The organism is Erwinia sp. V71, assembly GCF_965644245.1.
Taxonomy (GTDB): Bacteria; Pseudomonadota; Gammaproteobacteria; order Enterobacterales; family Enterobacteriaceae; genus Erwinia.
Genome location: NZ_CBFFRK010000025.1, coordinates 1 through 45,373 on the forward strand (window position 1 = coordinate 1; position 45,373 = coordinate 45,373).

Below are 45,373 nucleotides of genomic sequence, written 5' to 3' on the forward strand. Positions count from 1 at the left end.
CAAGAGCGGGCATCGTGAAAAGTCTATGTCAAAGAAAGGGTTATGTTCTCATAATTGACGATTAAATCGCACCTTCCTTAACGTTCGATCAGTTAATAAATAAAAATAAAGTGGAAAGAGGCTTCTATGATAACCATAACATGGCTATGGCTGAAATATGGCGTATTTTTGTATCAAATCTGATATATCACCATATCAGGATTTATCGACAATAAATGTAACACACAATATAATGAGAGAATTTCCCTCACCGCTCCCTGAACAACAGCGGCAGCCACAAGACCAGCAGCGCCACCAGCCCCATCACCCAGTAAATATCCAGATAACTGATCATCCGCGCCTGCTGATACAACGTATCCGCCAGCGATGACAGTGTACTAAGCGGCGTGGTGGCGGGTATCACATGTTCGCCCAGTCGCTCATAGTGCAGATGGGTACGCTGATGCAGCAAATTCACCACCCAGGCAATGCCAATACTGCCACCAAGATTACGCAGCAACGTTGACAGCGCAGAGGCTTCATTACTCTTCTCCGGCGGCAGGCCAAGGTAGGACAGCGATGCTACCGGGATCAGAATCAGCGGTAAGCCAATGACCTGCAACACGCGCGCCCACATCAGGCTGGCGAAATCGATCTGCAGCGACAAGGTCGTGAAATGCCACATCGACCAGGCAATCACCAGCAGCCCCAGCACCACCAGAAAACGCTGTACCGGCAGCTTGCTGGCAATCGCGCCGGTGACCATCATCGCCAGCATAATGCACACCCCCCCCGCCCCCAGCGTCAGGCCAGCCGTCCAGGCATCGTAGCCCATCAGTTCCTGCGCCATTTGCGGCAACAGCTGGGTGGTGCTGACTATCAGCAGACCAATCAGGAACATCAGCGCCGCACCAAGGGCAAAGTTACGATGGAGAAACAGCCGCACATCAAGGATGGGTCGCGGATGATACCACTCCCACAGCGGCAGGAAACTGAGGCACACCAGCGCCAGCACGGCGGTGGCGATAATAAAGGTGGACGAGAACCCGTCGTAAATATCGAAACGATCCAGACACAACTGCAGCGCGCCAAAGCCGATAATAATCAGCAACAGGCCAACGCCATCAATACGAACGCCTTCGCGCAGCCGCTGTTTACGCTCCTGCACCAGTAACGGCGGCTCGTCGATCAGCCAGTAGCACAGCAGCAGTGACAACAGGCCAATCGGCAGATTGATCAAAAACACCCAGTGCCAGGACAGCGCACTGGTCAGCCAGCCGCCAACCAGCGGGCCAATCGCCGGAGCCAGCAGCACCGCCACGCCGTACAGGGCAAACGCCTGCGGCCGCTTCTTCTCACTAAACGAATCCACCAGAATCGACTGCTCCACCGGTGCTAAGCCGCCGCCGCCGATGCCCTGCAGCACACGCGCCAGAATCAGCCACTCCAGTGTCGGCGCAATACTGCACAGCAGTGAAGCGAAGGTAAACAGCGCCACACTGATCATATAGTAGCGCTTGCGACCGAGCATATTCGCCAGCCAGCCGCTGACCGGCAGGATCAGCGCATTGGCGACGATATAGCTGGTGATCACCCATAACGCCTCGTTGTAACTCACGCCCATGGTGGCCGCGATATGGTACAGCGAGACGCTGGCAACGGTGGTGTCCAGCACCTCCATAAAAGTGGCGATGGACGACACCACCGCCACCAGCCACGGGTTATGGCGTCCGGCAGCCGAACGCGGCAGCTCAGGGTTGTATGCTGACATACGGTATCACGGACATGCCAGGTGCCAGCGGCAGCCTGCTAACAGCATCATCAGTAAAGACGATCTTCACCGGCACACGCTGGACAATTTTCACATAGTTGCCGGTGGCGTTTTCGGCAGGCAGCAGGCTGAATACCGCGCCAGTCCCGCGCTGAATACTGTCCACTTTCGCCTGATAGCGCTGCTGCGGCCAGGCGTCGATACTCACTTCCACGCGCTGCCCCGGACGCATATGCGCCAGCTGTGTCTCTTTAAAGTTGGCAGTGACCCAGACATGGTCATCAATGACATACATCAGCGTGGTGCCGCTGCTGATGGTATTGCCTGCCTCGGCGGTGCGTTTGGTGACGAAACCGTCTGACGGCGCGGTGACGCGCGTATAACTCAGCAGCAGACGCGCACTGGCGATTTCGCTGTCATCCTGCTGCAGCGTGGCCTGATACTCCTGCAGCGTGGCCTGTGCTTTCTGCAGTTGCGCCTGATTGTAGCTCAGCGTCTTACGCTGTGCCTGCAACGTGGCGGCACTGGTTTTGGCACTGGCGGCTTTAGCATCGAGATCGCTGTGGCTGACGGCACTGCCGGAGTTACGGTAGCGCTGATACTCTTTCTGATCGCGCTGACTCTCCACTTCGGCCAGTTGCAGATTAGCTTCGGCCTGGCCGATATTGGCCTCCAGCGCCGTCAGTTCGGCGCGTGTTTGGGCGAGTCGGGCTTCAGTGATCGCCCGCGCCGCCAGCGCTTTATCCAGCGCGATTTGCCGGTCACGCGGGTCCAGTTCCAGCAGCAGATCGCCGCGCTTCACCCGCTGGTTATCCTGCACCACGATACGGCTGATGCGGCCATCTACCTGCGCGGAAACCTGTGCCAGATGGCCGTCGATAAATGCATCATCGGTGCTTTCCACGCTGCGGCCAACGAACCACCACCAGCCGAGCACCAGCAGTGCGGCAACCAGCATAATCACGGCAAACAGGGTAAAAACGCGCTTCTTCTGTTGCTGCTGCGCGGGTGTCAGTTCACTCACTGCGACACCTCGCCACTTTCCTGCGCCTGCCACAGTCGCTGATAAATCCCCTGCTGCGCCAGCAACTGCTGGTGCGTACCGCGTTCGGCGATCGCGCCATTATCCAGCACCAGAATCTGTTCAGCATATTCCACGGTACGCAAGCGGTGGGCGATCATCAGCACCGTTTTGCCCGCAGCGAGACGTGACAGCGCCAGCTGGAGTTCCGACTGGGTCAGCGGGTCGAGCAGCGCGGTGGCCTCATCAAGCAGGATCACTGCCGGATCTTTCAGCATCATGCGCGCGATCGACAACCGCTGACGCTCACCACCGGACAACCGCTGCGCGCCCTCGCCCAACTGACTGTGATAACCCTCTGGCAGCAGGCGAACAAAGCTGTCACAACAGGCAGCCTGACAGGCGGCAATCACCTCGTCATCGCTGGCGTCAGAGCGGCCAATGCGCACATTGTCCAGCACCGAACCGTCAAACAGCTGCACATCCTGGAACACATAGCCGATACGCTCGTACACCTGCGCACTACCCAGCGAGGTCACTGGCACACCACCGAGCGAAATCTCGCCCTGCTGCGCATCCCAGAAACGCCCCAGCAAATGCAGAATGGTACTTTTACCGCTGCCGGATGCGCCAACCAGAGCGGTGACCGTGCCCTGCGGTACGCTAAAGCTGATATCGTGCAGCACCCGCTGCTGCTCATAGGCAAAGCTGACATGGTCAAAGCGGATATCATTGCTGGCGGGCAGCGGCTGATCGCTGTACTCGGCCTGTGCGGGTTCTGCCATCAGCCTGTCCAGCCGCTGCGCAGACTGGCGCATCACGCTCATCAGGGTGAAATACGCCGCCGCATCCAGCAGTGGATCAATCACCTTAAACGCCACCAGCACAAACAGCAGCCAGGTGACAGGATCGAGCGCGTTATCCAGTGCCAGCGCACTGGCGCAGACAAACATCACCACCAGCCCCAGCTCCGTGCACAGGCGGAACAGCTGCACCCCGCCGCCGCCCCAGGCTTCGATTCCCATACTCGCCTGTTTAATAGCGGTAAAATTATCGTCGATCTGTTTCATCATCGCCTGATGGCGGTTAAACAGACGCAGGGTTTTAATCCCGCCAATAAATTCCAGTAACAGACCAGAAGCCAGCGCAAAACGGTCACTCTGTCTGCGCACGGCACGCAGCAGGAAGGTCGACATCCCCCACAGCAGCAGCACGCCAAGCGGCACCAGGCTGATCAACGCCAGCGTTAGCGAGACATTGACGCACAGCAGCGCCAGCACAAAAATCAGCGCGGTACTCAGTCCCACCACCACTTCCGGTAACAGGTGAGAGAACACATCCTCCACCCGTTTCATATGATCGGTCAGCAAAGAGGTGGTTTCCCCGGCGCGATGGCGCTGGAAATAACCCAGCGGGATGTTGCGCAGATGGTCAGCCACTTTCTCGCGATAGACCATCATAATGTCGTAGCTGCCAAGGAAGCAGCCAAGCTGGCCGAAGTGGGAGCAGACCAGCTGACCGATAAAACAGACCGCCATCGCCAGCGCGAGTGGCAGCCAGGCTGACCACGCTTCCGGTTGCTGCAACAGCTGTTGCAGCGCCAGCCAGGCGATAAAAAAGGGCGCGATGGCAAACACCTGCGCCACAATGCGCAGTGCAATGCCGACACTGATGCGCCGGACTCCGTTGCTCCCTGCCGCAGCCACCTGCTTAAGCACCGACATGGCTAACCTCTTGTGAACGAATATGCCAGTGTTGCAGCTGATACTGGCTGTGCCAGAGCTGCTGATACAGCGTGTTTTCCGTCATTAACTGCTGATGGCTGCCGCGCGCCACCAGCTGACCGTTTTCCATCAGCAACAGTTCATCCGCCTGCTGCACGGCAAACAGACGATGAGCGATCGTCAGTACCGTGGTGTGCGGACGGGCAGCGCGTAAGGCGCGGTAAAACGCCGCTTCGGTTAAGGCATCAGCGAAAGCAGTGGCTTCATCAAGGATCAGGATCGGCGCTTCCGCCAGTAACGCACGGGCAATGGCGATACGCTGGCGTTCGCCACCGGAAAGACGCACGCCGCGCTCGTTCACCAGCGTATGAATACCCTGCGGCAGCGCGTTAACGAAGCCGCTCGCCTGGGCAATCTCCAGCGCCTCTTCCATCTGACGGTGCGTCGCCGCCGGATTCCCCACACGCAGGTTATCCGCCAGCGAGCCTTTAAACAGGAATACCTCCTGGCCCACCAGGGCAAACAGCGCCGCGCGCGTCTGATCGTTCAGTTCGCTCAGCGGTGTATCGCCGACACGAATGTCACCACTGTCAGCCGGTAACAGCCCGGCCAGCAGCCAGGCGAGCGACGATTTCCCGGCGCCGGACGGGCCAACCAGCGCATAGAAACCGCCGGGTTGTAATGTCAGCGAGACATCACGCACCACCTGACGATGCGCATAGCTGAAGCAAAGCTGCGTGGCCGCCAGTTGTGTACTGGCGGGTGTCACACTGCTTTTCTCTTCCTGCTCTGCCAGCAGGAACGGCTGAATACGCGCCATCCCCGCCAGCACTTCGCGCATCAGGCTGCTGAAAAAGGTCACGCGCAGCAGCGGTTTCAGCAGGCCACTGCCGAGCATTAATACCAGCACCAGTTCACTGATGGTCAGCGTGCCATGACTGATACGCCAGATACCGACCGGCAGCAGAATAAAGATATTGGCATTGAGCAACACGACAAATACCGACCACGACGGTACGGCGCGCCGGGTAAAGCCCTCAACCAGCTGATGGTAGCGTTGCAGACTGTCATGCAGCAGACGGAACGACTGCGCCGTCTGGCGATACGCTTTCATCACCGGCACACCGCGGACAAATTCAACAATCGCGCTGTTCAGCTGCTCCGTCGCCTCGTTGTAGGTGCGCACGCGCTCCTGCATGCCGCGCGAAAACATCTTCTGCGCCAGCAACGCCAGTGGCACGGTGATCAGTGTCGCCAGCGCCATTTTCCAGTCGAGCCAGAACAGAAACAGCGCCGCGGTGAGCGGACTGACCAGCGCGGAAATCAGATCAACCGTATGGTGAGCAATAAAGCTCTCCAGCCGTTCGACATCATTAATCATGATTTTGCGCAGGCTGCCGGAACTGTACGTCGACAGCTGCATCAGCGGCAGCCGTGTCAGTACCCGGGCAATACGCAGACGCAGCTGATACAACACCCGAAACGCCGCCAGATGGCTGAAATAGCCAGCACAGTTGAGCAGCAGATATTTCAGTACCAGCGCCAGCGCTAACCAGCCCGCCAGCGCCAGCAGCGGCTGCTCATCCAGCGTTCCATTCTGGACAAAATTCGCCGCCAGCCATAACAGATAATAAGGAATAAGCTCCATCAGCACTGACAATGCAGCCAGCGCCAGTGCCCTGTTCAGTGTTTTTTTCTCACTGCTCACCAGCGCCATCAGGCTGGCGAAGGGCGATGGAGTCGATTGTGGAGATGACATTGCTACCCGACCTTAGGTTAATGATTATCCTGTAACCAGTATTGCGCCTGCTGTTCCGCTTCCGCCTGCGTTGCCACTACCTTATACGGATAAGGGATGGCTTTACTGGTCAGATAGCGCAGCGCATTACGCCAGATCGAACGGCGTTTCGCCTCGTCCGGCTCCACACGTACCGCGCCACGGCACCAGCGTTGCTGTGCTTCACGCGTGGTTTTCCCCCACGCTTTGTACTGACGGAAAAACTGTGCGGAATCTTTTGGCATTTCCACGCCACTGAAGATCAGCACAAACGGCTGCTGGCGATCGAGCACCGCCTGCAACGCGGCAATATGCGCTGCGGCTTCGTGATCGGCCACCTGCTCCGGCATCACATAGTGCACCAGCGGCCAGGCGCGGGTATCAATGATCTCTTCTGACATGCACGTTTATCCTTGTGTTATCTGCTGCAGTACGGCAAACAGTGCCGGCTGGGTAATAATATTGAGATGATTGCTGTGATTAATGGTGTGATGCTCTGGCGGCTGTGTGAACCAGCCCTCAAGCGCATCAGTGGCGCTGCCCCAGTCAGCGGCGCGTTCGCTGGCACTGATAATCTGCGCCGGCAGATCGAGCAGACGACAAGGCGCGGCCACCATCGCCTGTACATTAGCGCGGATCACCGCGATCAACCGTGTCAGTTCCTGATCATCCAGTGCCAGTCCGGCGGGCAATACCCGTCGCCAGCAGGCCAGTTTTTCGGCTTCAGCCAGTCCGTTAAAGCTGGCTATTTCACGTTGCAACGCGCTGTCCGCCATCGACTGCCAGAGCGCATACTCGCTGCTGGCGCAACGCGTCATCGCCTGCTGTGGCGCAGGATCGATCAGCGTCAGTGACGCCACCGGCTCACCCTGCTGCTGCAGCTGGCGCGCCACTTCGATGGCCAGATACGCGCCCATTGACCAGCCAGCCAGATGCAGCGGTCCGCGAACTGACTGCTGACGCAATGCCTCCACCACCCGCATCACCTGGGCATCGAGTGAGGCTATCGGCGCTTCACCCGGCAGCAGGCCGCTGGCCTGAATACCAATGCAGTGCAGCGAAGATGACAGTGCTCCGGCCAGCCGCTGATATGCGCTGGCGAAACCATCACTGGCATGGAAGCAGAGCAGTTTTTCGCTACGTGCATCGCTCAGTTCCACCAATGGCAACGCGAGTGCTGGCTGCGCACTGGCATCCAGCGCAGCGGCCATTGCCTGTAGTTGCGGATGGGTGAAGATCAGCCGGATTGGTACCCGCGTCTGCCACTCACTGTTAATCCGCGTCACCAGGCGGGTGGCGAGCAGGCTGTCACCGCCTGCGGTAAAGAAGTCCTGCTCACGGCCAACCTGCTCCACCTGCAACAGCTCGCACCAGATCGCCGCCAGTCGCTGCTCCGTCGGAGTTTGCGCTGCGCTGAAGCTCTGCGTCTGCTGGCTGCTGACCTGCAACGGTTGCGGCAGCTGCTTACGGTCAACTTTACCGTTGGCGCTGAGCGGCAGTCTGGCAATGCTGATCAGATGATCGGGCAACATATAGGCAGGCAGACGTTCCGCTATCGTCTGCTGTAACTGCTGATGCGTGACCGCCGTATGCGGACGACGGGCAAGGAACAGCTGCTGGCCGGTAAACGCCATCGGCGTACCGGCATGCGGCCAGATATCAATCAGCTCAAATCCGGCATCGGTTAATGCACTGCGCCACTGACTTTCGCTCAGTAATGGCGAGTCGCCCTGACTGCTGCCCCCTTCCGCGGCATGTTCCAGTACAGCGGCTGCCGTTACCCACTGCAGTTGTTTATCCACTGTCGCTTCCAGCAACAGCAGGCTGCAGCCAGGCTTCAGCATCAGCCAGATATCGTTCAGGGTAGCTGACAGGTGATGAGCATTGTGCAGCACGTTTGCGGCCAGAATGGCGTCAAACGATTCCGCTGCATAATGTTGCTGCGCAGCGCGCTGATTAATGTCGTAGCGTCCGGTGCGCAGTGACGGATAGTGACCAAAACGCTCTGTGGCATAGTTCGAAAACCATGGGCTGACATCCGTATGGTGATATTCACCCATCGCCGCCAGCGCGGAAAATGCCGGTAAGGTGCTGGCTGTCAGACCGCCGATACCGGCACCAATCTCAAGCAACTGCGGCGCATCACGCCCGCCCAGCAATGGCGGCAGCATGGCGGCCGCAATGCTGCCAAGGTAATCAGCAATAATATTGCCCTGATACAACGCCTCCGATGCCTGGCTATCGCCATCAGGGAACAGCAGCGAACTGGCTAACTGTGGCTCACGCAGCACGTTTTCAATGGCATGGCTGCTGGCAAAGAGCCAGTCAGCAAAACGGCTGCCATTATCCAGCCAGCTGAGGAACTGGCGTAAACGATGTTTGCCATCGTCCAGACGCTGTGCCAGCGCCATCTCGGTGGGAGCACAGTCAGCAAGACGCCAGAGACCCTGATCCTGTTCCAGCCAGCCTTCTTCTTCGAGTGCCTCATGCCAGCGTTCGAGCAGACGGCTAAATCGCGGTGCAATTCTAAGCTCCGTCAGACGCGTTGCAATCAGCCATCCCTGCGGCTGACAAAACGCCAGTTGCTGGAGAATCTGTAACATCAGCAGCGGCGCCAGCGATTCACTCTCCGCCTGGAAGGCGCATAGCGAGGCGATACGGCTGGCCTCTGGCAGTTGCTCCGCAGCCTGTGCGCCTGCCCGCTGTAATGAGGTGTTATCCACCGGTTGCGGCTGCAATACCAGCCAGGCCGCCAGCTGCTGCGCACCCGAAACCGTGGTCACCACATCCGCCGCCACCGCCTGCACGCTATTCTGCGCCAGCAATGCGGCTTCAATTTCACCCAGTTCGATACGGTGCCCGCCCACTTTCACCTGCGCATCACGACGTCCGAGGAATTCGATACATCCCTGCGAGTCATAACGCGCCAGATCGCCGGTGCGGTACAGCCGCTCACCACTGCGTGGATGGTGAATAAAGGCTGCTTCGGTACGCATCACATCGCGCCAGTAACCTGCCGCCAGACCGCTGCCAGCAATAAACAGATCGCCCGCCACTCCCGCCGGGCGATCACGTCCCTGCGCATCCAGTACGTAATAACGCTGGTTCGTCAGTGGGAAGCCATAAGGCACCGCATGCCAGTCAGCCTGCTGCGGATCAACGTCAAACCAGTTCGACCAGATTGCTGCCTCGGTCGCGCCACCCATGGCGATAATGCGTGCCGCAGGCGCAACCTGCGGGATAGCGGTAACGAGGTCACGGCCAATCCAGTCGCCGGAAAGCATAATCGCGCGCAGTTGCGGCAGTGTCGCCCCCTGACTGCGGCCATATTCCAGTAACATCGCCAGCAGTGACGGCACCGAGTTCCAGCAGGTGACCTGGTGTTGCTGCAACAGCTGCCACCAGTGCGCCGCATCGCGCATCCCTTCCTGCTGCGGCAATACCAGTGCCGCGCCCGCAGCAAGAGTGGCGAACAGATCGAAGATTGCCAGATCGAAGCTTAACGAAGAAATACCGAACACCCGGTCAGTCGTATTCAGCTGCAGCCGTGCGCGAATATCGGACAGGGTATTGGCGGTGGCAGCATGCTGCATCGCCACCCCTTTCGGTTTGCCGGTGGAGCCGGAGGTGTAGATGATATACGCCACCTGCGTCAGCGGTGGCAGCTGAACCTCAGCGCACGCCTCTGGCAGCTGTTGCAGACTGATGCCACTGATCGCCGGGCACTGTGCCAGACACGCATCGTCAGCAATCAGCGCCACGGCATCAGACTGACCGATCACCTCATGCAGACGCGCCAGTGGCCAGTCGCTGGCGACCGGCACCAGAATCGCTCCGGCGGCCATCACGCCCAGCGCCGCGATAATCTGCCCGGCACTTTTCGGCAGCGACACTATAACCGGTTTTCCGCTACAGTTCAGCTGATTCAGCCGTGTTGCAACGCGCAATGCCTGTTGCGCCAGTTGCTGATAACTCAGCGGTTCACCGTCGGCAATCAGCGCGATGGCATCAGGCTGCTGCTGTGCCTGGTCAAAGAAACCGGCATGCAATGGCGACAGCGGCAGCATCAGTTCGGTACGGTTAACGGCGGCGCGAATCGCGCGCTGCTCAGCGGCCAGCGGCAGTTCCAGCGGCTGTTGCCATAGCTGGCTGTCATCGGTCAGTCGATCGAGCAGTTCACCATACTGGGCAAACAGCTGGTCAATCATGCCCGCCGGGAACAGCTCCTCAATCACAATCCAGTTATATTCCAGGCTGCCTTTCCGCACCATCACCTGGTGGTCCAGCCACACCTGCGGCGTGGCGGTGTAGAGGAACTCCGGTTCGCCGAGCAGATCCGCCCCTTCCACCAGCGTATCGAGATCCATCCCCAGCAGACTGGTAAACACAATCGGCATGGTACTGCTGTCCGCCATCCCCTGCCGTTTCGCCAGTTCACGCAGCACATCGACGCCACCAAACTGGCTGTGCGCCAGCCGCTCCCATAGCATCTGCTGGATCGCCGCCGCCCGTTCACGGAATGGCACGCGTTGCTGGCAGTCAACACTCAGCAGCAGCACCGAGGTAAAATCGCCCACCAGTTGCGCCACGTCGGGGTGGTAAGGCCGACGGTTGAAATGGGTCAGATTAAGGGTAAATTGCGGATTTTCGCACCACAATGTCAGCAGTTCACTGAATGCCGCCAGCAGCATTGCGGAGGGCGTAATGCCCGCCTGCGACGCCTGTTGTGACAGCTGCTGCCAGCGCGCGGGGTCGATACGCCGTTGCAGGCGACGGAAACTCGGCTGCAACACCTCGGCAGGCTGGCGACACAGCGGCAGCTGCGGCGCAGGCCACAGTTGATCTAAACGATCCAGCCACCAGTCACGATCATCGGCCCAGGCGCTGGACGATCGCGCCTGCGCTTCTGCCAGCTGATAATCGCGGAAGCTGTAGCGAATATCCGGCAGTACCAGCTGCGGCTGATGGTAAAAACGCTCCAGCTCCGCCAGCACGATATGAAAACTCTGCACATCGAAGGTCAGCAGATCAAGATCGAGATGCACGCGGCAATAACGCTCGTCTTCCTGGCTGGTGCGCAGTTCAAACAGCGGCCACTGGCTGGCATCAAGGACCTGCTGGCACATGCGCTGACGGGTAGCATTAAGCTGTTTTTCACGCTGTTCACTGCTCATTCCACGCAGATCATCACGTGTTACCGCATAATGTGGCACACGGTGCAGGATGCGCTGCTGGCCGTTATCATCAACACAGGCGCGCATCATACCGTGGCGGGCAATCACCCGGTTCCACGCGGCTTCAAAGCGATCAATATCGAAACCGGCAATCCGCCATTCGAAATAGACGTGACAGGAGACGCCACCGAGCGCCAGCGACTGGCTGCGGCCAATCCAGTAGGCATGCTGAATATCGGTGAGGGCAAATGGCGGCGTGGCACGCTCCACGTCCAGCGCCTGCCAGCGTTGCCACTGCTGATCTTCGCCGCACAGCAGCCAGCCGCCGGGTTTCAGCAGCTCCAGCCACAAATCCGGCTGCTCAGGCGGCGCACTCAGCAGCACCAGGTCATAACCGGGCTGGCTGAAACGTCTGCGCGTCAGCGTGTTGTGAATATCCAGATGCTGCCAGTCGATCTCCGGCGCACTTTTGCGACGGGCAATCTGCGCCAGCCGCGACGTCACCGCCTGCGTATAGCGTGCAGCGTGCTGGCGCAGTTGCCGTCGTACCTGACAATTTCCCTGTTCTGTATCAGCAACATCCAGCACATGGTAGTGCGGGGTTTCTTCACGCGTGGCGATTTCCGCCAGCAGCGCATCAACGTGCGTTTTATCTGAATTCACCGTGGCTCCTGTTGTGCAACAACAACGTCCCTTACCCGATGTTGTCGGCGAGTAAACACCGACTGGTAAATATGTCGAAATCAGCTATTTATATAACGATATTGCAAATGATAATTATTTTTATTACGGTGGCAAGCGAAAGTTTGACGAAAAAAACAGCATAAAAAGTGGTGGTTTTCCCCACCGGGAATTGTGCGAACAAGGCAAGGTTGCTTTATTTTTTTTACTGGACTGAGTGAGCGATGCTTAATTTCACAGACATATAACTGTTTGAGGTTTAAGTAAAAATGGCATCGCATCATCCTGGATTGAATGATTTTACCACCCTGGTTGACGGGCTTGAGTTTTATGCCCGCCAGCAGAGTGAGTTACCTGCGTTGCGTTTTCATGCCCACGATGGCAGTGAACAGGTTGTTACATTTGGGATGCTCGCGTCACGTGCGCGGGCTTTAGCCGCCCGTTTGCAGCAGGAGTATGCTGCGGGCAGCACTGCGCTGATTTTGTATCCGTCCGGCGTGGATTATGTGGTTACCCTGCTGGCGTGTTTCTACGCGGGCATTATTGGCGTGCCTGTTAACCTTTCCGGTCCGGCGCGCGTGAAACGTGTGCTGGGGAAACTGGACGCGATTGCGGAAGACTGTCAGCCGACAGTGATCCTCACCGGCGCGGAGATCGTCGCGGCTTCCGGCGACGATCTGACCACTTTCGCCGCCCGCCACCAGCTGGCAGTGCTGGACACCCAGACTGACGATGAAGCAGGCTGGCAACAGCAATGGCGCGCGCCGCAGATTAACGCTGAGACCATCGCGTTTCTGCAGTACACCTCCGGCTCGACCGGTCAGCCGAAAGGGGTGATTAATCGCCACAACAATCTGCTGGCGAACCTCGAATTTCTGCACTGTCTGACCCTGCCCGCGCCTGATAGCGTGGTGGTCAGCTGGCTGCCGCTGTATCACGATCTTGGCCTGATTATGGGCATTCTGTCGCCGCTGCTGGCGGGCAATACCGCGGTGTATCTGCCCCCTGCTGCCTTTGTCAAAGATCCGCTGCGCTGGCTGGAAATCGCCAGCGAGCAGCGTGGCACGGTATTACCCTGCCCCAACTTCGCCCTGCAGCGCTGCACCGATGCCGCCCGCCAGCAGCCTGAACGCGTGGCCAAATTTGACCTGTCGTCGATTGTCAGCCTGGTGCCGTCAGCCGAACCGGTTTCCGCAGAGCAGCTGGAAGCATTCTGGCACTGTTTCAAAACCTGTGGCCTGCGCCGCGATGCGCTGAAACCCTCTTACGGTCTGGCGGAAGCCACCCTGATTGCTGCCGGGAACAGCGCGCCGGAACCGGTGTATCTGGATATCGATAAACAGGCATTGCTGCGTAACAAAGTGGTGATCGCCGAACATGCCAGCAACCATACCCGCCGCTACGTCGGCTGCGGCAACGAATTTGGCGGCCAGGATTTACGTATCGTTAATCCCGACAGTCATCAGCCGGTCAGCGAAGGCGAAACCGGCGAAATCTGGATCAGCGGCCCGGCGGTGGCGCAGGGTTACTGGCGGCGCGAACAGCAGAGTGATGAAACCTTTGGCGCCACGCTGTTTGGCGAAGATTCCGGCAGCCACTATCTGCGTACCGGCGATCTCGGTTTTATCCATCAGGGTCAGCTGTTTATCACTGGCCGCCTGAAAGATATTCTGATTGTGCGCGGCGAGTGTCACTACCCGAACGATATTGAAGCCACCGCCGTTGCCGCCCACCCGATGGCGATGGCCGATGGCGCCGCCGCCTTTGCCTGTGAAGAGCAGAATGAGGAGCGGCTGATCCTGGTGCTGGAAGCCCAGCGCGCCACGGATGACGAACTGCAACAGCTGGTGAACGCGGTGCGTGAAGCGATTGCCGAACAGCATCAGCTGGCCGTCTGGCGCGTGGTGCCGATTCGCAAAGGTACGCTGCTGCGCACCACCAGCGGCAAAGTGCGCCGCCGTGCGCTGCGTGATGCCTGGCTGCAGCAGGAACTGCATCAAATCTGGGATGAAAAGACGCCACGCGACATCACACCGGCACAGGATAATGCGCTGATCGGCTGGATCTGCCAGCAGGCGGCGGATCTGCTGGGGAATGTGACGGCGCGCAATATCAATCCGCAGCAATCGCTGTTCAGTTACGGCCTCGATTCGGTCGGCGCGGCAACGCTGCTGGCGAAAATCGGCCAGCACTGCCGCATCGATTTACCGGAAAGCGCGCTGTTTGACAGCCCCAGCTCCAGCGCACTGGCGGCGCGTATCACGGCACTGCAACACCCCGTTACGTCGACTCCGGCAGACGCGCCACGCCAGCACAGCGATGATGCGGTGGCGATTATCGGTATGGCGTTCCGCCTGCCCGCTGCCGATGGCGAAGAAGCGCAAAGCGATGCGCAGTTCTGGCAGATGCTGCTGGACGGTGGCTCGGCGATCCGCCCGATGCCTGCCGAGCGTTTCCGCAATCACGACGATATCCCCGGCTTTGGTGCATTCCTCAATCGTCCGGCAGATTTCGATGCCGCGTTCTTTGGCATGTCGCCGCGTGAAGCGATCAACACCGATCCGCAGCAGCGCATGTTACTGGAAGTGAGCTGGCATACGCTGGAAGATGCCGGGCTGCGCCCTTCGCGGCTGAAAGGCGCGGATGTCGGCGTGTATGTTGGCATTGGCACCGGCGACTACTCCCATCTGCCGTTTATCACCGGCGACAGCAGTCATCTCGATGCCTACTACGGCACCGGCAACTCGTTTGCCGCCGCCTGTGGCCGCCTCTCCTACTTCTACGGCTGGGAAGGTCCGTCGGTGGCGGTGGACACCGCCTGCTCCTCCGCGCACAGTGCGCTGCATATGGCCTGCCAGGCACTGCGTCTCGGCGAATGCGATATGGCGCTGGCGGCAGGCGTCAAGCTGCAGCTGCTGCCGGAAGTGGACGAAGTGCTGCATAAAGCCGGGATGCTGGCGCTGGATGGTCAGTGTAAAACCTTTGATGCCAGCGCCGATGGCTATGTGCGCGGCGAAGGCTGTGTCGCCTTCCTGCTGAAACCGCTGGCGCAGGCGCAGGCCGATGGCGACCCGATTCGCGCCATTATCCGTGGCAGCCTGGTACGTCAGGATGGCGCCAGCAGCAGCCTGTCTGCGCCAAATGGCGATGCACAGCGTCGCCTGTTACAGCGCGTGCTGCAACGCGCCGGACTGCGCCCGGACGATATTGATTATCTGGAACTGCACGGCACCGGCACCCGTCTCGGCGATCCGATTGAGTACCAGTCGGTGGCTGACGTGTTCAGTGGCCGCCAGGCTGCCGACCCACTGTGGATGGGTTCGGTCAAAACCAATATTGGTCACCTCGAAGCCTCCGCGGGCGCATCCGGGGTGGTAAAAGCCGTACTGGCGCTGGAACAGGGCGTGATCCCGCCGCATATTGGTCTTAACCAGCTCAACCCGCTGATCAATCTTGATGTTATTCCGGCGCGTCTGCCGTTGCAGCCGCAGCCGTGGCCGCAGCGCAACCAGCCACGCCGTGCGGGCGTCACGTCGTATGGTTTCGCTGGTACGCTGGCGCATGTGGTGCTGGAACAGGCACCGCAGCAGCACACCGATCTGGCGGCGGATAACGGTCAGCCACAGCTGCTGTTGCTGTCTGCGCAACATGCCGACTCGCTGCAGCAACTGCGTGAAGAATGGATCGCGCAGCTGGACGCCCCGCTGCCGCTGGCGTCACTGGTTGCCAGCCAGGCCCGCCTGCGCGAACACCATGCGCTACGTCTGGCCGTGGTCGCCAGCGATCCGCAGCAGATGCAGGCCGCATTACGCGACGCCGCCGCCGGAGAAGCGGTCAACGCGCAGCCACGTGTTGGCTTTATGTTTACCGGCCAGGGTGCGCAGTACAGCGGGATGACGCGTGAACTGTATCAGCAGGAACCCGCCTTCCGCGCGGCACTGGATGACGCAGAAGCCGCCATCGCGCCATGGCTCGGCGAATCTCTGCTGGCGCTGATGTTTGACGGCAACAGCGAACGTCTCAACCAAACCGCCATTACCCAGCCCGCGCTGTTCGCTGTTGGCTATGCGCTGGCACGCCTGTGGCAGCGCTACGGCGTGCAGCCCGTGGTAATGCTCGGTCACTCGATTGGTGAATTTGCCGCCCTGGTGATTGCCGGTTCGCTGACACTGAACGACGCCGCCCGTCTGATTGTGCGCCGCGGCGCGTTAATGCAGGCACTGCCTGCCGGTGGTGGCATGCTGGCGGTGCGCCTCAGCGCGGATGCGCTGGAACAGCGGCTGGCGACGCTCTCCGCTGACGATGCGGCGCAGGTGGCGATTGCCGCAATGAATGGCGCAGAAGACAGCGTACTGGCTGGCGCACAGACGGTACTGGACACCCTGCGCCAGCAGCTGGAGCAGGAAAATATCAGCGCCCGTCCGCTGACCGTGTCCCATGCGTTCCACTCGCCGCTGCTCGATCCGATGCTGGATGAGTGGCAGCAGAGTTGTGCCTCTGTCACCACCCAGGCACCCGCGATTAACCTGATTTCAACCCTCAGCGGCGAAGCGCTCAGCCACGCCCCAGATGGCGACTACTGGCGACAGCATGCCCGTCAGGCGGTGCGTTTCCACCAGGCGCTGGCCGTTGCCACGCAGCAGTGTGATGTGCTGCTGGAGATCGGCCCGCACGCCATTCTTACCGCCCTGGCGCAGCGTCAGTTGCTCAGCCAGCGTCCGGCGCATCCGGTCACGGTTGTCGCCAGCCAGCGTCGCAACAGCGACCAGCTCACCTGCTGGCGTGAAGCGCTGCGCGATCTGTATCTCGCCGGTGCCAGCTTCAGCTGGGAAGCTGCTGACTGCGCCACCTTCAGCGCCCCGCTGCTGTCGCCACGCCAGTTGCCGCGTTATCCGTTCCATCGCCAGACCTACTGGCTGGATTACGATGGCGACGCGCCGCGTGAACCACTGCCGCTGCAGCCGATGCCGGTCCACAGCAGTGCCGAAGTGGTGCCGCTGTATACCCTGCAATGGGAAGCGATCGACACGCCAGCCACCACCCCCCATGAGCGCCGCTACTGGCTGCTGGGCGACGAAACCAGCTGTGACCAGCTGGCGGACAGCTTTGCCGCCATCAATGTCGATGCGCAGTTCTGCGCTAATGCCGAACAGCTGGTACGCGACTGGCAGCAGGATGATGTGGCGGTGTTTATGCCACCGGCTGACGATGCCAGCTGGTCGCTGATTGCTCTGCTGCAACAGATCCAGCAGTTGAAAGGATCGCTGCGTCTGATGCTGATTACCCGCAATGCCCAGGCACCACAACCTGCCGTCTGTGACGCTGACCAGGCGGCTCTGTGGGGCGCAGCGCGTGCGCTGGCAATTGAGTATTCCGCCTGTAAGTGGCTGATGCTGGATATGGAAGCGGAAACCGGTATCTGGCAGGTTGCCAATGCGGTACTGCGCGCCGCCAGCTGCTTTGGCGAAGAGGATGCACTCTGCGTGCGCCAGCAGCAGTGGCTGCATCCGTGTCTGACGCCTGCAGAGCAGGAAACTCTGAGTCCGGGTGACGACTTCACTATCGCTGATAATGCCGCCGTACTGGTGGTGGGCGCATGGGGAGCACTCGGTCGTCATATCAGTGAATGGCTGATGCGCCACGGCGCACGTCATCTGATACTGACCGGCCGCCAGGCACCGCGCCGCAATGTGCAGGCATGGCTGCAACACTGGCGCAGCCGTGGCATCACCCTGACCTGTGTCGAAACCGATATTACCCAGCCCGCTTCCGTCGCGGCGCTGTTTGCCCGTATCGATGAACTGGGTCAGCCGCTGGCGGGCGTATTCCACTGCGCCGGTGTTGGCCGCTTTAACCCGCTCGATACCATTACCCGTGACGATTATCAGGCGGTCGCCGCGGCGAAAATCACCGGCACCCGTCTGCTGGACGAGCACACCCGCCACCTGCCGTTGCAGTGGTTTGTCTGCTTTACCTCGATTTCCGGTGTCTGGGGATCGCGTCTGCAAATCCACTACGGCGCGGCCAATGCCTGGCAGGATGCGTTAATGCGTCAGCGCCGCCACCTTGGCCTGCCGGGGCTGAGTATCTCCTGGGGACCGTGGAGCGGTGGCAGCGGTATGTCTGAAGTGGATGACTCGCTGCTCCAGTACCTGCGCATGGCCGGTATTCAGCGCCAGCCACCTGCCCGCTATCTGGCGACGCTGGATAAACTGTTCAGCGCCGACATGACGGCAGCGGATTTCCCGGCCTTCTGGCTGGCGGCGGAAGTCGACTGGCAGAAATTTGTGCCGCTGTTTGCCCTCTACAATCCGGTGCACCTGTTTAGCCGCTGTGCGGCGCAGCAGCAACAGCAGGCCACGCCGGTTCAGGATATTCAGGCACGCAATCTGCATCAGCTCAGCCGCGCGGAACAGCATCAGGTGATCCACGATTTTGTGCGTAACGAACTGGCGCGCACGCTGCGTATCGCGCCGCACAACATTCAGCCGGACAGCGAGCTGCTGGCGCTGGGGATGGACTCCATTCTGATTATGGACTTCTCACGCCGTTGCGACAGCGAACTGGGTATCAGCTGCCCGCTGAAAGCGCTGTTTGAGCACAGCACCCCGGCGCGGCTGATCGCCTGGCTGACCGAACAGCTGGAACATGCCGTTCCGGCCAGCGCCAGCACGGAAATGACCATCAGTCATCAGGCCGATGATCGCTATGAACCGTTCCCGCTGACCGAGCTGCAATACGCTTACTGGATTGGCCGTCAGGATCACTATGCACTGGGCGGCATCGCCTGCCACGCTTACCTGGAAGCGGATGCGCCGCAGGCGGTGGATATTGCGCGTCTGCAACGCTGCTGGAATCTGCTGGTCCAGCGTCACGATGCGCTGCGGCTGGTGATTGGTGAAGATGGCCGCCAGCGTGTACTGCGTGAAGTGCCGGAGTACCAGATTGCCGTCGCCGATCTGCAACAGGCCAGCAGTGAACAGGCGGCACAGCACTGCGCGCAATGGCGCACGCTGCTGTCGCATCAGGTGCTGCCAACCGATCAGTGGCCGCTGTTTGATATCCGCCTGACGCGTCTGCCACAGGGCGGCAGCCGCCTGCATATCAGTATCGATATGCTGATCAATGACGCCACCAGCAGCCAGATCCTGTGGGATGAACTGGTGGCGCTGTATCGCGCCGATGGCGATCTGCAACAGGCCGGTCTGCAGCCATTCAGCATCAGTTTCCGCGATTATGTGCTGGCGAAGCATCACCGCGAAGGGGCGCGCCTTGAGCAGTGGCAGCAGGACCGCGAGTGGTGGTTACAGCGTCTGCCAACGCTGCCAGCTGCACCACAACTGCCGCTGGTGGCTGAGAACCTGACGCAGGTGCATCCGCAGTTCAGCCGCCGTCAGCGCACGCTGCCCGCAGAGGCCTGGCAGAAACTGCGCGAGCGCGCTTCCGGTTACAGTGTCACGCCTGCCTCACTGCTGATCGCCGCCTTCTCCGAAGTGCTGGCCAGCTGGAGCAGCGAACCGACCTTTAGCCTCAATCTGACCATCTTTGACCGCCTGCCATGGCATGAGGATGTGCCACGGATGGTCGGCGACTTTACCGCCGTCACCCTGCTGGCGCTGGATCACCAGCAACCGCTCAGTTTTGCCGAACGCGCCGCGCAGGTAAATGGTGAAGTGCTGGAGAGCCTGCAGTACCGTAGTTTCAGCGCGGTGGATGTGTTACGCGAATGGAACCGTGGTCGTGAACAGCAGGCGCTGGTGGGTATGCCGGTGGTGTTTACCAGCCAGCTCGGGGTGAACGATCCGACCAAAGGCGCGGCAGCCAGCCCGCTGGGTGAAATTGTCCACGGTATCAGCCAGACGCCGCAGGTATGGCTCGATCATCAGGCCAGCGAACAGGATGGCGCACTGGTGTACAACTGGGACGCCGTCGAAGACCTGTTCCAGCCTGGCGTACTGGATGCCATGTTTGACGCCTATGCGAGCCTGCTGGAGCAACTGGCTGCGGATGACCGGTTGTGGCAACAGCCACTGCCGGCACTGCTGCCGCCAGCACAACAGGCAGTACGCAGGGCGATCAACAATACCGCCGCGCCATTGTCTGATGCCACGCTCGATGAGCTGTTCTTCCGCCGTGCCGCGGCACAGCCGCAGGCAACGGCGCTGGTGAGCCACGAAGGTCGCTGGAATTACCAGCAACTGGCGGAATGGAGCATGGGGATTGCCAGCCAGTTACTGGCTGCCGCGGTGAAACCGGGCGATCGTGTAGCAGTGGTGATGCATAAAGGCGCAGCGCAGATTGCCAGTTGTCTGGCGATTCAGGCGGTCGGCGCAGCCTATGTTCCCTTGTCTGCCGACACGCCAGCAGCTCGTCTGCAAACCATTGTGCAGGGCAGCAATATTCGGGTGCTGCTGACACAGCCGGAATACCACGCGCAGCTGGCCGCTGCGGGCCAGACGATTACCGTCGATGCCGCACAGCCGCACACGGCCACCACGCTGCCCGCGATCCCACGTCACGCCAGCGATGCCGCGTATGTGATTTACACCTCCGGCTCCACCGGGGTGCCAAAAGGGGTACTGATTGACCATCGCGGCGCGGTGAATACCGTGCTGGACATCAACCAGCGCTTTGGCGTCACGGCGCAGGACACAGTGCTGGGACTTTCTGCGCTGTGGTTCGATCTGTCGGTATGGGATATCTTCGGCACCTTTGCCGCTGGCGGTACGCTGGTGCTGCCGGAAGCCGAAGCCACACGCGATCCGGCACGCTGGCTGCAGCTGATTAAAAGTGACAATGTCACAGTATGGAACTCGGTGCCCGCCCTGCTTGACCTATTACTGGCGGAAGCGGATTACCATCAGCAGGCGCTGGCGGGTCTGCGCCGCGTGTTCCTTAGCGGCGACTGGATACCGCTGCACCTGCCTGCACGTCTGCAAAACCATGCGCCTGACGCCACACTCGTGGCGATGGGTGGCGCGACCGAAGCCTCAATCTGGTCGAACTGGTTTATCGTCGATGAAGTGCAGCCGCAGTGGAACAGCATCCCGTACGGCTACCCGCTGACCAACCAGGCGTATCACGTACTGGACAGCCAACTGCGTGACCGTCCGGATTATGTCAGCGGCGACCTGTTTATTGCCGGCCACGGTGTGGCGCTGGGCTATGAGAACGATGCCGAACGCACCGCCGCCAGCTTTATCGAACATCGCGGTGAACGGCTGTACCGCACCGGCGATCTGGCACGCTACTGGCCGGACGGCACGCTGGAGTTCCTTGGCCGCCGCGATCATCAGGTGAAAATTGCCGGTAACCGTATCGAACTGGGTGAAATCGAAGCCGCGCTGCAGCAGCATCCGGCAATTCGTGACGCGGTGGTGGATACCGTGGGGAACGAGCGTGGTGAAAAACGCCTTGCCGCCTGGCTGGTGTTGTCTGCTGAGGCGCAAACCCTCAGCCAGCAGTTAACCGCCGAACCTGCGCTGCAGGATGGCGCACAGCTGATTACCGATGCCCGTGCGCTGCTGGCACAGCAGCCGGATCAGCCGCATAACGCCGATCTGCAACAGTTCTGGACGCTGATCGATCAGCTCGGCGAACGTGCCATTGCCGATACGCTGGCGGTTGCCGGTGATACCGCACTCAATCCAACGGATGAGTTCCGCACGCTGGCGCAGCAGTGGCAGCAACAGGCGCAGAACACCACGCCTGGCTGGGACACCCTGCTGAGTCAGGCTGCTGCCGCCGGACTGCCACGTGAAGCTCTGGTACGACTGCAAAGCGGCGCGGCCGATCGTCTGCGCATTCTGCGCGGTGAAGCCAGCGCACTGGAGCTGTTCTACAGCGATGATGACGCACTGTCGCCGGAACAGCTGACGCAGGCCAACCCGCTCAGCGCGCCGGTCAACCATGCGTTGGCCGCGCTGATCCGTCAGTTGGCCGAGCAGCTGGGACGCGCACCGCGCATCCTTGAACTGGGTGGCCGCAGCGGTGTTGCCAGCCATGAACTGCTGGCGCAGCTGGCGGACGTCGGGCTGGAGTATCACTTCAGCGACGCCTCACGTCTGCTGGTACAGCAGGCGCAGACGCGTCTTTCCTCATCCGCCGCTCATCAGCTGCACCACCACCTTCACTACAGCGTGCTGGACAGCGAGCAGCCGCTGGCGCAGCAGGAGGTCAACCGTCATCACTACGATCTGGTACTGGCGTTTAACGCCCTGCACCGCAGCCATAATGTGCCGCGTCTGCTGCAGCGAATTGCCAGCCTGCTACGTCCTGGCGGCTGGCTGCTGGCACCAGAAATGACACGTAACAGCACCTTCCAGCTGGCCACCGTTGCGCTGCTGGAGGCGGGTTACAGTCAGCTGGAGGACAGCCGTCGCGAGCAGGCGTTGCCGCTGCTCAGTGCCGCACAGTGGCAACAGCAACTGGAGCAGCAGGGCTACCAGCAGCAGGCGGCACTGACGCTGCCACAGCTGGACAACAGCGGTCTGCACCTGCTGATGGCGCAGATGCCGGACAGCCTGTGGCAGTTCGCGCCGACCAAAGTCAGCGACTATCTGGCGACGCTGCTGCCGGGTTATATGGTGCCGCAGATCCTGATTGCGCTGGATGCGTTACCGCTCAGCCCGACCGGCAAAGTGGCTCGCGCCCTGCTGCCACGTCCGCACAGCGGTGCGAAAGCCGCATCCGGCCAGCCTGCACCGCAGTGGCAGGGACTGGATGCCCACCTCGCCGCGCTGTGGGCGGAATTGCTGAACGGTGAAACGCCAGCCGCAGAAGCGCACTTCTTTGAAGCTGGCGGCGACAGCCTGACAGCGGTGCGACTGGTGGAGAAAATCCGCCATCAGCTGCAACGTCAGGTGGCGCTGCGCGATCTGTTTATCAGCCCGCGCTTTGCCGATTTCGCTGCCAACGTCGCCGCCGCGCCGCTGTGGCAGGAGGAACAGCAACAGTGGCAGGCGGATGATGCCCGCCGTCACCAGCCGTTCCCGCTGACCGATGTGCAGCAGGCATACTGGATTGGCCGTCAGAGCGGCCTGACGCTCAGCGGTGTCTCCACCCATCTGTATGTGGAAATCGACGTTGATGACCTCAGCCACCATGCACTGCAAAACGCCTGGCAGCGTCTGGTGCTGCGCCACGACATGCTGCGTGCGGTGATCGACGAGGCCGGTTATCAGCGTGTACTGGCACAGGTGCCGGAGTACGCAATCCAGTGTCAGGATCTGCGCCATGCCAGCACCGCACAACGCGAACAGTGGCAGCAGCAGGTGCGTGACGATCTCAGCCATGAAGTGCATGACACCACGCGCTGGCCGCTGTTCAGCGTGCGCGCCGGACAGCTGAGCGATCAGCGTATTCGTCTGTGCATCAGCCTCGATAACCTGATCTGCGATGGCCGTTCGATGGTGATGCTGCTCTCCGAATGGGCGCAGCTGGCACGTCAGCCAGAGAGTGAGCTGCCGCCGCTGACCATTCGTTTCCGTGACTATGTGCTGGCACAGGAGAAATGGCCGCAACGCGCCAGCTGGAACAATGCGCTGAACTACTGGCTGGATCGTCTCGATACCCTGCCTGCCGGGCCGCTGCTGCCGCTGGCGCAGCAACCGGAGCACATCGATACGCCACACTTTATCCGCCGCGAAGCGCGACTCAGCGCCGATCAGTGGAGCACCCTGCGCCAGCGTGCCGCAGATGCCGGCATCACGCCGAATGCGCTGCTGCTGAGCGTCTGGAGCCACGTGCTGGCGAACTGGAGCCGCGAGGCGCACTTCACCCTGAATCTGACGCTGTTCCAGCGTCCGGATATCCACCCACAGCTGCCCATGCTGGTCGGTGACTTTACCTCACTGAGCCTGCTGGCCTGCGATATGCGCGGGGAAGCGGACTTCCTGACCCGCGCCGCCGCACTGCAACAGCAGCTGTGGGATGACCTCAGTCACAGCGAGGTGTCCGCCGTGCGCGTGCTGCGTGAAGCGGCGCGCCGTCGTGGCCGGGTCGATGCTGTGGCAATGCCAGTAGTGTTTACCAGCGGGCTGGGGGTCGATGCCCAGGGCAGCGACCGCAGTGTCGCCGCCGACTGGCTGGGCGAGTTTGGCTGGAGTGTCAGCCAGACACCGCAGGTGTGGATTGACCATCAGGTGGTGGAGCGTCGTGGTGAGCTGGTGTTCAGCTGGGACTGCGTCGATGCGCTGTTCCCGGCAGGACTGGCCGACGAGATGTTTGCCAGCTACTGCGAACTGCTGAGCATGCTGGCGGTGTGTGGCGATCTCTGGCAACAGGATCTCAGCGCCCTGCTGCCGGCTTATCAGTGGCAGTCGCCCAGCACCCGGGCGGTTGCGCCGTCAGCCGATGACAGCCAGCCGGATGAGGCGGTATCGGACAGTGACAGCGACGCACTGACGGCCGTGATCTGCCAGCAGCTGCAGCAGATCGCCGGACTGGAGAAGGTGCCGGACAACAGCAACTTCTTTGAAGCCGGTGCGACCTCGTTGCACCTGATCCGTCTGCGCCAGTTACTGCAGCAGAAGCTGCAGATTTCGCTGCCAGTGGTGGAGCTGTTTAACCGTCCTAATGCGCGCGCGCTGGCTAACTGGCTGACGCGCCAGCAGGAGACGGAGACCGAAAGCGCCAGTGATATTGCTGAACGGCGTCAGGCGCGCCAGCGTCGCCGCCAGCAACGTCAGCGTTAAGCGTTACACATTGCTTAATGCTGATCGGTTAACACTCGCACCGACGGATAACGATGCACTGACCGCGCCTTCCCCCGCGTCGCGGGGGAAGGCTGGGATGGGGGAAATGACGGCTCAGCGGCGTTTGTTCCCCCTCCCTGACCCTCCCCCATTTTATGGGGAGGGAAGCTGAGCACCGGGGCCGCCCGTTTAACTGAGAAGCATGAAAGCACGTTGTTCATCATTTTTGTTTGCATAAACATGGAAAAGTAAACGCATGAACTCATTCGATTCCGAACAGTTTACCCGCCAGTATGGCGACACATTGCCGGTAGCCATTATTGGTGCGGGCTGCCGCTTCCCGCGTGCAGCATCTGTTTTTGAATTCTGGCGCCGTATCGCCGATGGCGAAGAGTTAATTTCCCGTTTTGATGCCGACGCCCTGCAACGCGCAGGCGTCGACCCGGCGTTACTGAAACGCCCGGACTATGTGCCCGCCGCCGCAGTGGTGGAAGATGCTGACCGCTTCGAGTGGCAGTTCTTTGGTTATTCACGCCAGGAAGCCGAGAATATCGATCCGCAGCAGCGACTGTTCCTGATGTGCGCCTGGGAAGCGCTGGAGATGGCCGGTTACTCCCCTGCCACCCTCAGCGCCCGCACCGGCGTGATTGGCTCATCACGTATGAGTACGTATCAGCTGCCGCAACGCCAGGATGCCCAACAGATTGTCTCGCCGCAGGTGTTTCAGAAACTGATGGGCAATGACAAGGATTATCTGGCAACGCGCGTCGCCTATAAGCTGGGCCTGCGTGGTCCGGCGTATACCGTGCAGACTGCCTGCTCCAGCTCACTGATTGCCACCCATCTGGCCTGTGAAGCCATTGCCAGCGGCGACGCCGATATGATGCTGGCTGGTGGCGCCAGCCTCAGCTTCCCGCAACAGGCCGGTTACTTCTACCGTGAAGGGATGATCTTCTCTGCCGACGGTCACTGCCGGCCGTTTGATGCCGACGCGAATGGCACACTGGTCGGCAATGGCGCAGCGGTGGTACTGCTGAAGCGTCTGGATCGTGCCATTGAGGATGGCGACCCGATTATGGCGGTGATCCGTGGCACCGCAATCAATAACGATGGCAACGACAAAGCGGGCTACACCGCGCCGTCGCTGAGCGGCCAGCGCGATGTGATTCGTGACGCGCTGGCGCTGGCGGATGTCGACGCCGATACCATTGGTCTGGTGGAAGCCCACGGCACCGCCACGCCGCTGGGCGATCCGCTGGAGATCAGTGCGCTGACCGAAGCCTGGTCGCCGTGGTCACCGCAGCCGCAGCAAACCGCGATTGGCTCGCTGAAAAGCAATGTGGGTCATCTCGATACTGCCGCCGGTATCGCCAGTCTGCTGAAAGCCGGGCTGGCGATCTGGCAGCGTCAGATCCCGCCAAGTCTTAATTTCGCGAAGCCGAACCCGGCGATTGATTTCGCCTCAACACCGTTCTATGTGCCGCAACAGCTGCAATCGTGGAACAGCAGCACGCCACGCCGTGCGGCGGTCAGTTCATTTGGTATTGGCGGCAGTAACGCCCATGCCATTCTCGAAGCCGCACCACAACATAACGTCAGCGGTGATGACTCGCAGCCATTGCACCTGCTGCTCTCCGCGCGCAGCGAACAGAGCCTGCGCGCGCTGGCGCAACAGCATCTGTTACGTCTCAGCGACCGTGAAGCGGGCTTCGATGCGCACGCTTATGCCGCCACCAGTTTTTACCATCGTTCGCTGTTTAACCACCGTCTGCTGCTGAGCGCCAGTGATGTCGACGGCTGGCAGGCACTGCTGCTGGATATCGCCGAAGGTGTGGCATCGCTGCAGTCTGTCAGCACGGATGCCGGGATTACCGCGCACCACGCCAGTATTGGCAGCGACACCCCCGCCGCACTGCAGGATCAGCTGGGCCGCAGCACACCGGAATGGCGCGGCCTGATCGCCAGCAGCCATCAGCGCGCCCTGCTGCCGGTGACGCCATTTGATGGCGAACGTTGCTGGCACCCGAACAGCGAAACCGTGGCGACGCCCGCGGTCAGCGACAGCTGGCAGGCACTGTGCAACAGCGCACTGCAGACCGCCAGCGAACGCGGTGCGGAACTGGATCTGTCACTGCTGGCAGAGGAAGATCGCTGCGTTGACGCGCTGCACCAGCACTATGTCAGCCAGATGCTGCAACAGATGCAGTTACTGCAACAACCACAGCAGTATCTGAGCATCGACCAACTGATGTCACTGGCGCATATTCCGCCGCGCTACCATGAACTGATGCAACGCCTGCTGCGCGATCTCGCCGCCAGCGGCGCGGTACAGCAGCGGCAGCAGGATGGCGAACGGTGGTATGGCGAACTGCGTCCGGCGGCGATTGATGTTGACGGCTGGCTGATGCGAATGCGCGCTGCAGGTTACAACAATCTGGCGCAGCTGATTGCCCGCACCGGGCCGCAACTGGGTGCGATGCTGCGCGGCGATGTCGATCCGGTCAGCGTGGTGTTCCCCGCCGCGTCCACGGCCGATGTCGAGCATATGTACCGCGAGCAACCCTGGTCACGCTATTTTAACGCCATCGCCGCGTCGTCCATGGCCGCACTCGCCAGCCACAGCGAACAACCCATCGCCATTCTGGAGATTGGCGCGGGCACTGGCGGCACCAGCCACGGTATTTTGCAGACGTTACCGCAGGGCAGCTGTGAGCACTACAGCTATACCGACCTCGGCACCCTGTTCCTGCAACGGGCGCGCGAAAAGTTCGCTGCATATCCGTTTATCGATTATCTGCCGTTTGATATGGAACAACCGGCGCAGCAGCAGGGACTGCCACGCCAGCAGTACGATGCGATTGTCGCCGCCAACGTGCTGCACAATGCGGCGGATCTGCGCCAGATGCTGCGCAATCTCGCCAGCGTGCTGAAACCGGGCGGTCTGCTGCTGATGCGTGAAATCACTGCACCGAAAAAGCTGTTCGATTTTGTCTTTGGCGCACTGGTGCCGCCGATCAGCGATACCGCGTTGCGCCATGGCGAGCTGTTCGCCTCGCAGCAGGACTGGCAGGCCGCGCTGGCCGATGCCGGATTTGTTCAGAGTGCCGCCTTCCCGACCGCCGATCAGCCTGCCGCCGCGCTGGGTGAGCAGATTATTGTGGCGCGTGTTGCCAGTCAGCAGACGGCGGCACAGCCAGAACCTGTCGCCGTTGCTGAAAACACACTGACGATCAGCATCGCCAGCGATCTGGCGGATAACCAGTGGTCAGAGCAGCAGCTGCTGAACGCGGCGCTGCAGGCGCTGGAAACAGAACGTCCGCAGCGTCTCAGCCATGTGCAGTGGCACTGCGATCCACAGGGTGCCAGTGATCCGCTGACCCTCACCCTGCATCAGCAGTCACACAGCGTGCAGGCGTTTAGCGGTGAGCATCAGCTGTTCAGTGCGCAGCTGAGTCCGGCGCGTGTTGCTGGTGTCGAGACCACGCCGCGGCCGCAGTCTCTGCCACGTCCGTGGCGGCAGAAGGGTGCGTTGTATCACTGGCAATGGCAGCCCGTTGCGTTGCCGCAAAGTGGCACGCAGCAGCCGTGGCAAACGCTGCAGGTGCCTGCCCACGCCGACCAGCAGGAGAGTTTCTTTAACCAGCTGCAGCAACAGCTGGCCAGCGGCAACGATCTGCTGCTGCGTGCGCCAGGACTGTTGCAGACAACAGGTGAAGCGCATGCCGCCAGCTGGCTGCCGGGCTTACTGGCCGTCGCCCGCCATGAGTATCCGCAGCGCCAGATTACTTTGCTGGATGATGCAGATCGCCAGCTGGACGATGCCCTCGCCGCGCGTCTGATGGCCTGCGCGGCGGATCAGCTGCGCTGGCAGGATGGCAGCTGGTACAGCGTACAGTTACAGAGCGCGGCACCGGCAGTGGCGATCACCCAGACTTCAGGCTGCCATGTGCTGATCGGCGGTCTGTCGCCACTGGGGCTGGCGCTGGCGCAGCAACTGGTGGATCAGGGTGCTGAGAAACTGGTGCTGCTGGCACGCCGGGCACCGCATAGGCATCAGCAATTCCTGCTCGACGATCTGCGTCAGCGCGGTGTTGAGGTGGTGATCGACAGCCACGCCGATATCAGCGATCCAACCGCCTTTACTGCCGCGCTGGAGCGGCTGGCGGCGCAGCAGCAGCCGATCAACACTCTGTGGCATCTGGCAGGCGTGGTGAATGATATGCCGGTGGCGCGTCTCGACTGGCGCACGCTGCAACAGACACTGGACATCCGCCTCGGTGCGGCACAGTTGCTGGATAGCTGGCAGTCGCGTCTGCAACCGGCACAGACGGTCTACTTCTCTTCCGCCGCGTCGGTGCTGGGGCCGGACGGCCAGGCGGCACACGCCGCAGCCTGTGGTGCGCTGGAACATCTGGCACACCAGCGCTGCGCCCGTGGCCACGACACGCTGGCGGTAGCCTGGGGGTACTGGCAGATCACCGAATCTGCGTCAGCGCAACTGGTGGAAAAACTGGCGCAGGGCGGCATGGCGGCGCTGGATACGCACAGCGGCCTGGCGTTGTTGCAGACGGCACGCGCAGGCGATCAGCCGATGGTGGCGGCAATGCAGGTCGACTGGCAGAAACTGGCGCGTGGCACACTGGCAGCCGGTGATGCTTACCGTTTTGCCGCCTTTATCGACCCGGCGCATACCACCACCACGCCAGCAGCAGACAATACCGCCGGTGCTGAACGGCAACTGGAACGCTATGTGCGCGAAACCCTGGCGCGTCAGCTGAGCTGTGATGAGCAACTGATTACGCCAGACAGCAATCTGGTACAGCTGGGCCTCGACTCGCTGCTGTTCCTCGACCTGAATGAAACCCTCGGACGCGACCTTGGCGTGAAGCTGAACGCAGAAAGCGTATTCCGTGCCGCCAGCGTGCGCGAACTGGTCGCCGCCCTACGTCAGCAACTGGATGTGCAACCTGACAACAGTTCACTGCTGCGCCGGGCGCTGGATGAACTGGAAAGCACCCAGCCGGGCTGGCTGGATCAGCGTGGCGATATTCAGCGTAAAGCGACCGCCACCACCCGTCTGCTGCTGACACCGTTGCAGCATCTGCGCTGGCAGCAGCACAGCAGCGCACCGCGTCTGCTGTATGTCGAGTACAACAAGCCGCACGATTTCCCGCTGGAAGCGTTCGCGGAAGGCTGGCAGCGCCTGCTGGCACGTCATCCAATGCTGCGTGCCGCAATCAACAGTCAGGGTGAAATCAGTGTGCCGGAGAGTGTTGCGCCACTGACACTGCAGCGCTACGACTGGCGCAATCTGTCTGCTGAGGCGCTGGAAGCGGAACAGCTGACGCTGCGCGAACAGCTGTCACACCATCCGTTCGATCTGCAACAGCCGCCGCATATCGTGCTGGCAGTCAGCGACAGCATGCAGGGTTATCGCATTCACCTGGCGCTGAATACGCTGCTGGTTGATATCGAAAGTTTCCGCGTGCTGCTGCGCGAGCTGGACGGTTTTATTCATCAGCCGGATGCCCCTCTGCCCACACTGGCATTTACCCCGCAGGATTATCACCACAGCCTGCTGGCACTGGCGAATACCGCTGCGGCACAGGTACAAGCGCGTGAACTGCCTACAGCACCGCAGCTGCCCTGGCAGGATAACACCGCGGGCAGCTTTGCTATCTGGCGCGCGGCGCTGCCAGCCAGCCAGTGGCTGCCGCTGAAAAGCGCGGGCGAACACCATGGCGTCAGCGGCACCGATCTGCTGCTGGCAGCCTGGGGTCTGGTGCTGCGTGACTGGGCCAGCCAGCCGCGCTTCAGTCTGCGTCTCGATTTTACTGACCGTCTGCCGCTGCATGCGCATGCGTCACAGCTGATCGCCGATGCCACCACCGTCGCGCCGCTGACGCTGGATGTTGGCGACGGCAGCTTTGTCGAACTGGCGCGTCAGCTGGCACAACAGCGTCAGCAGCATCAGGATCAGCATCTGCCGGGCAGTAACCAGGAAGCACACTGGCTGCAGCAGTTGCCGGTGGCCTTTACCAGCCTGCTGGGGGTGCGCCAGGCCTACTCCATCCCGGAAACCTCCGACCCGCTGCTCGGCATGCCGACGTACGAATACGCCGCGCAACCGCTGACGCCGCTGCATCTGCAGGCGCTGGAGGAAGAGAGCGCATTGCTGTTTAACATTGACCTGCTGCGCGGCACGCTGCCGGAAGAGCTGGGCGATATTGCCATCATGACACTGCAACAACTGCTCGAGACACTGGCGGAGGTGCCGGATGCGTGGCATGCACCGCTGCATGAGCTGCTGCCGCCGGATGAGCAGATTATCGCCCTGGCGCAACAGGCGAGAAAGGAGGCGTAATGAACAAACCGTATCGGGTTATCGTCTGCGGTACGCGCTTTGGTGAACACTATCTGGCGGCGCTCAGCCGCCAGAGCAGCGAGTTCCAGCTGGCGGGTATCGTGGCGCGTGGCAGTGAGCGATCGCGCCTGCTGGCGCAGCAACTGCAGGTGCCGCTGTACACGCAGGTGGATCAACTGCCTGCGGATATCGACCTCGCCTGTGTGGCGATTCGCAGCCGCATCGTCGGTGGCGAAGGGTCAACCATTGCCGAACAGCTCATGCAGCGCGGTATCGCCGTGCTGCAGGAGCATCCGGTGCATCTCAGCGATATCCGCCGTTTGCAGAGTCTGGCGCAGCAGCATGGCGTGCGTTACCACGTCAATACGCTCTATCCGGCGCTGCCCGCTGTCGCCAGTTTTATCGACTATGCCCGTCAGAGTGCCAGCCGCCAGCGTCCGGCCTTTATCGAGCTGACCACCAGCCTGCAACTGCTTTACTCCTCGCTGGATATTATCAGCCGTGCGATTGGCGGCCTCGCGCCTGTCATCTGCCATACCCACCAGTTGCCGCCACGTGCGCCCGGCGCACCGCTGTGGCCGTTTCGTCAGATGCAGGGCGAGTTTGCCGGTATTCCGATGTGCATTAACCTGCAAACCACCCTCGATCCGCGCGATCCGGATCATCACAGTCTGGTGATGCACCGCATCACCATCGGCGGCACCGAGGGCAATGTCTGCCTGACCAGCAGTTTTGGTCCGGTGGTGTGGAGCCATTCGATTTATGCGCCGGATTATCAGCAGGATGGCGTCGCGTCATCGTGGCTGCTGTCACCGGAACTGCACCGCGACAGCCACTACAACCAGCAGCCAACTGGCATCGTGTTTGGCGCGGCACAGGCACCGAATCTGGTTGAAGCGACGCAACACGATTTCCCCGTCGCCATTCTCAGCGCCCTGCGCGATTTAGTGGCGGACAACGAACCCTGGTGGCAGAGCGGCGAAGGCTGGCAGCAGCATGGCGAAGCCTGGATCATGTTGATGCGCAATGCTGGCGTACCGCAAACCACGGCGTTTTCTGCGCCAGTGAAACCTTTCCCCGATCCGCGTGAGTACGCGGCGCAACCTGTTACGGATAACCCGCATGGCAAACACTGATGATGCATACCAGCAGCTGACCGACCTGCTCGACGCCGCCGGACTGGCCGAGCACGCCCTGTTCCTGAACTGGGGCTACCAGCCTGCTGATGGCCCGGCGCTGTCGCCCGGGGATACCCAGCGCCAGCTGGTGATGCAACTGATTGGCGATCAGCCGGTGAATGGTCGCCATATTCTTGATGTCGGCTGCGGACGCGGCGGCAGCGCGGCGCTGCTGGTGGAGAAATGGCGACCGCTGAGTGTCACCGGCGTCGATTTAAGCAGCAGCAATATCAACTTCTGCCGCCAGCGTCATCGCCAGCCACGGCTGCGCTTTCAGCTGGCGGATGCCTGCCAGCTGCCACAGGCGGATAACAGTGTCGATATGGTGCTGAATATTGAGTCCTCCGGCGCGTATGCCGATCTGGCGGCATTTTTCCGTCAGGTGTGGCGCGTACTGAAACCCGGCGGCGACTTCTTCTACAGCGATATTTTCGCCCGTCAGTCGCTGGCGGATATCGAAAGCACGCTGACTCAGCTCGGCTTCAGCAAAGTCAGCGGCTGGTCGATTCGTCAGCAGGTGATGGCGGCACGGCGCAGCGCGGGCGACAAAGTGATTGAGCGTCTGCAACAGGCCAGCCAGACGCTGGCAACCCCTGCCAATGTCGACGAGCTGCGTAATTACTTCGCCCTGCCCGGCACGCCGATTTATCAGGCGCTGGCACGCGGCGATGCCGATTACGTCTGCTATCACTGGCGTAAACCGGCAGATACGAACACGTCAGACACGCTGCCGGAAACACTGCTGGCCGCCCTGCGTCATCGCAGCCAGCGGCTGGACCAGGTGGTGAATGGCGCGGATAATCCGGTGTTTCCGCTGGGAAAGCCCGCGACGGATGCGGCGCTTAATCTGTTTGCGCTGCCGTATGCGGGCGGCGGCGCATCGGTGTATCGCGACTGGGGCAATGGCGACGGCTGGCCCGCCGACTGGCGTTTCTGCGCCCTGCAACCCGCCGGGCGGGAAAACCGTATCGATGATGCGCCGCAGCGGCGCATGGCGGATCTGGTGGCAGAACTGGCGCAGCAGATTGAACCCTACAGCCATCAGCCGTGGGCGCTGCTGGGATGCAGTCTCGGTTGTAAAGTCGCCTTTGAGCTGGCGCGCCATTTCAGCCGTTTAAACCGTCCACCGCGTCTGCTGTTTCTGATGGCCTGCCCGGCCCCGGATATTGCGCTGGCGCAGCGCGTATCTGAATGCAGCGATGCCGACTTTGTCGCCGAAGTGCGCCGTCTGGGCGGTACGCCGGACAGCATTCTGCTCGATCAGGAGATGATGCAGACTGTCGGTAAAGCATTGCGCGCCGACTGTGCGCTGGCGGAGCACTATCAGGTCGCCAGCAGTGTCAGCGTGGCGGTGCCAGCGGTGCTGGTACTGGCAGAGGACGATGCGCTGGTGCCGGTCGCCAGTATGCTGCGCTGGCAGCAGCATCTCAGCGGCCATACCACCATCAAACGCGTGAATGGCGGCCATTTCTTCCTGCGTCAGCAACGCGCCACACTGCAACGCTGGCTGGTTGATGCCCTGCGTCAGCCCCCTGCACCACCGGCTGTGACGCCCACGCGCTGGCTGCCGTTTGGTTTGCCACAGGCTGATGGCGGAATGCCGGTATTCTGTTTCCATCATGCCGGCGGCAATGCGGCCAGCTGGCGCGAGTGGCAGGAACCCGCCCGTCAGCTTGGTCTGCAACTGTGCCCGGTGGAACTGCCGGGCCGCGCCAGCCGCTTTAGCGAAGCGGCACGTACCGAGGTCGCCGCATTAGTCGCGGAACTGAACGCGGTACTGTCGCCGTTCTGTCAGCAGCCTTATGCACTACTCGGCCACAGTCTTGGCGCGCTGATGGCGTTTGAACTGGCACAGCAACTGCCACGCGAGACGTTGCAGGGCGTGTTTGTCTCTGGTCGCCGCCCGCCGCATCATCCGACACCCCAGCCGTTGCGCCATCTGATGGATGACCGCGAACTGGCGCAGGAGCTGCAGGGACTGGACGGCACGCCACCGGACGTATTGCAGCATCAGGAGTTGCTGGCGCTGTTTTTACCGGCGTTACGTGCCGACTTCACGTTGACCGAGCGCTACGCCTGGCGTCAGGACGATCGCGCACTGGGGCTGCCACTGCAGGCGTTTTGTGGCGACAGCGATGCCGAAGTGAGTGTGACGACCATGAGTGAATGGCTGCGCTATGGCGATGAGCGTAGCAAGCTACACTGCTATCCTGGTGGTCACTTCTATCTGCAAAACCACCGGAATGCTATGTTACAGGCGATGGCTGGGTGGCTTAATTTGCGCTGAGGGTTTGCTCACTTGTACTGCGATACCGCCCCGGCGTCTGACCGTATTTGCGCTGGAAAAAGCGCGTCATATGGCTGGCATGGGCGAAACCGCAGTGCAGCGCAATATCATTTAATGACAGCGGGCTGCTCTCCAGCAGCCGCTGTGCTTCGCGCAGACGACACTCAATCACATAGTTCCACGGCGTAATGCCAAACATGGCGCGGAAACCACGTTTCAGCGTCATCTGGCTCAGCCCGGCGTAACTTGCCACATCCTCGACCGATAACGGCTGAGCGGCATTCTGACCGATATAGTCACGTGCGGCGATCAGGCGTTTGCGTTCGCGGTGATAGGTGCGTGCCACTGGCAGATTTTTCTGCGTCAGCTGTTGCTGCTGCAGCTCGCGCAGGGCCAGCCACAACGCTTCCAGCGCCAGACTCTCCAGATGCAGCAGACCTAGCGGTGAACGATCGTGCAATCCCTGCTGCAGCGCCTGCATCTGACGGCTCAGTTCATCCGTCAGCGCGGCGGAACGCACCCAGGCCTGACCTGCCGGACCGAGACCACAGGCCGCAATCTGCTCAATCAGTTCGGCGGAAAACTCGATCATCAGCAGATGATAAAAATGGTGGCGCGGAAAGAAGTCATAACCACAGCAGTTGTGCTGCGAAAACGACAGCCAGAACGACTGCGGCCGGTAGTGCTGCGGTCCCTGCTGGTTCAGCATAAAGTGCCCGGCCCCTTCCAGCATCATCACCAGCGACAGATGCGGACCGTACTCGCCTTTAAACTCCACATCATGCTCCAGCGTCGCCTCGACACAGCGCAGGCTGATGCGTGACGTCAGTTGCAGGAAGTCCATCGGCGGCAACTTATTGTCGTTCAGGTTGTGTTCCGTCATAACCCCTCCAATGATAATGATTTTTATTTAACTTTATCGTGCAATTTCTGCACGTAAGGTGCAACAAATTTTACGCTGCGCTGACATAGACTCGGGGCGATTCTTACGATTCAGGGATGCACACATGCATATTTATCGAATTACCCCTCTGATTATCAGCAGCCTGCTGCTGACGTCTTTCGCGCATGCCGCAGAGACAAGCTCTACCGATAATAAAGAAGAAACGCTGGTGGTTACCGCCAGTAAGCAGTCAGCTAACTCAGCATCAGCCAAAAACGTGTCGTCAGTAAAAGTGACGGCGCCGGAACTGACCGATGCCAATGTCACCAGCACCGAGCAGTTATCCCGCGTGCTGCCGGGGCTGTATACCGGTAACCAGGGCAGCCTGCTGTTCCCGTCCATTTCACTGCGCGGCGTCTCTTCTGCGCAGGACCCGTACAATCCGGCGACCACCTTCTATGTTGATGGTGTGCCACAGCTTTCCACCTACTCAATGCAACTGCTGAGTGATGTGGAGGGTGTCGAAATGCTGCGTGGTCCGCAGGGTACGCTGTACGGGAAAAGCGCTCAGGGCGGGATTATCAATATCGTCACTCAGCAGCCGGACAGCACTCCGCGTGGCTATGTTGAGGGCGGCGTCAGCAGCCGTGAAGGTTATCGTGGCAAAGTCAATCTCAGCGGCCCGATTCAGGACGGCCTGCTGTACGGCAGCGTTACCCTGCTGCGCCAGGTGGATAACGGGTCGATGACTAACCCGGCCACCGGCACGGATAATCTGGGTGGTTCCCGCGCTAACGTCGGTAATGTACGCCTGCGTCTGGCACCGGATGATCAGCCATGGGAAGTCAATGCTGGCGTAACGGAAGAGTGTACCCATGCCACGCAGGACACCTATATGCTGTTCAACAACCCGAAATCGCGCACCCTGGAAGTTAGCGACGGTTTCGGCGATCCGCACTTGCGCCGCTGTACCCACAGCCAGTCACTGAGTGGTCGCTACACCACCGACAACTGGGTGTTTACGCTGATGAGCGCCTGGCAACAGCAGACGTTCGATCGCGAATTCCCGTACAGTGTGTCACTGGCTAAGTTTAATGAAAGCTGGAACCAGAATGTGCAGGAACTGCGTGCTGCCACGCAGGGCGATAATACGGTCGATATGGTGTTTGGTTTGTATCGTCAGGATACCAACGAAAGACTGAAATATGGTTATGACTACTCAGGCTTCACGATCGCTGATACCCGCGCCAACACCGAAGCAGAAACGCTGGCCGCGTATAGCGATCTGACCTGGCATGTGACCGATAAGTTTGATCTTGGCGGTGGCCTGCGCTACTCCCACGATAAAGCGAAAACGCGCTACACCAATTCCGGGATAAACACCTCCACTTTCGCGGCCTACAGCTACTCAGCTGAAGGTAACACCCGCGACGATCAGCTGTTAGGCCAGATTTCTGCAGGTTATCAGTTCACCCCAGCACTGCGCGTTTACACACGTATTGCGCAGGGCTACAAACCAACCGGCTACAGCATTACGCCGCCGACCAGCAATACGGCCTCACCTTATGATGCTGAACGTTCTGTAACTTATGAGATCGGCACGCGTTATGAGGAAGGTCCGGTTCAGTTGCAGGGCGCGGTATTCCATACGCATACCAAAAATATGCAGCTGCTCAGCGATGGCTCGGTGGGCTATCAGACGCTGGTCAATGCCGGCAGCGCAGATGCCACTGGTGTGGAACTGAGCAACACCTGGCAGTTCACCGAAGGCTGGGCATGGAATATTAACGGTAACTATGTGCGTTCTGAATTCACCAGCGACAGTGAACGCTATCAGGACAAACGTGTGCCGTTCGTTCCGCGCTTCGGCGCCGGCACCAGCGTCACCGGCACCATTAACACCCCATTCGGTGCACTGATGCCGCGCGTGGCGGTCAATGTGGTCGGTCCGCACTACTTCGACGGTGATAACGATCTGCGTCAGGGAACCTACTCCACCACCGACCTGCGTCTTGGCTGGCAGGCCACCGACCGCGTCAATGTGGCGGCGTATCTGGATAACGTATTTGACCGCCGTTACCGCACTTACGGCTTCCTGAGCGGCGGCACGGGCTATGCCCAGGTTAATGCGGGCCGAACCGTTGGCGTGGATGTGCGCGTCGATCTGTTCTGATAGTCTCCGGGAGTGAATACCACACAGGTATTCACTCCTGTTTTCCTGTTACCACTCTCCCGTTTTCCCCACAGATACCCGACAAACCCAACCGAGGGGAAACATGACGATGGCTCCGGAGCGGCTTGTCCGCGGAGGAACGCGGCATGGTCGCCCCGATGCGCTCGATCATTCAGGCAACGCCCTGTCGCTCCCCACACTCAAATACTGTTTCCGCAAATAGTTAGCAGAATTCCTTTCTTCTCTCCTGACCTGGCGAACCAGATGATAGAGGCATAACCAATAATCGTTGAGAAAAAAGGAATTCACCATGCCGAACGTATTTAGCCTGAATGCCGTGCAGCGCGCACTGACTCTGGGCGTATTGATGACCTCTTTCACCGGGATCGCCACGGGTTACGCAGCCGAAGCCAGTAAAGGCGGCACCCTGATCTACCTGGAACAGCAGGCACACACCAATCTCTATCCGCCTGCTGGCGGTTTCTATCCTAACGGCGGCATTCTCAACCAGATTACCGACAAACTGACCTGGCAGAACCCGGAAACCCTGCAGGTCGAACCGTGGATCGCCGAAAGCTGGACCACCAACGCCGATAAAACCGAATACACCTTCAAAATTCGTCCCGGCGTCACTTTCTCCGACGGCACACCGCTGGATGCCAATGCCGTAGCGAAAAATTTCGACACCTATGGCCTCGGCAACAAAGAAAACCGCCTGCCAGTTTCTGAAGTGATCAACAACTACCTGCGCAGCGAAGTCATCGACCCGTTGACGGTAAAGTTCTTCTTTAAAAAACCGTCGCCGGGCTTCCTGCAGGGCACCGCCACCATCGGTTCCGGGCTGGTGTCACTCAGCACCCTGGCGCGTAACTTCGACCAGTTGGGCGATGCACGTCATATCATCGGTTCCGGCCCGTTTGTGGTGAAAGATGAAAAACTGGGACGCGAAGTCGACCTGGTGGTGCGCAAAGACTACAACTGGGGGCCGAAAAACATCGCCCAGCAGGGCCGCGCTAACCTTGATGGCATCAAAATCATCGTCACTCCGGAAGACAGCGTGCGTATCGGCGCACTGCTGGCCGGTCAGGCCGATGTGATTCGCCAGGTGCAGGCGTACTATGAAAAACAGGCCACCGACAACAACTTCCCGATCTACGCCGCGCCCACCCGTGGCGTGAATGACAGCATCAGTTTCCGCCCGGATAACCCGCTGGTCGCCGATATCAAGGTGCGTCAGGCGCTGTTGCATGGCACCAATGCGCAGCAGGTGGTGGAAACCCTGTTCTCGCCAAACTATCCGGTAGCGAAATCCGTCGTGGCGCAATCCGCCGCCGGTTATGTCGACCTCAGTGACAAACTGAAGTACGACCCGCAACGGTCGGCACAGCTGCTGGATGACGCGGGCTGGAAGCATGGCAGCGACGGTATTCGTCAGAAGGATGGCAAACGGCTGGAGCTGAGCATTTATGAATCCCTGCCCCAGCCGCAGAACAAAGAGGTGTTGCAACTGGTCGCCCAGCAGTGGAAGCAGATCGGCGTTGGCCTGAAAGTGCTGGCAGGTGATGCGGGCAGCAAAACGCTGGATAACCTCGATCCACAGAAAACCCCGCTGGTCGTCTCCGAAGTCGGTCGCGCCGACCCGGATGTGATTAAGAGCCAGTTCTACCCCAATAACCGCGATGCGCTGCTGCAGAAAGGCGGCTCCAGCGACAAGGTACAGAACTTCCGCGATGACAAACTCAACCAGTTGCTGGTGGATGTCTCCTCGGAAGTCGATCCGCAGAAACGACTGCAACTGGCAGGCGACGCTCAGCGCTGGCTGCTGGATAACGCCTACGTCATCCCGGTATTTGAAGAGCCGCAGGTGTTTGCCGGTGCACCGTATCTGAAAGGTCTCACCTTTGAAGCGGTAGGCCGTCCTAGTTTCTACGGTGCGTGGCTGGATAAAAAATAAGCCGGAGGTGAATGATGAAAAGCTGGCTGCTTCAGCGTCTCGCACAGGCCCTGCTGGTACTCTGGGCGGCGTTTACGCTCTCTTTTGTGCTGCTGCAGGTGCTACCCGGTGACGCAGTGATCATTAAATTCCAGAACCCCGATCTGGGGCTGAGTCCGGCGCAGATCGCGGAAATGCGTGTCGCCTATGGTGTGGATGCGCCACTGTGGCAGCAGTATCTGCATACGCTGGGCGCGATGCTGCATGGCGACTTTGGTTACTCAGTGCAGGCGGGTGTGGCGGTCAGCGATCTGCTGGCCGATAACTTCCCCGATACCCTGCGGCTGGTGCTGCCAGGCTTTGCGCTGGCGGTGCTGATTGCTGCCCTGCTGGCGTTTATTTCTAATCTGGTTGGCTTCCGCTGGCTGAAAAACGCCCTGCAAAGTCTGCCGTCGCTGTTTATCTCCATCCCCACCTTCTGGCTGGGGATTGCCCTGATTCAGCTGTTCTCCTTTCAGCTGCGCTGGATACCGGTAATCAATCCGTCACCGTGGCAGGGACTGATTCTGCCGATTATCACCCTCGCGGTGCCGATTTCTGCGCCGCTGGCGCAGATCCTGATCCGCAGTATCGACGAGGTGCAGACCCAGCCCTTTGTCGCCGTGGCGCGCGCCAAAGGTGCCAGTTACAGCGGCGTGTTGTGGCGCCATGTCACGCTCAACGCCCTGCTGCCGGTGCTGACCGTCACCGGGTTGCTGCTAGGCGAACTGATCGCCGGGGCGCTGATTACCGAAACGGTGTTTGGCCTCAGCGGCCTCGGTCAATTGACGCAGCAGGCAGTCAATAATCAGGATGTGGCGGTGCTGCAGGCGATAGTGATGATCTCCGCCACCGGCTTTGTGACCATCAATCTGCTGGTGGATCTGCTGACGCCCCTGCTCGATCCCCGCCTGCAAACTTACCGGAGAGCCACGCTATGAGCCTTGTCGATCATGCACCGCGCACGAAAGTCCTCAGTGCTCGTCCGCGCAGACGTTATTCGTGGCAAACCGGCGCAGTGCTCGCCTGGCTGGTGATGCTGACTGTGCTGCTGGCCGCCATTGCGCCAGGCCTGTTTACCAGCTTTAGTGCCACCGAAGGGATTGCCGGAGCTCAGCGCCTGGCACCGCAGGCTGGCCACTGGCTGGGCACCGACCAACTGGGGCGCGATCTCTGGGCGCGTATCGTGTATGGCGCGTCGCACTCCCTTTCCGGGGCACTGGTCGCCGTCACACTCGGTCTGGTCATCGGCACCCTGCTTGGCGTGCTGGCAGGCGCAACGGGTGGCAAAACAGAAAACGTGGTGATGCGGCTGATTGATGTGTTGCTGTCGATTCCCGGCCTGCTGCTGTCGCTCAGCGTCATCATCCTGCTCGGTTTCGGCACCGTCAATGCCGCGATAGCCGTCGGTATCACCTCGGTGGCGAACTTTGCCCGCCTGGCGCGCGCCGAAGTGGTACGCGTGCGCCACAGCGATTATGTCGAAGCGGCGTATGGCAGCGGCGGCACCTTTTTCGCCGTGTTATGGCGTCATATTCTGCCGAATTCCCTCACATCGGTGATCGCCTTTTCCGCCCTGCAGTTCGGCAATGCCATTCTGGCGCTGTCAACGCTGAGTTTTCTCGGCTACGGCACACCACCACCAACACCAGAATGGGGACTGCTGATCGCCGAAGGGCGTAATTACATCTCCACCGCCTGGTGGCTGACCACCTTCCCTGGCGTGGCCGTCGTCACTGTCGTTCTGGCCGCCAACCGTATCAGCCGACAATTTTCAGGAGCACGCCGATGAGCAATACCCCTCCGCCACTGCTGGCACTGGAAAATCTGAACCTCGGCTACCGGCGCAGCCATGAGATACAGCGCGTGGTGCATAATGTTTCATTTCAGCTGCAGGCTGGCGAAATGCTGGCGCTGGTCGGTGAATCCGGTTCCGGCAAAACCACCACCGCACAGGCGATTATTGGCCTGCTGGCGGAAAACGGCGTACGTGAATCGGGGCGTATTCTGCTTAACGGCGTCGATATCAGCGACTGGTCGCAGCGGCGCCTCGACAGCCTGCGCGGCGCGCGTATCAGCCTGATCCCACAGGACCCGGGCAGTTCACTCAATCCGGTGAAAACCATCGGCGAGCAGGTGGGCGAAATCCTGACGCTGCATCAGCGCCTGAGCCGCAGCGAACGCGAACAACGCGTTCTCTCCCTGCTGACGCGCGTGGGTCTCAGCCATCCGCAGCAGCGCGCGCAACAGTATCCGCACCAGCTGTCCGGCGGTATGAAACAGCGCGTGCTGATCGCTATCGCCATTGCGCTGCAACCGCAGCTGATCATTGCTGATGAACCGACCAGCGCACTGGATGTCACGGTGCAGAAGCGCATTCTCGATTTAATCGATGAACTGCGCGCAGAATTCGGCACCGCGGTGCTGTTTGTCACCCACGATTTAACCCTCGCCGCCCAGCGAGCCGATCGGTTGCTGGTGTTCCGTCACGGCGAAATTCAGGAACTGGGCGCGACGCAAACCGTCGTCAATGCGCCGCAACATGCTTACACCCGCCAGCTGTTCGCTAACCTGAGTTCCCTGATGCCACCGGGGGACGTTCCCCCCGAGGCACGGTTCTCCTCACCGGCGATCAGCGTGCGCAATCTGAGCAAAAACTTTACCCTTGGCAACGGCAAAGACGCGACGCTGCGCGCGCTGGATTCAGTTTCCTTCAGCGTAGCGCGCGGCACCACTCATGCGCTGGTTGGCGAATCCGGTTCCGGTAAAACCACGCTGGCGCGGATTCTGCTCGGTTTCCAGCAGGCGGACAGCGGCGAAGTGCGGCTGGATGATATTGATGTCACCGCTCTGCGCGGCGAGGCGCAGCGTCAGCTGCGGCAGAAAATTCAGCTGGTGTACCAGAACCCGTTCGCCTCGCTCGATCCACGGCAGAGCCTGTTCGCTATCATTGAAGAGCCTCTGCTCAATTTTGCGCCGCTAAGCAAAGGCGAACGCCAGCGTCGGGTGGAGGAAGCGACGCAGCGAGTTGCCCTGCCGCTGGAACTGCTGACGCGCAAAGCACGTGAACTGTCCGGTGGCCAGCGTCAGCGTGTTGCCATTGCCCGCGCACTGGTACTGCAACCCGAGATTCTGGTGCTGGATGAAGCCACTTCGGCGCTCGATGTCACGGTACAGGCGCAGATCCTCGGTCTGCTGCAACAACTGCAGCAGCAGCTCGGCCTCACTTATCTGTTTATCTCTCACGACCTCGCCACCGTGCGCCGCATCGCCCATACCGCCACGGTATTACGCGCCGGACAGGTGGTCGATCAGGGCGATGTCGCCACGCTGTTCACTCAGCCTGCCAGCGACTACACCTGCGAGCTGATTAACGCTATTCCCCAGCTCGCTGACCCGGTTTTTACTGCACAACAGAAGGATTTTGCATGAGCCAGAAACGTTTAGGCTTTTTCACCCGTTTGCTGGATAAAACCAGTGCCGGGCAGCGCTACCAGCTGGCGCTGGAGCAGATTCAGCATGCGGAGCGTCATGGATTTGATACTGCGTGGATCGCTCAGCACCATTTTCACGAACAGGAAGGCGGCCTGCCGTCCCCTCTGCTGTTTCTCGCCCATGTCGCTGCACTGACCAGCCGCATTCGTCTCGGCACGGCGATTATTACTCTGCCGATGGAGAACCCGATCCGCGCGGCGGAAGATGCGGTGGTGCTGGATTTGCTGGCGAAAGGCCGTCTTGAGGTCGGTTTTGGTTCCGGCGGCACACCGAGTTCCTTCCTGCCGTTTGGCCTCAGTTTTGAGCAGCGTGGCGCGGTGTTTGCCGATTATCTGCAACAGGTGCTGGCCGCCTGGCGCGGTGACTCGCTGGCGCATCCCGATAATCAGCTTTACCCTGCCGCACCCCAGCTGGGTAAACGGGTATGGATTGCCACCTTCTCCGCAGAAGGCGCAGCACGCGCAGGCGCTGCCGGGCATGGTCTGATGCTGTCGCGCACTCAGCCGCGTACTGCCGGGCAACCATGGCAGACGCTGGACCAGATCCAGAATCCGATTGTCGATGCCTATCTTGCTGCCCTGCCTGCGGGGATGGAACCGCGTATTCTTGCCTCGCGCACCGCCTTTGTCAGCGACAGTCGCGAACAGGCACGCACGCTGGCGCTGGCGGGTCTGCGTCAGCAGGCACAACAGCATCGCGCCGCAGGCCACGCGGTCGACGGCGATACGCTGGATGATTATATCCGCACTTTTGATGTCCATCTCGGCACCGCGCAGGATGTCAGCGCGTCGCTGGCGCAGGACAGCGTACTGCTGCGCGCCAGCGATATCTCTTTCCAGGTACATTCGATCGAACCGCCGCATGCGCACATTCTGCGTTCGATTGAGCTTCTCGCCAGCGAGGTCGCCCCTCATCTCGGCTGGCAGTCATCCTCTCAGCAGATTAAAGAAGGAACCTTCGCATGACGCAGCCCCACGATTTACTGGCGACGCTGGCAGAGATTGCCCCGCAATCCGCACTGGCGGCAGCACGTGAACAGCGCGATGCGGCCACCACGCACAGTCAGGGCAGTTATCAGGCCCTGTTTGGCGCGGAAGATGCCGATTTCCCGCTGCAGCAGCGTTTTATTGTCGCGGCACAGGTGGCGCGCTGGCATCAGGTTGCGGTACTGAGCGATCACTATGCACAACAGATTACCGATGCGGGGATCAGCCCGCGTCTGCTGCTGGCGCTGGATCATGCAGAGCGCCTGACGTTGCGCCCGGTCAGCGCTGAGCCACAGCATCTGGCGGCCCTTGAGCAGGGTGGCTGGTCGCTGGCGGCCATCGTGACACTGTCACAGTTAATTGCCTTTGTCAGCTTCCAGAGTCGCGTGGTATATGGCCTGCGCCTGCTGGGTGATCGTCTGCTGGAAAGCCGTGCCGCCGTCGTCGCGACCGCGGGTCCGTGGCATACCCAGCCACACACTCTTAGCGGTAAGCCAGCGCCGGTGGCTTTTACTGTTGAGGATCTGGGATGGGAACCGTGGATTGCGGCAAAACCGCTGGCGGAATTCAGCGAGCAGGAGCAGCAGACGCTGGCGCGTTTCGGCCATACCGATTCCGATTACTTCCGCCTGCTGGCGCGTAACCTGCCGCTGCTGGAACAGCGCACACTGACCGATAAAGGGATTTTTTATACCGCGGGTGGTCTGCCGCGCGCCGAGCGTGAACTGGCTGCCGCTGTCGCCAGTAAAGTGAATGGCTGTATTTTCTGCGCCTCCGTACACGCGCGCAAAGCGGCTCAACTGTCGAAACAGCCCGATGCGGTGCAACGCTTACTGGCGGTGACGCCAGGCCAGCCGCTCGACGAGCAGAACTCTGCGCGCTGGCAGGCGGAAATTGCCTTCGCTGCGGCACTGTCTGCCACACCGGTCAGCGCGACACCGCAACAGGTGCAGGCACTGCGCGATCAGGGGCTCAGCGAACTGGAATTACTCGATCTGGTTCAGTCAGCAGCCTTCTTTGCCTGGGCTAACCGATTGATGCTGACATTAGGTGAACCCTTTATTCCCGGAAAATAACGTTATCCGCGGCCAAAATAATGGGGTGGATGACCACCCCATCGTCATCAATCACCGCAACAATTAGGGAAGGTGCGATTTAATCGGTGGGGTTCAGTGGAGTCCTTAGCTGTATTAGCCTTACCTTAGCTGAGCTG

At 60.5% G+C, this 45,373-nt stretch carries 18 protein-coding genes; 11 read left to right on the plus strand and 7 right to left on the minus strand.

The window, feature by feature from the left end:
* Positions 1-247 precede the first annotated feature (247 nt).
* Genes ACSZO1_RS08215 through ACSZO1_RS08240 form a run of 6 tightly spaced genes read right to left on the minus strand, consistent with a single transcriptional unit; the run spans position 248 to position 12,109 of the window.
* Entirely contained in the window at positions 248-1,750 is a 1,503-nt protein-coding gene (locus tag ACSZO1_RS08215; RefSeq protein WP_437611369.1) for a DHA2 family efflux MFS transporter permease subunit, read from the minus strand.
* Positions 1,731-2,774: an HlyD family secretion protein gene (locus tag ACSZO1_RS08220; protein WP_437611371.1), complete on the minus strand. Its 1,044-nt coding sequence runs from the start codon at positions 2,772-2,774 to the stop codon at positions 1,731-1,733. The genes ACSZO1_RS08215 and ACSZO1_RS08220 overlap by 20 nt, the downstream gene beginning before the upstream one ends.
* Positions 2,771-4,495: an ABC transporter ATP-binding protein gene (locus ACSZO1_RS08225; protein WP_437611373.1), complete on the minus strand. Its 1,725-nt coding sequence runs from the start codon at positions 4,493-4,495 to the stop codon at positions 2,771-2,773. Before ACSZO1_RS08225 ends, ACSZO1_RS08220 begins: the two co-directional genes overlap by 4 nt.
* Positions 4,482-6,254 carry an ABC transporter ATP-binding protein gene (locus ACSZO1_RS08230; RefSeq protein WP_437611375.1) on the minus strand — a complete coding sequence of 591 codons (1,773 nt, stop codon included), beginning with the start codon at positions 6,252-6,254 and terminating at the stop codon, positions 4,482-4,484. Before ACSZO1_RS08230 ends, ACSZO1_RS08225 begins: the two co-directional genes overlap by 14 nt.
* A 17-nt stretch (positions 6,255-6,271) precedes the next feature.
* The gene (locus ACSZO1_RS08235) at positions 6,272-6,673 is read right to left on the minus strand and encodes a hypothetical protein (RefSeq protein ID WP_437611377.1); all 402 of its coding nucleotides are present in this window, start codon (positions 6,671-6,673) and stop codon (positions 6,272-6,274) included.
* A 6-nt stretch (positions 6,674-6,679) separates the two neighbouring features.
* Positions 6,680-12,109 (minus strand): amino acid adenylation domain-containing protein, encoded by a 5,430-nt coding sequence (locus ACSZO1_RS08240; protein ID WP_437611379.1) that lies wholly within the window; start codon positions 12,107-12,109, stop codon positions 6,680-6,682.
* 287 nt (positions 12,110-12,396) lie between these two features.
* Here ACSZO1_RS08240 and ACSZO1_RS08245 point away from each other — a divergent pair, with 287 nt between their 5' ends.
* The 4 genes from ACSZO1_RS08245 to ACSZO1_RS08260 all read left to right on the plus strand — a co-directional run bounded on the left by ACSZO1_RS08245 (position 12,397) and on the right by ACSZO1_RS08260 (position 34,651).
* On the plus strand, positions 12,397-24,822 hold the full coding sequence (locus ACSZO1_RS08245) for an amino acid adenylation domain-containing protein (RefSeq protein WP_437611381.1): 12,426 nt from the start codon (positions 12,397-12,399) through the stop codon (positions 24,820-24,822).
* A gap of 256 nt (positions 24,823-25,078) precedes the next feature.
* Positions 25,079-31,186: an SDR family NAD(P)-dependent oxidoreductase gene (locus ACSZO1_RS08250; protein ID WP_437611383.1), complete on the plus strand. Its 6,108-nt coding sequence runs from the start codon at positions 25,079-25,081 to the stop codon at positions 31,184-31,186.
* On the plus strand, positions 31,186-32,322 hold the full coding sequence (locus ACSZO1_RS08255; protein ID WP_437611385.1) for a Gfo/Idh/MocA family oxidoreductase: 1,137 nt from the start codon (positions 31,186-31,188) through the stop codon (positions 32,320-32,322). The genes ACSZO1_RS08250 and ACSZO1_RS08255 overlap by 1 nt, the downstream gene beginning before the upstream one ends.
* A complete protein-coding gene (locus ACSZO1_RS08260) occupies positions 32,309-34,651 on the plus strand; it encodes an alpha/beta fold hydrolase (RefSeq protein WP_437611387.1) in 2,343 nt (780 codons plus the stop codon). The genes ACSZO1_RS08255 and ACSZO1_RS08260 overlap by 14 nt, the downstream gene beginning before the upstream one ends.
* On the opposite strand, the gene ACSZO1_RS08265 is transcribed toward ACSZO1_RS08260, so the two are convergent.
* Positions 34,638-35,534 carry a helix-turn-helix domain-containing protein gene (locus ACSZO1_RS08265; protein ID WP_437611389.1) on the minus strand — a complete coding sequence of 299 codons (897 nt, stop codon included), beginning with the start codon at positions 35,532-35,534 and terminating at the stop codon, positions 34,638-34,640. The two genes, ACSZO1_RS08260 and ACSZO1_RS08265, sit on opposite strands and share 14 nt — an antisense overlap.
* Before the next feature lie 124 nt (positions 35,535-35,658).
* Between ACSZO1_RS08265 and ACSZO1_RS08270 the strand changes: the two genes are divergently transcribed.
* The 7 genes from ACSZO1_RS08270 to ACSZO1_RS08300 all read left to right on the plus strand — a co-directional run bounded on the left by ACSZO1_RS08270 (position 35,659) and on the right by ACSZO1_RS08300 (position 45,236).
* On the plus strand, positions 35,659-37,707 hold the full coding sequence (locus tag ACSZO1_RS08270; RefSeq protein ID WP_437611391.1) for a TonB-dependent siderophore receptor: 2,049 nt from the start codon (positions 35,659-35,661) through the stop codon (positions 37,705-37,707).
* A gap of 310 nt (positions 37,708-38,017) precedes the next feature.
* Positions 38,018-39,661 carry a TIGR04028 family ABC transporter substrate-binding protein gene (locus ACSZO1_RS08275; protein WP_437611393.1) on the plus strand — a complete coding sequence of 548 codons (1,644 nt, stop codon included), beginning with the start codon at positions 38,018-38,020 and terminating at the stop codon, positions 39,659-39,661.
* Positions 39,662-39,675: 14 nt separating this feature from the next.
* Positions 39,676-40,620 (plus strand): ABC transporter permease, encoded by a 945-nt coding sequence (locus tag ACSZO1_RS08280; RefSeq protein ID WP_437611396.1) that lies wholly within the window; start codon positions 39,676-39,678, stop codon positions 40,618-40,620.
* Positions 40,617-41,471 (plus strand): ABC transporter permease, encoded by an 855-nt coding sequence (locus tag ACSZO1_RS08285; protein WP_437611397.1) that lies wholly within the window; start codon positions 40,617-40,619, stop codon positions 41,469-41,471. The genes ACSZO1_RS08280 and ACSZO1_RS08285 overlap by 4 nt, the downstream gene beginning before the upstream one ends.
* Positions 41,468-43,111, plus strand: coding sequence for a dipeptide ABC transporter ATP-binding protein (locus ACSZO1_RS08290; protein WP_437611399.1), 1,644 nt, complete (start codon positions 41,468-41,470; stop codon positions 43,109-43,111). Before ACSZO1_RS08285 ends, ACSZO1_RS08290 begins: the two co-directional genes overlap by 4 nt.
* Positions 43,108-44,139, plus strand: coding sequence for a putative FMN-dependent luciferase-like monooxygenase (locus ACSZO1_RS08295; protein ID WP_437611401.1), 1,032 nt, complete (start codon positions 43,108-43,110; stop codon positions 44,137-44,139). Before ACSZO1_RS08290 ends, ACSZO1_RS08295 begins: the two co-directional genes overlap by 4 nt.
* Positions 44,136-45,236 (plus strand): alkylhydroperoxidase domain protein, encoded by a 1,101-nt coding sequence (locus ACSZO1_RS08300; protein ID WP_437611403.1) that lies wholly within the window; start codon positions 44,136-44,138, stop codon positions 45,234-45,236. Before ACSZO1_RS08295 ends, ACSZO1_RS08300 begins: the two co-directional genes overlap by 4 nt.
* The last annotated feature ends 137 nt before the right edge of the window (positions 45,237-45,373 follow it).

Excerpts from the sequence above, each read along its gene's own strand:
- ACSZO1_RS08215 (WP_437611369.1), bottom strand. The coding sequence starts at position 1,750 with ATGTCAGCATACAACCCTGAGCTGCCGCGTTCGGCTGCCGGACGCCAT.
- ACSZO1_RS08225 (WP_437611373.1), bottom strand. The coding sequence starts at position 4,495 with ATGTCGGTGCTTAAGCAGGTGGCTGCGGCAGGGAGCAACGGAGTCCGG.
- ACSZO1_RS08230 (WP_437611375.1), bottom strand. The coding sequence starts at position 6,254 with ATGTCATCTCCACAATCGACTCCATCGCCCTTCGCCAGCCTGATGGCG.
- ACSZO1_RS08235 (WP_437611377.1), bottom strand. The coding sequence starts at position 6,673 with ATGTCAGAAGAGATCATTGATACCCGCGCCTGGCCGCTGGTGCACTAT.
- ACSZO1_RS08245 (WP_437611381.1), top strand. The coding sequence starts at position 12,397 with ATGGCATCGCATCATCCTGGATTGAATGATTTTACCACCCTGGTTGAC.
- ACSZO1_RS08250 (WP_437611383.1), top strand. The coding sequence starts at position 25,079 with ATGAACTCATTCGATTCCGAACAGTTTACCCGCCAGTATGGCGACACA.
- ACSZO1_RS08255 (WP_437611385.1), top strand. The coding sequence starts at position 31,186 with ATGAACAAACCGTATCGGGTTATCGTCTGCGGTACGCGCTTTGGTGAA.
- ACSZO1_RS08260 (WP_437611387.1), top strand. The coding sequence starts at position 32,309 with ATGGCAAACACTGATGATGCATACCAGCAGCTGACCGACCTGCTCGAC.
- ACSZO1_RS08265 (WP_437611389.1), bottom strand. The coding sequence starts at position 35,534 with ATGACGGAACACAACCTGAACGACAATAAGTTGCCGCCGATGGACTTC.
- ACSZO1_RS08270 (WP_437611391.1), top strand. The coding sequence starts at position 35,659 with ATGCATATTTATCGAATTACCCCTCTGATTATCAGCAGCCTGCTGCTG.
- ACSZO1_RS08275 (WP_437611393.1), top strand. The coding sequence starts at position 38,018 with ATGCCGAACGTATTTAGCCTGAATGCCGTGCAGCGCGCACTGACTCTG.
- ACSZO1_RS08280 (WP_437611396.1), top strand. The coding sequence starts at position 39,676 with ATGAAAAGCTGGCTGCTTCAGCGTCTCGCACAGGCCCTGCTGGTACTC.
- ACSZO1_RS08285 (WP_437611397.1), top strand. The coding sequence starts at position 40,617 with ATGAGCCTTGTCGATCATGCACCGCGCACGAAAGTCCTCAGTGCTCGT.
- ACSZO1_RS08290 (WP_437611399.1), top strand. The coding sequence starts at position 41,468 with ATGAGCAATACCCCTCCGCCACTGCTGGCACTGGAAAATCTGAACCTC.
- ACSZO1_RS08295 (WP_437611401.1), top strand. The coding sequence starts at position 43,108 with ATGAGCCAGAAACGTTTAGGCTTTTTCACCCGTTTGCTGGATAAAACC.
- ACSZO1_RS08300 (WP_437611403.1), top strand. The coding sequence starts at position 44,136 with ATGACGCAGCCCCACGATTTACTGGCGACGCTGGCAGAGATTGCCCCG.